This window comes from Marinobacter goseongensis, from assembly GCF_023156235.1.
GTDB lineage: Bacteria > Pseudomonadota > Gammaproteobacteria > Pseudomonadales > Oleiphilaceae > Marinobacter > Marinobacter goseongensis.
The window spans coordinates 1-53,907 of sequence record NZ_JAKZAI010000017.1; the positions used below are offsets into that span (position 1 = coordinate 1).

A 53,907-nucleotide genomic window follows, 5' to 3' on the forward strand; every position below is an offset into this window, starting at 1 on the left:
CCCAAATTTGGCCGCTGATCGACGTCAGACTGCACGTTCCGGCATTATCAACCTGCTTTTGACCAAGTGATGGCTCCCGTTAGCGCCGATGGCGCTTTGCGGAGTATACTGGCCTGCAAAGTCACTGATTCAGGGTCATAGCCATTGGCCACGTCGCGCAGGATCTCGCTGATATCCACTGGCCGGATCTTTTCCAGTTCCACCTTTCCGATGCGCCAGGCCACCTCGCGCTCGTACAGGCTCTTTTCTTTCTGGTGGGACGCGATTTCTCGCTTGCGAAGCTCGTAGTAGTCAGCATATAGGTCATTGAGCGTTTTGAAGGGGTTTTGATTGACCTTCTGCCGTTCCTGAACCGGATCAGCACCCTCACGCTTGATCGCCAACCTCAGCTTCGCCGCTTCATCGCGGGCGTCGGCCAGTGACCAGTCGTCCACCTTGCCGATGGTGTATTCACGCCGGAGCTTGGTAGCTGGCGTGGTGTAGCGCAGCATCCAGTAAGCGTCGCCGCGCTTCGGGGTCATGAGGTAGAGGCCATTGCCGTCGGCATGCCGAACGGATGGCTTCTCTTTGATCAATTTCTTGACGGTTTTGTCGTGTAGCTTGCCCACCTTCCTGCCTCAAAAAAAATTGGGGAGTACAATCTCGCCGATACAATATAGCGAGAAAACACTCCCCAATCTACTACCCACCACTACCCAAACTTGGCAGAACTTACACGAACATCATGACCGTCAAAATTACATAAATATTTGATTTATATTGACATTAAGAACACAAATGAACGTCTAAGAACATCATTCAATGTTCTGGACCTGCTCCCGCATCTGCTCGATCAGCACCTTGAGATCCACCGCCACCCGGGTCACCCGGGCATCGATACTTTTGCTGCTGAGGGTGTTGGCCTCGCGATTCAGCTCCTGCATCAGGAAATCCAGACGACGGCCGATGGCGTCGCCGGACGTCAGGGTGTCAGACACCTCGGAGATGTGGGCATCCAGGCGATCCAGCTCCTCAGCCACATCGCTTTTCTGGGCCAGCATCACCATTTCCTGCGCCACCCGCTCAGGATCCAGTTCGACCCGGGCTTTTTCGAAGCGATCCCTGAGCTGTTGCTCCTGAGCTTTGACCAACTCCGGCATCAGCTCACGCACTTCCTCGACCCGCTGCCCCATGGTCTCAAGCCGGTCCTCGAACAGCGGCCGCAGACGCTCGCCCTCCCGCTCCCGAACGGTGACCAGATCAGCTACGGTGCGCTCGAAGAGTTCCGCCGCGGCATCGCGAGCGGGGCTGTAATCCAGCTCTTTCACCGACAGCACGCCGGGCCAGCGCAAGACATCAAGGGCGTTGATGTGGGCAGGATTGTCCAGAATCCGGTTGACGTGGTTGGCCGCCTCGTTGACGGCACGGGCCATGTCGTCGCTGACCTCGAAGTTCTGCGCGGCGCTTTCTGCCGTCTGCAGGCGCATCGACACGTCCACTTTGCCCCGTTTGAGCTGGTTACGCAGCTGCTCACGAAAGGCATTCTCAAGCTCCCGCAGCGCTTCCGGCAAACGGAACGACGGCTCCAGGTAACGATGATTCACGGTGCGAATCTCGCAAGTCAGCGTTCCCCAGTCACCCTGTGTGTCCTGGCGCGCAAAGGCAGTCATGCTTCGAATCATGGCAGCTCCATTGGTCTGTCGATGCAATCTTTCGAGTTTAACAGGGTGCGGCGCGAAACCGCGAACCCGACCAAAGCCGGAGAGCCGCACCGGAACAGACCACTGCCTCACCGTGTTATACTCCGCCGTTATCCTATTCCGAACGCCGGGCGCACCGCCCCGGACATCCACTACTAATATCAGGACACACTATGCGACCCAGCGGAAGAACGCCGGAACAACCGAGAGACATCCGAATCACCCGCAACTACACCCGCCACGCCGAGGGCTCGGTACTGGTCGAATTCGGTGACACCAAGGTCATCTGTACCGCCTCGGTGGAAAACAAGGTGCCGCCCTTCCTGCGCGGCGAAGGCAAAGGCTGGATCACCGCCGAATACGGCATGCTGCCCCGTTCCACCGGCAGCCGCATGGGCCGCGAAGCGGCCCGCGGCAAACAGGGTGGGCGCACGGTTGAAATCCAGCGCCTGATCGGCCGCTCTCTGCGCGCTGCGGTTGACCTGAGTGCCCTGGGCGAGCACTCCATCACCATCGACTGCGACGTCATCCAGGCCGATGGTGGCACCCGTACCGCGGCGATCACCGGTGGGTGCGTCGCCCTGGTTGACGCCCTGAATCATCTGGTGGCGGAAAAACGCCTGAAGAAATCACCGCTGAAGCAGATGGTCGCAGCCTTGAGTGTCGGCGTGTACAAAGGTACGCCGGTGCTGGACCTGGATTACCCGGAAGACTCCGAAGCCGAAACCGACATGAACGTGATCATGACCGACCGCGGTGGCTTTATCGAGATACAGGGCACCGCCGAAGGCGCGCCGTTTGTGCAGGAAGAGCTGGACAGCATGCTGACGTTAGCCAGGCAGGGTATTGAGCAGCTGTTTGAGATTCAGAAGGCGGCTCTGGAGGGATAAGTTACCGGGTAAGCTGTTGTCGGATCAGGGCTTGCGCCTGATCCGACCGACGGCGCTCTCCCAGACTCAGAAACCGATTTCGATGTCGTAGTCCATGATCACCGGCGCGTGATCGGAAAAACGGGTGCCGTCATCAATCCAGCCATCCAGAATCGTCTTGCGGATACCCGGCGTCATCAGCTGGTAATCCACCCGGATGCCGGCGTTCTTGCGCGACCCCTCGGTCTGTTCTGGCCACCAGGTAAACTGATTGCTCTGTTTGTTGATCTCGCGGAATCCATCCACGCAGCCCATCTCGTCGAACAGCCGATCCAGCCACGCCCGCTCATGGGGCATGAATCCGGAGGCGTCCAGCTGATGATAGAGCGGGCTGGCGTCGGTCACGTGATGGGCGGTCTGCAGGTTGGCGCAGAAAATGAACTGGCGGCGCTTGCGCAATGTCTTCTGCATGTGCAGGCCGAACGCTTCCATGAAGTCGTCCTTGTGATCCAGCACCGTCAGGTCATTGTCGCCAATGAGCTCGTCCTCACGGCCAAGCGCACAGGGCGCCAGCACACAGGCCACCGACACCTTGTCGAAGTCGGCCTGGATGAATCGCCCTTCACGATCCGCCTGCTCATTGGCGAAGCCGTACATGATGGCTTTGGGAAAGTGGCGGGTATAGATGCCCACGCCGCCGTCCTCGTTGTTCTCGCCATCAATGAAGTAGGCCTCGTAGCCTTCCGGAATCAGGTTGAAGTCCTCGATTTCGTAGGCGCGCATGCGGTGATCCTGAACGCAGACCACGTCGGCATCTTGCCCGGCCAGCCATTCGAAGAAACCTTTCTCAACCGCCTGGGCGAGGCCGTTGACGCTGATTGTTACTACCCGCATACGTGTTTCCTGATTCGGTTTGTGTGTATGATACCGGTTTTACGCTTTAATTAAAGATCCACACCCGCCAGAAGCCTTGCCATGCACGACTATCAGCAACATTTCATTGAGTTTGCCATCCGCCGTAACGTTTTGCGTTTTGGCGAATTTACCCTCAAGTCCGGACGCACCAGCCCATACTTCTTCAATGCCGGGCTGTTCAATACCGGCGAGGACCTGCTTGAACTAAGCAAAGCTTATGCCGCCGCCGTGCAGTGCAGCGGCCTGAATTATGACATCATCTTCGGGCCTGCCTATAAGGGCATTCCGTTGGCCACGGTAACGGCCATGGCGCTGGCTTCTGAAGGCCAAAGCAAGCCGTTTGCCTTCAACCGCAAGGAAAAGAAGGACCATGGCGAGGGTGGTAACATCGTCGGCGCGCCACTTGAGGGCAAAGTGCTGATCGTTGATGATGTCATTACCGCCGGCACGGCCATTCGCGAGTCCATCGACCTGATCCGCGCCGCAGGCGCCGAGCCCGCGGGCGTGTTGATTGCCCTGGACCGACAGGAGCGCGGCAATGGCGCGCTGTCCGCCATCCAGGAGGTGGAACAGGAATTCGGTTTGCCCGTCGTCAGCATCATCCGGCTTGAACAGGTTCTCGACTACCTGAGCAAGCGTCCGGATTTCGCCGACCACGCCAGTCGCGTCGCCCAGTATCGGGACCGTTACGGAGTCTGAATATCCATGAAATGTCTGACCCGGTTTTCACTCGCAGCATCTGCCTCCGCTCTGTTGTTTGCCGCAACGGTCGCCGAGGCACAAATGTACCGTTACACGGATGAAAACGGCCAGATGGTTATCAGCAACACCATCCCCCAGGAGGCTTCCCGGCGGGGCTACGACATCCTGAATACCCAAGGACGTGTCGTCGAATCGGTTGCCCCGGCTCCGACCCCGGAGGAAATAGCCGCCCGCGAAGCTGAGGAAAAGCGCCAGGAAGCGCAGAAGCGGCAGCAAGAGCAGGACCGCAAATTGCTCAAACGCTTCAGCCATCCGGATCAGGCCGTCAGTGCCATGCACCGCAAGGTCCGTGAGCTGGAAAGTCTGAGCCAACTCAAGCGGGGCAACATTTCCGTCATTGTCAGCCAACTGAATAACGAAGAGAGCCGTGCCGCCGACATGGAGCGCGCCGGGCGCGAAGTGCCGGAAACCACCCTGAAAAAAATCCGGCGCCTTGAAGCCCAGGTTCGCGACATAGAGCGGGAAATTGCGATCCAGAATGCCGAAATACAGGACCTCAGGGATGGCTACGAGGCCGACATACGCCGCCTTGAAGAGATCACCGGCGAGCCGCGAACCCTTCCACTTGAGCCGCCCGAACCGGGCAACTGATCAACCTGTTTTGAGCAATCAAAGAAAAGGGCCACCCTCGGGTGGCCCTTTTCGCACCGTCTTACGACCTATCAGGCAGAAGCGGTGGTTTTCTTGGCAGCCGGCTTGCGAGCGGCGGTCTTGCGCGCTGCAGGCTTCTTGGCTGCAACAGATTTCTTGGCTGACTGGGCAGCTTCAGAAACCTCGCCTGCTGCGTCAGAAACTGCGTCGGCGCCTTCAGCCGCTTCTTTTTCCAGCTTGGCAACCAGATCCGCAGCGAAGTTGCCGAAACGGCTGTTCAGGGTACGCAGTTGCTCGAACAGGTTCTCGCTGTAACCGTAGTAACGGGTACGCAGAGTCTTGACACTGTACTCGCGTGCTTCTGACTCAAGCTTCTCAGCGTAGTCGAACGGCTTGGAAGCCAGCTTCTTCTGCTGGTCTTCAGCGGCATTGATGCCTTTTTCCACGATTTCCTGAAGCTGTTCCTGATAGCTTTTGAGCTTACCCATAATGTTCTCTCCTGAGATGATATAAAGGGTGGATTCCTGTCGGATCCCTAATTCACAACATCAGGTTACGGTCAAAAATTAGAATGTTCATACTAAAAGCCAATGTGTGACCCATTACCGAACTTAAAGATTGTTCATTTGATGATTTTCCACGTCACCGCATAATTTCAACCTGATCTCAAAGCCCGTCTCTCCGCATTATTCAGGCTGCGCGCTCCCGGATCGCCCGATCCGGGCAACAAGAAAAATGGCGAGAACATCATGATGACCAGACCAATGCAGACTCTGCGGGGGCGAAGCCTTGCCCTCAGCGCAACGCTGGCAAGCGTACTTATTCTGGCGGGCTGCCAGGAGGACTCACGGGCGTCAAAAACCAGCACCGATCAGGCGGCATCCATCGCCGGACAGCGGCTGGACAAAGCCATGGGCAGCTTTCGTACCGCGCTGGGGCAGGACAGCGGCACTGAGCAGCGGATGCGCACTCCGACACTGACCTGGAACGCCCCGCTGACAAGGGAAGACGGCTCATCACTCTATCCCGGCCAGATCAGCGGCTACCGCATTTACTATCGGCTGAAACACGAAAACACACTCAAAGTGATTCCGGTCGACAGCCCACAAAAGAACCGGTTCACTCTGAACACCTTGCCACCGGGTGCGTACGAATTCAGCATCACCACAGTGGATAACAATGGCCTGGAGAGCCGCCGCTCAACGCCGGTGTCCATCAATCTCACCCAGATGCGACAGGGCTGAGCACTCGCAACCGGCGAACTACCAGCGGAATATGACCCAGCTTGGCACCAGCATGTCGGTCTGATCCTCGCGGATCCACCCGCCACCGTCGGCGGGCACCAGATAGTATTCCGGCCCCACCTCCGGCACTACCTTGATTTCAACCAGCTGACCATTGACCCGGTATTCATAGAACACTTCGTTATCACCGGGGCGGATCACGATCTGGGCACCGTCCGAGGAGGGCTGGTAATCAGACACCACCAGCGGCTCCTGTGGCGTGGCGACCACCTCCTGATCCAGCCCTCCTCTGTCCTGCGCGGAAATGGGTGCGGACAGCAGCAGGGAGGCAACACCGAGGCAGGCGATTCGTTTCATTTTCGTGATACCCTTTTGTCCAACTATGGCGACAGCAATTGTCCCTTTATGACTATAGCGTTGCACATGGCAACCCACGCTTCAATCACATTCCGGACCTGTTTTGATATGACACAGCAACAGACCCCACCGGTTGTTCTTGTAGACGGCTCTTCCTATCTGTTCCGGGCGTACCATGCCCTGCCGCCCCTGACCACCAGCAAGAACCACCCGACAGGCGCCATCAAAGGCGTCATCAGCATGCTGCGCCGGCTGGAGCAGGATTTTCCGGGATCGAAAATGGTGGTCGTCTTTGACGCCAAGGGGAAAACCTTTCGCCATGACATGTATGAGGCGTACAAGGCCAACCGCCCGCCGATGCCAGACGACCTGGCCTGCCAGATTGAGCCCATCCACGAGATGGTCAAGGCCATGGGACTGCCGCTACTGATCGTGCCCGGCGTGGAGGCCGACGATGTGATCGGCACCCTCGCCCACGAAGCCACCAGCAAAGGAATCGACGTGGTGATTTCCACCGGCGACAAGGACATGGCGCAGCTGGTCAGCGACCACGTGACGCTGATCAACACCATGACCGAAACCCGCATGGACCGGGACGGCGTGGTGGACAAGTTCGGCGTAACCCCGGAGCAGATCATCGACTACCTCGCACTGGTCGGCGATAAGGTGGACAACATTCCCGGCGTCAATAAATGCGGGCCCAAAACCGCGGTCAAATGGCTCCAGGAACACCCCAGCCTTGAAGAGATCATGGCGAACGCCGACCAGGTCAAGGGCAAGATCGGTGAATACCTCAGGGAAGCGCTGGAGATACTGCCACTGAGCCGCGACCTGGCCACCATCCGCACCAACGTGGAACTGGACTTCGGGCTGGAAAATCTCCAGCTGCGGAACCAGAACAACGACGCACTGCTCGAACTGTTCCGCGAATATGAGCTGCGCTCCTGGACGGCGGAGCTGGAGAGTACCGGCACCGGGTCTGACCGGACGCCGGATACGAGTGCCGACGCAACCGCCGAGCCAGTCGACAAGCGCTACACGGTGATCACCGAGCAGGCCGATTTCGATCAGTGGCTGGCGCGGCTGAGGCAGGCGCCGTTGTTCGCCTTCGACACCGAAACCACCAGTCTGCGGTATATGGATGCCGAGGTGGTTGGCGTCTCCTTCGCCATCGAGCCGGGCGAGGCCGCCTACGTGCCGCTGGCCCACGACTACATGGGGGCCCCGGAGCAACTGGATCGCGACGCCGTGCTGGCGCAGCTCAAGCCTCTGCTGGAAGACCCGGCCAGGCCCAAGCTGGGGCAAAATCTGAAGTACGACAAAAATGTGCTGGTCAACCACGGCATCACCCTCGAGGGCATTGCCGAAGACACCATGCTCGAGTCCTACGTGCTCAACTCAGTGGCGTCCCGACATGACATGGACACGCTGGCCAGACAGTATCTCGACGAGCAGACCATCACCTTCGAGTCCATCGCCGGCAAGGGCGCCAAACAACTGACCTTCAACCAGATTGATCTGGACAAAGCCGGCCCCTACGCGGCGGAGGATGCCGACATCACCCTGCGGCTGCACCAGGTGCTGCGCCCCAGGCTGGCAGAAACCGGCAAGCTGAAATCGGTGTATGAGGAGATCGATCTGCCACTGGTGCCGGTGCTCTCCCGCATGGAGCAGCGCGGCGCAATGATCTGTGCCAGCACCCTGAAGCAGCACAGCCAGGAACTGGCGGAACGCATGGCCGAGCTGGAAAAAGAGGCCCACGAAGAGGCCGGCGAAACGTTCAACCTGGGTTCCACCAAACAGTTACAGGTCATCTTCTATGACAGGATGGGCTTGCCGGTCATCAAGAAAACCCCCAAAGGAGCGCCCTCCACCGCGGAGCCGGTGCTGCAGGAACTGGCCCACGAGCACGCCTTGCCCCGACTGATCCTGGAACATCGCAGCCTGAGCAAGCTCAAGTCCACCTATACCGACACCCTGCCGGTGCTGATTCACCACCGCACCGGGCGTATTCACACCTCGTATCACCAGGCCGTCACGGCAACCGGTCGCCTGTCATCATCGGAACCCAACCTGCAGAACATTCCGATTCGCAGCGAACAGGGCCGACGCATCCGTCAGGCCTTTGTTGCCCCGGAGGGCTGCAAACTGGTGGCCGCGGATTACTCCCAGATCGAGCTGCGCATCATGGCGCATCTGTCTGGCGACAAAGGCCTGCTGACCGCCTTCGAAAAAGGTGAGGATATCCACAAGGCCACAGCGGCGGAGGTGTTCGGGGTGGCTGTTGATGCGGTCACCGGTGACCAGCGGCGCAGTGCCAAAGCCATCAACTTCGGCCTGATCTACGGCATGTCCGCGTTCGGGCTGGCCCGCCAGCTGGATGTGGGCCGCAACCAGGCCCAGGAATACATCGACCGGTATTTCGAACGTTACCCCGGCGTGCTCCGATACATGGACAACATCCGCAAGCAGGCTCACGACGACGGTTACGTGGAAACCCTGTACGGCCGCCGACTGTACCTGCCCGAAATCAACGCCCGCAACAAGCAGATGCAGCAGGCCGCCGAACGCACCGCCATCAACGCACCCATGCAGGGTACCGCCGCCGACATCATCAAGCGGGCCATGATTGACGTGGAACGCTGGCTATTGCACAGCCACGCCGACGACGCACGTATGATCATGCAGGTACACGACGAACTGATCCTGGAGGTGCGGGAGGACGTGGTGGAGACCATCCGCAAGGGCCTGGTGCAGCGGATGTCCGCAGCGGCGAGCCTGGACGTACCGCTGCTGGTGGAAGCGGGCGTCGGTGATAACTGGGACGAAGCCCATTGACGCCAGCCGCCAGACCATAACGCCCTGAAAACGGGTCATTTTGGGGCAGGAAACGGGGCGACGCCCCGTTTCCGGTCACAATATCGAAACCAACCGCCACCACTGGCGCCTTTCACGACACGGCACGAAATTCGCAAGTAATCCTGTTGTCGGCTCCCGCTACTCAGCACGGAGCCAGGTTGTGACACATCGTTTCCGAGGCCGTTACCATGACATCTCTGGCATCTCAACGAAGCTGGCTTCTGGACCCGGGCCTGCTGAAACTGGTGCACCAATGCCGCCGCCTGATTCACACCGAATTTGGCGTCAAATTGCACCTGACCGAAGAACACCTCGAAGCGCAGCTGGCGGACTACGCCCGCAAGACACGCTCCACACAACTGACCCGCACCTGGGAGACCCTGGTGGAGCGGGTACCGCAACTGGATATACCGGCACCGGAGGCTGACGCGCCGGAAAGCGGCAAGCGCACGTATCGTGGGCAGGTAATTCCTGACGAAGGCCGCGAACAACAGCACACGGAGGCGGAGGGCGAGGAAGCGAAGCCACGACGTACCAAGGTGATCTATCGTGGCCAGGTGGTCGGCTGACCGGGACCGGTCAGCCTGTTACTGCAGTGTGCTCAGAAGGATTTGCTGACCTGGATACCGGCACTCCAGGCTTCAAGCTCGTACTCGCCCTGGTAGTTGCTCTGATCCGTTACACCCGGCTGAAGCTCGGCGACTTGTGACGGGTTCTCGTGCGCATAGTTGAACTCATCAACCCGACCGTTGCCGTCGAAAATCAGCGTGCCGGCAGCCACGTCCACGGTCCAGCCACTGCGCTGATCAGCCCATTGAGCACCCAGCGTGAGCCAGTGGCGGTCATTGGAGGGAATGCGCGCCGTTACGAAGTCGTCGTTGACCGGTGATTCGTCAAACGCATAACCGGTCTTGAAGGCCCACTCCGGCGTGGCCTGCCAGATCGCACCCACATTGAACTGCCAGGTGTTCTGCCATTTTTCAGTAACGTGACTGAGCACAGCGCCTTCCTGCGGCGCCTGGGTGACTTCACCACCGGCTTCACGGCTTACGATGTCCAGCTCTTCAAACCGACTCCACTTGGCATAGGTCGCGCCCGCCAGCAGGGTCACGGTGTCCGTCAAATGGTGGCGAGCGCCGAAGGTGATGCTTTCCGGGATCGCCAGCGGCACCTCAACTTTCTCAGTGGCACTGGTCGGTGTCACCACGCCGTTGGCGGGATTCACGAAGTTGCTCAGCTCGGCGTCGCCCTCGAGATTCAGCTCAGTGCCGGTCTGCGCCATCAGACCGAACTGGGTCTGTTCCGACAACTCGTAGAGGAAGCCGACGCGGAATGTCACGCCCACGTCATCACCTTCGATGTCCGCGTAGCCCTCATCGTAAAAGCCGGGATTTGGTGTGCCGCTGGGCGCGGTGACAGCAACGCTGGAAGCGGAATTATCGAGGAATCGGGTCAGTTTGCCTTCGGCATAGATAATATTGATGCCCGCCCCCATCGACAGGCCGTTGCCGTTATTCACAGAAATGGAGGGGCTGAACGAAATCGCCGTCAGCTCGGTCTCGTCGGCGAAATAGCGGCCAACAAAATCGTCTTCATAGTCTGCGGCGAGGCCGAAAGGCGCGTGAATGCCAAAACCCACATCAACGGAATCACTGACTTCGTGGGTCATGTACAGGTTCGGAAGCACGGCTGGATCGGCAATGTCGCCACCGCTGGAGCCCTGCACCGGGAGGCCGATCTGGTTGGTTGCCTGCGCGTCGTTTTTGGCTTCTGCATCGATATCGAGGACCGCGGCGCCGAACGACAGATTCGTTCCGGACAGCTGGCTCATGCCGGCGGGGTTGAACAGGACCGTGGTGGCATTCTCGGGATTGGCAGCGGTGCCAGCGTTGGCAACGCCCATGGCGCTGGCGCTCTGCTCATTCAGAGCAAAGCCACCCGCGAGGGCCGGGGCTGGCGCGACGGCAGCGGTCAGGGTGACAAAACGGATCGCAGAATAAAGTTTGGACTTGTTGTTGCGCATACTTCCTCCATTCAATTTTGCGAGGAAGTATACGCATCTCGGGCCAATGGCCTCAAATGCCATCCCTACTGGTTCAGGGACCTAACCGTTTAAGACTAAAGTCTGATTTGGCGACAGATCGCTCAATCGTCCTGAATTGACAGCTTGTCGACCGAAGATGACAGCTTGTCCGCACCCTGGGCGTCGGCGCCCAGCTTGATCATCAGGCGCAGGTCATTGGCGGAATCGGCGTGAGCCAGCGCGTCCTCGTAGGTGATCGAACCCTCGGCGTACAGCCGGTACAGCGCCTGGTCAAAGGTCTGCATGCCCGATTCGGTGGACTTGGACATCAACTCCTTGAGCTTGTGTACCTCGCCCTTACGGATCATATCGGCGACCAGCGGGGTATTGATCAACACTTCGATGACCGCTTTGCGGCCGGTTCCGTCCGGCGTCGGTACCAGTTGCTGGGCAACGATGGCCTTGAGGTTCAGGGACAGGTCCATCCAGATCTGGTTGTGCTGCTCCGGCGGGAAAAACTGGATGATGCGGTCCAGCGCCTGGTTGGCGTTGTTGGCGTGCAGGGTGGCCAGGCACAGGTGACCGGTTTCGGCAAACTGCACCGAGTACTCCATGGTCTGGCGCGTACGCACCTCACCGATGAGTATTACGTCCGGGGCCTGCCGCAGAGTGTTCTTCAGGGCCACTTCGAAGCTTTCGGTATCAATGCCCACCTCTCGCTGGGTCACGATGCAACCCTGGTGCTGGTGAACGAATTCGATGGGGTCCTCAATGGAAATGATGTGGCCACGGCTGTTGCGGTTGCGGTGCCCCAGCATCGCGGCCAGCGACGTGGACTTACCGGTACCCGTGGCCCCCACAAACATGATCAGGCCACGTTTGGTCATCGCCAGTTCTTTGATGACTTCCGGGAGCGACAGCTCATCGATCTGGGGAATCTTGATCTCGATGCGTCGCAGCACCATGCCGCACAGATTGCGCTGGAAAAAGGCACTGACCCGGAAGCGGCCGATGCCGCGGGCACTGATGGCGAAGTTGCACTCGTGACTCTCGTCGAGCTCCGCCCGCTGTTTGTCGTTCATGGCGCCGTAAACGAATTCACGGGTCTGTTCCGGCGTCAGAGCGTTCTTGGTGACGGGCAGCACCTTCCCGTTCACTTTCATGCTCGGAGGCACACCTGCGGTAATAAACAGGTCCGATCCGCCTTTTTCCACCATCAGCCGCAACAGTTTTTCGAATTCCATGATGTCTTACCTATTCATCAATCCAGGGTGCAAGGGCGCACCGGCAGTCAGAAGTTATCCGGCATTTTGGCCTTGGCGCGGGCCGCTTCGCGCGAAATCAGACCTTTTTTCAACAGCTTTTCCAGGCATTGATCCAGTGTCTGCATGCCCAGCGAGCCGCCCGTCTGGATCGCCGAATACATCTGGGCAATCTTGTCTTCCCGGATCAGGTTACGAATCGCCGCCGTGCCGATCATGATCTCGTGGGCCGCAATCCGACCGCCACCCATCTTCTTCATCAGGGTCTGGGAGATAACCGCCTGCAGGGACTCCGACAACATCGAGCGCACCATGGACTTCTCCTCCGCCGGGAACACGTCGACCACCCGGTCGATGGTCTTGGCGGCAGAGGTGGTGTGCAGGGTGCCGAACACCAGGTGGCCGGTTTCCGCCGCTGTCAGCGCCAGGCGGATAGTTTCCAGATCCCGCAGCTCGCCCACCAGAATGATGTCCGGGTCTTCCCGCAGCGCCGAGCGCAGGGCTTCGTTGAAGCCCAGGGTATCCCGGTGCACTTCCCGCTGGTTAACCAGGCATTTCTTGGACTCGTGAACAAATTCGATGGGGTCTTCGATGGTCAGCACGTGCTCGTAACGGCTGTCGTTGATGTAATCAATCATCGCCGCCAGCGTGGTGGACTTACCGGAGCCGGTGGGCCCGGTGACCAGTACCAGGCCACGGGGCACCGAGGACACATCCTTGAAAACCTGCCCCATGCCCAGGTCTTCCATGGTCAGCACCTTGGACGGGATAGTCCGGAATACCGCGCCGGCACCGCGGTTCTGGTTGAAGGCGTTGACACGGAAACGGGCAACCCCGGGTACCTCGAAGGAAAAGTCTGTCTCGAAAAACTCTTCGTAATCCTTGCGCTGCTTGTCGTTCATGATGTCGTAGATCAGCCCGTGCACCTCTTTGTGCTCCATGGGCGGCAGATTGATTCTGCGAACATCACCATCAACACGAATCATGGGAGGCAAACCGGCAGACAGGTGCAAATCCGACGCACCCTGTTTCGCCGAGAAGGCAAGCAGTTCGGTAATATCCATAGGTTCCTCGGAAGGCTTTTTCTTTTATTCCAGAAGCGGCAAACTCACAGTATGAGCAGCATAGCAGACAACATCGGGAGCGTAACCCGACGCATACAAAAAGCAACATTGCGGGCGGGACGAGCTTCCGATTCCGTGCGCCTGTTGGCAGTCAGCAAGACCCGCACGGCGAACGAACTGCGCGAAGCGGTGGCCGCAGGGCAGACCGCCTTCGGTGAAAATTACCTGCAGGAGGCGCTCGACAAGCAGGCCGCGCTGGCCGATCTCGAGGGTATCGACTGGCACTTTATCGGCCCCATTCAGTCCAACAAAACCCGCCAGATTGCGACCGGGTTTGCCTGGGTACACAGCGTCGACCGGCTGAAAATTGCCCGCCGGCTCAGCGAACAGCGGGATGTGCACATGCCCCCCTTGAATATCTGCCTACAGGTCAATATCAACGAGGAAGACAGCAAGGCGGGTTGCACCGTGGCCGAGCTCGATGGGCTGGTCGCGGAGATCGGTGATTTGCCCAATCTGGCGCTGCGCGGGTTAATGGCGATTCCCGATCCCGATCAGCCGGAGTCGGCGCTGCGCGCCAGCTTCCGCGCCCTGGCCAACGCGCTCAAATCGCTGCGACAGAATCATCCGGATGCCGGTCCGCTGGACACCCTGTCCATGGGCATGTCCGGGGATCTGGAGATGGCGATCGAAGAAGGCGCCACCTGGGTGCGCGTCGGCACCGCGCTGTTCGGCCGTAGACCGGCCAAGAGCTGAACGCGCCAGTTCCTGTTATCATCAGGCCCGGATCATCGACAGTTCAACAGTGGAGTGAACCTTGAGTACATCACCAACCATTTCGTTTATCGGCGCAGGAAACATGGCCAGCGCCATCATTGGCGGCATGCTGGACAACGGTTTCAAGGGAGCCGATATCTGGGTCAGCGCTCCCGATGACAGTCATTTACAGGCCATTCGCAAGCGCTTCGGGGTCAGCGTGACCACCGACAACCGCTACTGCGCGCAGCAGGCTGATCTGGTCATTCTGGCGGTGAAGCCGCAGGTCATGGCGGATGTGTGCCGTGACATCGCACCGATGGTTCAGAACACCCGCCCACTGATGGTTTCCATTGCCGCAGGCCTGGAAGCCGGCACGCTGGACCAATGGCTCGGCGGTGGCTTGCCACTGGTGCGGGTTATGCCCAACACCCCTTCCCTGGTCGGCAAAGGTGCCGCCGGGCTGTTTGCCAACGATCAGGTCAGTGACAAGCAGAAGCAGATGGTGGAAAAGGTGTTCAGCAGCATCGGCTCGGCCCTCTGGGTGAATGAAGAGCCGTTGCTGCACGCGGTGACGGCACTTTCCGGCAGCGGCCCAGCCTACTTCTTTCTGATGCTCGAGGCTCTCGAGGAGGCCGCCACAGAAGCCGGCATCGATCCGGAAACCGCCCGCCAGTTGGCGATCCAGACCATGGCAGGCGCCGCCGAGATGGCCGGTCGCAGCGAACACGATCCGGCCCAGCTCAAGCGCAATGTGATGTCACCCGGTGGCACGACCGAGCGCGCGATCCACACCTTCGAGGACGGAGGGTTGCGGGAGCTGGTCAAGAAAGCCTACTCCGCCGCTTTCTCGCGCTCTGAAGACATGGCCAAAGAACTGGCAAACCAATAACGGAGACAAGGCTTCATGCTGGCTGATATTCTGATCACCATCCTGCTCATCGCCTCGACGTTTTATATGACCATCGTGCTGCTGCGCTTCCTGCTGCAGCTGGCACGGGCGGATTTCTACAATCCGATTTCCCAGTTTGCGGTAAAAGCCACCAACCCGCTACTGCGCCCCCTGCGGCGCTTCATTCCGGGCTGGGGCGGCATCGACGGAGCCGCCCTGGTGCTGGCGGTGCTGATCCAGGCGCTGGCGCTGTTCCTGATCCTGGTCGCGATGAATGGCGGCATCCCCGGCATCAATCCGCTGACGCTGCTGGTCTGGGCAGTACTGAACGTGCTCGATCTGATCGTCAAGATCTACTTCTGGTCCGTCATTGCCGTGGTGGTGGTAAGCTGGATTGCCCCGGGCAGCCATCATCCCGCCATCCAGCTGGTGGCGCAGATCACCGAGCCGGTGATGCGCCCGGTGCGCAACATCATGCCGTCCATGGGCGGACTGGATCTCTCGCCCATCATTGTATTTCTGATCCTCAATGTGGTGTCGGTGGTCATCGACCACATGAAGGTCGCGGCCGGCATGGGCGCACTGGCCGGAATGTAAACCAGGTCGCAAGACTACAATCGGTTACAACTTTCCAGACCAAGCATCACATCCAGACCGTCGATTCATCCTACTGATTCGACGGTCTTTTTTTGACCGAAACCTGACGTTCTGCTATACACACCTGCTTGCACAAATAAAGACATATCCGGTGGTTACGTTACACTTGTTGGTAGCTTGCCCGAGGTTCAGCCGTCGAGCGCCGAGATACCTCGATCCACCCAGAAACTGTTACCCAGAAGTCGCGCAGAAGGAAATTCCGATGAACAAACAAGGAACTCTGTCGCAGCAGGTAGAGGCTTACCACAACTGGAAGAAAGAACTGATCCGCCAGATCGGTCGATACCGTTTGTGGTTGCAGGACAACAACCTGTTCTCAGAGGATGTCAGCGGCCGTATTCGCCACGGTCTGGAACTGCTGATTGAAGACGAGTTGACCATCGCCTTCGTGGGTGAATACTCCCGCGGTAAAACCGAATTGATCAACGCGCTGTTTTTCTCCGAGTATGGTCAGCGCATGCTGCCGTCCCAGGCCGGGCGGACCACCATGTGTCCCACCGAGCTGTTCTTTGATCGCACCGCCAACGCCAACTACCTGTTGCTGCTGCCGATCGAGACCCGCACCGGCGATCTTTCCCTGCAGGACCTGCGCAGACAGCCGGAGCGCTGGGTCAAACACGACCTGGACGAGCGCAACCCGGATATCATGCGGGAAGTGCTGGCGGAAGTGGCCAGAGTCAAAAGCGTGTCGCCGGCCGAGGCGCGGGCACTCGGCTTCGACGAGGACATGCTCGAGCACGATCGCAACAACCCCGGCCATGTACTGGTACCGGCCTGGCGCAATGCCCAGATCAGCATCCGCCATCCGCTCTTCGAGCGTGGCCTGCGCATTCTCGACACACCGGGGCTGAACGCCCTGGGCTCCGAGCCGGAACTCACCATCAGCATGCTGCCCCGGGCCCATGCGGTGATCTTCCTGCTCAGCGCCGATACCGGCGTGACCGCAAGCGACATGACCATCTGGAAAGAGCATATTGATACCGAGCATGCGGACCATCGCGCCGGCCGCTTTGCCGTGCTCAACAAGATCGACGTGCTGTGGGATGACCTGCAAGGTGACCAGCACACCCGCGACGCCATCGAGAAAGTACGCGACTATACCGCCGATCATCTGGGCATCCGCCATGGCGACGTGATCCCGCTATCCGCCAAACAGGGCCTGGTCGCGCGGGTGAGAAACAACACCGACCTGTTCGAGCGCTCCAATCTTGGTCAACTGGAGCAACTGATCATTCAGCGCATCCTGATGCACAAGGAACAGCTGATCACCCAGAGCCTGATCAACGACCTGCTGGGCATGCTGCAGAACAGTCAGGCCGCCATGCAGACCCGGCTCTATGCTCTCGAAGAGGAATTGCAGGCATGCTCCGGCGCTACCATGGACAAGGCCGCCCTGCGTCGCCTCGCCGACCGCGCCCAGAAAGATTACGACTTTTACTACAAGAAGCTGATTACCCTGCGCTCTAGCCGGCGCCTGATGGATTCCCAGGGCAACATGCTGAGAAAGCTGGTTAGTGAGGAGCGATTCGAAAGCCACGCTGACAAGGTGCGCCAGATGATGTCGAAAAGCTGGACCACCGCGGGCATGAACCGCGGCATGGACCACTTCTTCGAGCTGCTGGAAAGCGACCTCAACAATCTGATGAGCGAAGGTCAATTGGCCGAAAAGATGGTCGGCGCCATCTATCGCCGCTACAACGAAGACACCCGGGCCCGGCACCTGGAACCGATTCCGCTGAGGTCGGGACGCCATGTCATTGCGATCCGCGAGCTGCGCAAAAAAGCCCGACGCTTCCGCATCAGCCCCAAAAACCTGCTGACCGAGCAGTCTGTGCTGGTGCGTCGCTTCTTCAACGTCATGGTGAACGAAGCCCGCACTCTGCACCAGCGCACCCGCGCCGATGTAGACCGCTGGCCCTCTGAGGCACTGCTGCCAATCATGCAGTATTCCATGGAACAGAAGCAGCTGCTGGAGCACCAGATCCGCCGCCTCAGGGACATGGTGCGCAGCGACCGTGACGGCCGCTCAGAGCGGGAACGCCTGCACAACACCATTACCGACCTGCGCCGCCAACTGGAACTGGCCGATGCCATGCAGCGCCAGATTCGCAAGCCGGCCCCCACGCTGATCCAGCAGAAAGTCGTGAACATCTCCGGCGCCGTCTGAGGCGCCCGGGCATCCGGCGGTTGCAGCCACCGGAGCCGGCCTTTAAACTGCTGGGCTGGCAAACACTCTCTCCCTGTGTTGCTCCGGACTTCCACTGACTGAACCAGGAACCTGTCGCGCCGATGCCCGATTCCCTGCCAACGGATTCTGTCGGGATAGTCACCCCGCAGACCCTACACTTTGACGCGCCGATCACTCTGGCGTGTGGGCAAACGCTGGAAAGCTACGATCTGGTGATCGAAACCTACGGTGAACTGAACGCCGACGCCAGCAACGCTGTATTGATCTGTCACGCGCTCAGCGGTAACCACCATGCCGCCGGCTACCACACCATGGACGAGCGCAAGCCAGGCTGGTGGGACAGCTGCATTGGCCCCGGCAAGCCCATCGATACCAACCGGTTTTTCGTGGTCAGCCTGAACAATCTGGGTGGCTGCCACGGCAGCACCGGCCCCAGCAGCATCAACCCGGCCACTGCACAGCCCTACGGCCCGGAGTTTCCGGTGATCACGGTCAGTGACTGGGTGCAAAGCCAGGCGCTGCTGGCGGACCGACTCGGCATCGCGTGCTGGGCCGCGGTCGTGGGCGGCTCCCTGGGCGGCATGCAGGCGCTGCAGTGGAGCCTGGATTACCCGGACCGTCTCCGTCATGCAGTGGTGATCGCGTCCACCCCACGCCTGACGGCCCAGAACATCGCCTTCAACGAGGTGGCGCGTCAGGCGATCACTTCGGATCGTGAATTTCACGACGGCCGCTACCAGGACTTCGAGGCACTGCCGCGCCGCGGCCTGATGCTGGCACGAATGGTGGGGCACATTACCTACCTGTCCGATGCCTCCATGGGCGAAAAGTTCGGTCGCGAATTGCGGGACCAGGCCTACAAGTTCGGCTATGACGCAGAATTCCAGGTGGAAAGTTACCTGCGCTATCAGGGCGAACGCTTTTCCGAAGTGTTTGACGCCAACACCTACCTGCTGATGACGCGGGCACTGGATTATTTTGACCCGGCCTATGAGTTCGGCGGCGATCTGTCGAAAGCGCTGGCGGCGGCCCGCTGCGAATACCTGGTGTTGTCGTTCAGCACCGACTGGCGCTTCACCCCGGCGCGCTCGGAAGAAATGGTCAACGCCATGATTGCTGCCCGTAAACGGGTCAGTTACGCGGAAATCGACGCCCCCTGGGGCCACGATGCGTTTCTGATACCCACCCCCCGCTACACCGACATCTTCACCGCCTACATGGACCGTGTCGCCAGAGAGGTGGGCGCATGAGACTGGATCTGGAAATTATTCAACAGTGGGTTCAGCCCGGCCACCGGGTACTTGATCTCGGTTGCGGTGACGGCACCCTGCTGGACTTCCTCCAGCGCGAACGGGGCGCCACCGGATTTGGGCTGGAGATCAATCCGGATCACATCACCACCTGCATGGGGCGTGGCGTTGCGGTGATCGAACAGAACCTGGATACCCAGGGGCTGGGCAATTTCGAGGACCAGACTTTCGACATCGTGCTGATGACCCAGGCACTGCAGGCCGTTCGCCGCCCGGATATGGTGCTGGATGAAATGCTGCGGGTCGGTCGTGAAGGTATCGTCACGTTCCCCAATTTTGCCCACTGGCGGCTGCGCTGGGGACTGACGTTTAAAGGGCGTATGCCCGAATCCGACGCGCTGCCGTATAAGTGGTATAACACCCCCAACATCCGCCTGTGCACTTTCAAGGATTTCGAAGCCCTGTGCCGGCAGAAGAACATTCGCATCAAGAGCCGGCGGGTGGTCGACGGGCAGCACCAGAACAGCTGGCTTGCCCGGTTGTGGCCCAACATGCTGGGGGAAATCGCCATTTACCGTATAACCCGGGAGACACCATGATGAGCAATCTCAAACATTGGCTGGGCATCGCGCTGATCTGCCTGTTTACCTTCAGCACCCCTGCCCACGCCGGCTCCAAGAACTTCGGTGACTATCAGGTGCACTACAGCGTGTTCCCCAGCACCTTTCTCAGCGCCGAGGTTGCTCAGGCCAACGACCTCAACCGCAGCAAGGGCATCGGCATCGTCAATATCGCCATCATGCGCGAGGGCGAAGACGGCGGCCTGGAGCCGGTATCGGGCCAGGTGGAAGGCAAGGTACTCAATGATATCCAGCAAACACGGTTTCTGCCTTTTCGGCGCATTCAGGAAGGCGACGCGGTCTACTTCATCGCGGAATACCAGTATCGCTCCGCGGAGCTGATGACTTTCCAGATCACCGCCCGCCCCACCGGCGGTGGCAAGGACCTGCCAATCCGGTTCGCCCACACACTGTTCAACGACTGATGACAGACACTCATCGCAAGCTGGTGATTGCCAGCAACAACAAAGGCAAGATCGCGGAACTGACCGATCTTCTGAGTCCGTTGGGACTGCAACCGGTAGCCCAGGGCGAGCTGGGAGTCAGTGAGGCGGAGGAGCCCGCCGTCACTTTCGTGGAGAACGCCATTCTCAAAGCCCGGCATGCGTCCCGCATCACCGGCCTGCCAGCCCTTGCCGACGACTCCGGGCTCGCGGTAGACGCCCTCGGTGGCGCCCCCGGCGTCCGCTCGGCGCGCTATGCCGGCGAACAGGCCAGTGACCGTGACAATATCGACGCGCTGCTCGCAGCCATCAACGATGTGCCGGAGGCTGACCGCGGCGCGCAGTTCCACTGTGTGCTGGTGTACTTGCGTCACGCCGACGACCCCACCCCGGTGATCTGCCACGGGCGCTGGCCAGGGCGCATTCTCAGCGCAACTCAAGGCGACGGTGGTTTCGGCTATGACCCGGTATTCCTGGTACCGGAAACCGGAACCAGTGCGGCGGAACTGACGCGGGAACAGAAAGGCCGGATCAGTCATCGCGGCCGCGCTCTCGCCCAGTTGCTGACCCAGCTTGAGCAGGGAGCCAGCTCAGCGTGACCGACACACCACGGGCGGACGTGGCACAGCTACCCCCGCTGAGCCTCTACCTGCACATGCCCTGGTGTGTCCGCAAGTGCCCCTACTGCGATTTCAATTCCCACGCCCTGGCCGGCGATATCCCCGAAACGCCCTACCTCCGTGCCCTTATCGAGGATCTGGACCAGGACCTTGCGCTGGTTCAGGACCGCGCCATTCAGACGGTTTTCATTGGCGGCGGCACGCCCTCACTGATGTCCGCACCGTTTTATCGTGAGCTGTTCAGGGCCCTCCGCCAGCGGCTGGATTTTGCCCCGGACGTGGAAATCACCCTGGAAGCCAATCCGGGCACCCTGGAACAGGGCCGCTTTGAGGCTTTTCGCGGCGCCGGCATCAACCGTCTGTCACTGGGCATCCAGAGTTTCAATGCGGACCACCTGAAAGCACTGGGCCGGATTCACGATGACCGGGCTGCCCATCAGGCCATTGAGGCCGCCAGGGTTGCCGGGTTCGACAATTTCAACCTGGATCTGATGCACGGCCTCCCGGGGCAGACCCCGGAAAACGCCGTGGCGGATCTGGAAACGGCGCTGGCATGGCAGCCACCCCACCTTTCCTGGTACCAGCTGACCCTGGAGCCCAACACGGAATTCTACAGCCGCCCGCCGCCCTTGCCCGATGATGACCGCCTCTGGGAGATCTACCAGCGGGGGGGAGACTGCCTGCGGGCCCACGGCTTTCACGATTACGAAGTGTCCGCCTGGTCTCGCCCCGGCATGGCCTCACGCCACAATCTGAACTACTGGACTTTCGGCGATTACCTGGCGCTGGGTGCCGGCGCCCACGGCAAGATCACCCGACCCGACTCGATCACACGTTACTGGAAAACGCGGCAGCCGACGGCGTACCTGAACCGCATTGGCAGCCGCACAGCGGGATCAGAAGTGATCGAGCAAGATGAGTTGCCGCTGGAATTCCTGATGAACGCTCTGCGGTTGACCGACGGCGTTGAAGAATCCCTGTTCCGAACAAGAACCGGTTTACCCCTGAGCACAGTTGCGGTAAAACTTAAACAGTTAAGGAAGGAACATCTGTTAGACCCTGACCGAATCAAAACAACAGATCTGGGCCAGAGGTATCTCAACAGCCTGTTGGAGCGTTTTCTGTAATGGACATTGTGAACATCATCCGATCCCTGCCGGGCCGACTGAAGCTCGGCGTGATCGTGACGACCCTGATGCTGGCAGCCCTGCTGGTAATCAACCAGCCACTTCAGACCAGCTCAGCGCCCCAGGGCATCGTGAGCTATCAACTGGCGGCTACCGCCGATCAGTCCATGGCCATCCTCAGGAGCTGGCGAGGCGACGCCATGGTCTGGGCCCAGGTTTCGCTCTGGCTCGATTTCCTGCTGGTGCCGGCTTACGTGTTCACCTTGCTGATGCTGACCAACCAGCTGACGCAGGATCGTCCCGGGGTGCGTGAACGCAACGTGGCGCGCTGGGTGCGAGCTCTGTTCGTGAGTGCCGGCATCAGCGACGTGGCGGAAAACATCCTGCTGCTGAACAACCTCAACCCGCCCACAGACAGCCTGAGCCTGTCGGCCACGCTCTGCGCGCTGGTCAAGTTCACCGGTTTATTGCTGGGAATCGCGGGGCTTGTAATCATCCGGGCCGCAAGGCGTCACCCGCTGGCTCACGGATAACGCCCGACCACGGCCGTTCAGTTGGTGCGGTGGAAGAGCAGATCCCATACTCCGTGGCCGAGGCGCTCCCCGCGCTTCTCGAATTTGGTGATGGGGCGATCGTCCGGGCGCGGTGAGAACTGGCCGGGCTCCTGGGTGTTCGCGAAGCCCTCCGACCCACTCATCACCTCCATCATGTGTTCGGAGTAGTTTTCCCAGTCTGTCGCCAGGTGTAATACCCCACCGACCCTCAACTTGTGACGAATGCGCTGAACAAACTCGGGCTGAACCAGCCGCCGCTTGTTGTGACGCTTCTTGTGCCAGGGGTCCGGGAAAAATACCATCACCCGGTCGAGGCAGGCATCCGGCAGGCACAGATCAATCACATCATTGGCGTCAATGGCGTACACCCGCACATTCTCCAGCTTGCGGTCTTCCACCTCTTTTAACAGGGCGCCGACGCCGGGCAGATGCACCTCCACACCAATGAAGTCCTGCTCAGGGGCGGCTTCCGCCATATCCGCCAGCGACTTGCCCATACCGAAGCCGATCTCCAGATTGAGCATGGCATCGCGGCCGAACACCTCGCGGGGGTCGATCATGCCCTGCTCCCGGGTGAGACCATACACCGGCCAGCTGCGCTCGTAGGCTTTTTTCTGGCCCTCCGTCATGCGTCCCTGACGCAGCACAAAGCTGCGAATTCCCCGGCGGGTTGTGACGGGTGATTCGTTGGACAGATCTTTCTCATCGGTCATCGGTCTTCCTCAACCGCGGGCAGCGGATTCAAGTTCTAAAAATAGTAACCGACAGTTTACCAGAGAGAGCGGTTTCAGGTTGATACCAAAGAGCTGCGGGACTGCTGCCGGTCCAGCTTCCGATACCCCAGTGCCTCGACCAGGTGGCCACTGGCAATGCGCTCGCAACCGTCAAGATCCGCAAGCGTTCGTGCTACCCGCAAAATCCGGTGCAGTGCCCGCGCCGACAGCCCCAGTTTCTCCAGGGCGCCGGACAGCAAGGTCTCGCCCTGACGGTCCAGGCGACAATGGGTGTGCAGCGCGGCCCCGGCCAGGGACGCGTTGACCGCACCGCGCCGGAGCTGACGATCCCGGGCTTCCGCCACACGGGCACGAACCAAGGCACTGGATTCACCATCCTGCTGGCGCTGCATCAACACCTCACTGCCCTGCACCGGAACCTCCACATGGAGGTCAAACCGATCCAGCAGGGGGCCCGATACCTTGCCGCGATACCGCATTACCTGCTGGGGTGTGCACTGGCACTCTATGGTGGGGTGGCCGTTGTAGCCGCAGGGGCACGGATTCATCGCCCCCACCACCTGGAATCGCGCCGGAAAGGTTACCTGGCGGGCCGCACGGCTGATCGCAATTTCGCCACTCTCCATGGGCTCACGCAGCACTTCCAGGACCCGACGTTCAAACTCCGGTAATTCGTCCAGAAACAGTACGCCGCGATGGGCGAGTGAGATTTCCCCCGGTCGCGGACTGCTGCCGCCACCCACCATGGCCACCGCCGAAGCTGTGTGATGCGGCGACCGGAACGGCGGCTGACGCCAACCGCCGTTCCGGTCCGCTAGCCCCGCCACGGAGTGCACGCTGGCCACTTCCAACGCAGCGTCTGTGGTTAACGGCGGCAGAATGCCCGGCAAGCGACTGGCCAACATACTTTTCCCGGTCCCTGGCGGGCCAAAAAAAAGCAGGTTGTGGGCACCCGCGGCGGCCACCTCGAGCGCTCGGCGAGGCACGCTCTGCCCGCGGACATCGGCCAGATCGGGGCCTGCCTGGTCATTCCGGCCCAACTCCTCGGCCGGCACCGGCACCAGCCTGGCGCGGCCACACAGATGCTCGCACACGGTCAGTATGTGGGCTGCCGCCAATACATCGTCCTCACTTGCCAGGGCCGCCTCCGCTGCATTCGCCTGCGGCACCAGCAGGCGGCGGCCCTCAGCACGGGCAGCCAGCACAGCAGGCAGCACACCTTTGAGTGGGCGCAATGCGCCATCCAGGGACAGTTCGCCCAGAAACTCCACATCGATGAGGCTTTCTCGAGGTATCTGTCCGGACGCGGCGAGAATACCCAGCGCGATCGGCAGGTCAAAGCGACCGCCCTCTTTCGGCAGGTCTGCAGGCGCCAGATTGATGGTGATGCGACGGGCAGGGAATTCGAAACCGGCATTCAGCAGGGCACTGCGCACCCGCTCTTTGCTTTCGCGCACGCCGGTTTCCGGGAGCCCGACGATGGACAGAGCCGGCAGACCACCGGACAGATGCACTTCAACCGTAACGGTCGGTGCAGACACGCCAATGCTGGCGCGGGAATGGACTATAGCTAACATGACGACCTTCCATGGTCAGTTTTTTACAAGCGGCAACCTGCTCAGGCGGGTGGCAGGCGTTTCTCCAGTTCAGCCACGCGCTTTTCCAGCGCATCGACTTTCTCCCGGGTCTTCATCAACACAGCCTGCTGCGCATCAAACTCATCCCGGGTTACCAGTTCCAGCCGGGACAGCACCGACATCACGGTGGCCCTCGCCTGGGTTTCAAAGTCTTCCCGGGCCGCACGGGCCATGTCGGGTACAAACTGGCCAAACTGCCCCTGCAGCTGGGTCAGAAAATCTTGCGGTCCTTTCACGAAATCACCTCTCTGGCATCGACAATTCCCGGTCGCGACCGCGACTCAGCCGCCCGGAACGGACTCGCGGAAGTGTATCACATCGCAGGCCCTGCCATACTGTAGGCCGTCCGCAGTATAATGGCGGGGCGAAACGGTTGCCGCAGTGCGCCAATTTGGCTCGCTGCACACACCGTTGCTCTGTTTTGGTGCAGCATAATGTTCCAAACTGGAGCGGCAGCTTCTCAAGCAACTGGTTTTAAACACATTTTTTGCGTTGGCACACCCGATGCTATAAGCCTAGTACGCAATCCGCACAATTGGTGTGCGAGGTGGCAGCATCCCGACCTCAACACAAACGGCCAATGGGCCCTCAATGTTGGGACGGCTTTACCAAGGAGAAAGCAATGAAACTTGTGACAGCGATCATCAAGCCTTTCAAATTGGATGATGTCCGTGAGGCACTATCCGAGATTGGCGTGCAAGGCGTAACCGTCACTGAAGTGAAAGGCTTCGGACGGCAAAAGGGCCACACAGAGCTCTATCGTGGCGCGGAATACGTGGTGGACTTCCTGCCCAAGGTCAAAGTAGAGGTTGCCATTGGCGACAACCTGCTGGACCAGGTTATCGAGTCCATCACCAAGGCAGCCAACACGGGCAAGATCGGTGACGGCAAAATCTTCGTGACCGAACTCGAACAGGCAATTCGTATCCGGACCGGTGAAACCGGCGAGGAAGCGGTCTGACGACCGTCTGAATTCCCAATAGCCAACGCAAAAAACTTATAACCTGAAAAGCCTCGTGCGGAGGGCTTCATATGGAAAGCAATATCTTTCACCTGCAGTACGCTATAGATACCTTTTATTTTCTGGTGTGTGGTGCATTAGTCATGTGGATGGCAGCTGGCTTCGCCATGCTGGAATCCGGCCTGGTTCGTGCCAAGAACACCACTGAAATTCTCACCAAGAACGTGGCACTGTTCGCGGTGTCCTGCACCATGTACCTGGTCTGCGGCTACGCAATCATGTACGGGGGCAACATCTTCCTGTCCGGCATGGGCGACGTGGACGTCGGCGGTGTGATGGGCGATTTCGCCAGCCGTGACGGCGGCTTCGAGGGTGGTTCCATCTACTCTGGCGCGTCTGACTTCTTCTTCCAGGTGGTGTTTGTGGCCACGGCCATGTCCATCGTGTCTGGTGCGGTTGCTGAGCGCATGAAGTTGTGGGCGTTCCTGGTGTTTGCGGTCGTAATGACTGGCTTCATCTACCCGATGGAAGGTGCCTGGACCTGGGGCGGAGCTTCCGTGTTCGGCATGTACACGCTCGGTGACCTTGGCTTCAGTGACTTCGCCGGTTCCGGCATCGTTCACATGGCAGGCGCCGCTGCGGCTCTGGCGGGTGTGATCCTGCTGGGTGCCCGTAAAGGCAAGTACGGCCCGAACGGTGAAATCCGCGCCTTCCCGGGTGCCAACCTGCCGCTGGCGACACTGGGTACCTTCATCCTGTGGATGGGCTGGTTCGGCTTTAACGGTGGCTCGGTACTGAAACTGGGTGACGTGGCAAGTGCGCACTCCGTTGCCATGGTGTTCCTGAACACCAACGCAGCCGCTGCCGGTGGTGGTATCGCCGCGCTGATCATGGCACGTCTGATGTTCGGCAAGGCTGACCTGACCATGCTGCTCAACGGTGCGCTGGCTGGCCTGGTGACCATCACCGCAGAGCCTTCCACCCCGACCGCCCTTACAGCAACTCTGTTCGGCGCCCTGGGTGGCATTCTGGTGGTCCTGAGCATCGTCACCATGGACAAGCTGCGCATCGACGATCCGGTCGGCGCCATCTCGGTCCACGGTGTGTGTGGTCTGTTGGGTCTGCTGCTGGTGCCGATCACCAACGGTGACTCGACCTTCTTCGGCCAGATCGTGGGCGCGCTCACCATCTTTGTCTGGGTGTTCGTCACCAGCCTGATTGTCTGGGGTATCCTCAAGGCGGTCATCGGCATCCGCGTCACCGAAGAGGAAGAGTACGAAGGTGTGGATCTGTCCGAATGTGGCATGGAAGCCTATCCGGAGTTCGTCAGCAGCAAGTAATCTGACGACAGCAAAACGAAAAGGGGCGCTCGCAAGAGCGCCCCTTTTTTTTGTTTTGCCCGTTCCTTCAGGCCTCGCCGGGAATCACCCGATCTTCCAGCGCATCCACCATGAACTGAGGCATCGCGAGCGCGCCGCGGTGGGTTCCGGCGTTGTAATAGCGGGTCACAAACGGTCGCTGCTCGGCGTCTTCCTCACGGAAATACTGCACCGGCTTGTCTTTACCGGCCATGGTGCAGCTCCACCAGCCGGTCGGATACACCGGCTGCGGAAAAGGCAAGGTCTTCACGTGGTCGAATCCGGCCTTGCGCATATCCTCGTGGATGCCTTTGATGATGGTGTCAGTGTGCAACAGCGGGGACTCGCTCTGCTGGACGATCAGTCCGCCATCCCGCAGTGCCAGCAGGGCGTCGCGGTAGAAGTCCAGCGCGAACAGCCCCTCGGCGGGACCAACCGGGTCGGTGCTGTCTATGATGATGACATCGATGCTGGCCGGCTCTACGTCGCGCATCCACTGTATGCCATCGCCAAAGAAGAAGTTGGCGCGGGGATCGTCATTGGCGTCACACAGCTCGGGAAAATACTTTTCCGACAGGCGGGTCACCCGTTCGTCGATCTCCACCTGCCACGCCTCTTCAACGCCGGGGTGCTTCAGCACTTCCCGGAGCGTGCCGCAGTCACCGCCACCGACAATCACCACCTTCTTCGGGTCGCGGTGGGTAAACAGTGCGGGATGGGTCATCATTTCATGGTAAAGAAAATTGTCCCGGGTGGTCAGCATCACGCAACCGTCCAGAACCATGAGATTACCGAAGGTCTCGGTCTCGTAGATTTCCAGCTTCTGGAATTCGCTCTGCTCCTCGTGCAGCTTCCGTTTTACCTGCAGGGAAAACGCCGTTCCCTGGTCCTGGAATACCTCGGTAAACCAGCCGTCGTTCAATGCTGTCATGGTATGTCTCCCTTTCGTCAAAGCAGATAACGCTCACGCGAGCCAGATAGGTTTTGCCGGTATTGTAGGGGCGCAGGGCCGTCAGCTAAAGCACTATAGCGCACCGCTATCCACGTATTTTCCGTACAGGGTTCTTTTAGCGAACCCGCGGAATCCATACAATGGCGCCCATACGCCGGCATTCACCCGGCCCGGATTCAGCACAGGAAGCCCACGATGACCCGAACCACCGGAAGCGCCGCCCACAAGGTGTACAACATCGCCCAATGGAGTGATGGCTATATCGACGTGAACGAGCAGGGCGAAGTGCTGATCCGGCCTGAGCGGGGTCACGGCAGCGACAGCGGCACCATCAATCTGCCGGAGCTGACCCGTTCGCTCACCTCCCGTGGCATCCAGCTACCGGTGCTGATCCGTTTCACGGATATCCTTCACGATCGGGTCAACAAACTCTGCGGCGCGTTCAACAGGGTAGCGGACGAACACGGTTACCAGGGCCGCTACACGGCGGTCTATCCCATCAAGGTCAATCAGCAGCGGCGCGTAGTGGAAGAGTTGCTGCGGGCCGAACCGGCAGCCAGCAATCACCAGATCGGCCTTGAGGCCGGCAGCAAACCGGAGCTGATGGCGGTACTGGCGATGTCACGCCAGCCCGGTTCGGTTATCGTGTGCAACGGCTACAAGGACCGCGAGTACATCCGCCTGGCGCTGATCGGACAGAAGCTGGGACACCGGGTGTTCATCGTGGTGGAAAAACAGTCTGAGCTGCCGCTGATTCTGGACGAAGCCCGCAATCTCGGTATCTCCCCACTCATCGGCGTGCGCGCCCGGCTCGCCACTATCGGCAAGGGCAACTGGCAGAATACCGGCGGCGAGAAGTCCAAATTCGGGTTGTCGGCCAGCCAGGTACTGGACGTGGTCAGCACCCTGCGCGAGGCTAATGCACTGGACGCCCTGCAGCTACTGCATTTCCATCTGGGCTCACAGATCGCCAACATTCGCGATATCCAGACCGGTCTGCGGGAGTGCGCACGCTTCTACAGCGAACTGCGTCAGCTCGGGGCGCCCGTTGGCACGGTGGATATCGGCGGCGGGCTGGGAGTTGATTACGAGGGCACACGCTCCCGCAGCAGCTGTTCGATGAACTACAGCGTTCACGAATACGCCTACAACGTCGTTCACGTGCTGCAATCGGAGTGCGACCGTGCCGGCATCCCCCATCCGGATCTGATCAGCGAATCCGGGCGCGCACTGACCGCGCACCACTCGGTGCTGGTCACCAACGTGATTGACCGCGAAGTGCCCGACCACCGCGAACCGATGCCACCGACTGCCGACGCCAGCGCGCCCTTGCTGGATTTGTGGCGGGACCTGGAGAGTCTTCAGGACGAGCAATCACCGCGCTCGCTGGCCGAAATCTATCACGACGTGATGCACGCCATGACCGACGTGCATGCCCAGTTCGCCCATGGCCTGCTGTCGCTGACCGAGAGAGCCAGCGCTGAAACCCTGTACACCAACTGCTGCCGCATTCTGCGATCGAGACTGGACAGCAGCAACCGCGCTCACAGGGAAATCATCGACGAGCTGAATGAAAAGCTGGCGGAGAAGCTGTTCGTCAATTTCTCGCTGTTTCAGTCACTGCCCGATGTCTGGGGTATTGATCAGATCTTTCCGGTCATGCCCATCAACGGGCTGGACCGCCCCCTGTGCCGGCGGGCGGTGATTCAGGACATTACCTGCGATTCCGACGGCCGCATCGATCGCTACGTCGATGGTCAGGGCATCGAAACGACTCTGCCGCTGCCGGAAGAAAAGGCCGGTGACCCGCTGCTAATGGGGTTCTTCATGACCGGTGCCTATCAGGAGATTTTGGGCGATATGCACAACCTGTTCGGTGACACCCATTCGGTAGACGTACATCTTACCGACGCCGGGCATTACACCGTCAGCGATGCCATCCACGGCGATACCGTGGCCAAGGTACTGCGCTATGTGAATTTCGAGCCGGCGGCGCTGCTGCAGTCCTATCAGCACCAGTTCGAGGCCAGTGAACTCGGGACAGAGGAGCAGGAACAGCTGCTTGGCGAACTGAGGAACGGCCTCGAAGGCTACACCTACCTGGAAGAGTGAGGCCTGTCAGCGACCCGGAAGGTGCCGTGCCCGCCATGCGGTGGGCGCCACGCCCTCCCACTTGCGAAAAGCACGGCCAAAATTGGAAGGGTCGCTGTATCCCAGCGTGACGGCGATTTCGTCAATACCCAGTCGCCCACGGCGCAATAGCTCCAGCGCTCGTTTATGCCGGATCCGGTCCAGCAGCACCTGATAGCGGGCACCTTCACTGCTCAGTTGCCGCCGAAGGGTTCGCGGCGACACGCCCAGCTGATCGGCGACCGCCTCCAGCCCCGGCAGGCTGCCACCGCGCACCGACTCCAACACTCGCATCACTCGCGCTGTCACCGACGTGGCCGCATCTATGGATCGCAACTCCTCCTCGCACTGCGCCTCGGCGACACGCCGGGTAACCGGATTGGACAACGAGATCGGCAGATCCAGAAACGATTTGCGAAAACGAAGCTGGTTAACGCCGCAGGCAAAATCGACTCGATCACCGAAAATGGCCCGGTAATCCCGAGCGTGTTCCGGCTCCGGGTAATCCAGCCGGCATACGCCGCTTTCGATCAGCCGGGCACCGAACAGCAACTGGTTGACGTCCATCAGTGACGCCATCACCACCTCGATGTTAAAGCGGTAAAGGTCCTCAACTTCGTGAGCCAGGCTCAGCTGGACCACCGCATCCTCGCCTTCCACGAAAAAATCCAGGTCCATGTACTCGAAACGTATGCGAAAGTATTTGATCAGCACCGACAGTGCCTGCTGCAGGGTGTCGCAACTGATGGCGGCCTGCGACAGTGAACCGTGGGTGGTGAATTTGAGGCGGCGGCCAAACTCCAGACCCAATGCGGAATGACCGCTGCGCCTCAGGGCCTCACGGCATAGCATCGTAAACTGGTCAACCGTGATCAGATTGTCAGGATGGCTCAGCATGGACGGACGAATACCCGCCGACGTCAGCAGTGGCCCTCGTAGAACGTCGTGCTCGCCGGCCAGCTGGCACAGGATGTCAGCGTAATGGGCGCGAATGACCGGCAGAGAGCCGGAAGCTCCGGGAGCGTTCATGACGGGGATGATCTCTGGTTATTATTAATGCTTGAGACTAGTCCGGCTTATTGCCTTGCGCAATCACCCTGCCGACACCCAAAACCCGGCGCCCGTGCAATGTTTGCCGATAACGGCTTTTTGCTGCTGCGGTTGATCCATCCGGATCAGTGTCCCGTACATTTCGTGACTGACAAACCCGCGACGAGTGCATAGAATGATGACTAGAACAAGCTCAAATCATGCAACAGTCAAGGAGCGTCCGGTGTCCACACTGGAGCAGAAACCAGCCCGCGCCGAGGGACGAAAGGACCCTTGGAGCCAAATGCTGGAAAAAGTGGGTAAAAACCAGGATCGCCAGGCGTACCATGCGCTGTTTGAGCATTTTGGGCCGCAGATCAAGTACTACGCCATGGCAAATGGCCTGGCCAGTCACGCCGAAGAGTTGGTGCAGGAAGTCTTTGTATCAATCTGGAGACGTTCCTGCCTGTATGATTGGCGCAAAGCGGCGGCGTCTACCTGGATTTTCACTATCGCGCGGAACCAGCGAATCGATATGTTGCGCAAAATGAAGCGCACCAGCGCCGAAATGCAGGTCGAAACCGAGGACCTGTGGCAGATTCCGGGCGATAATGAGGACGAGCCCGTCACCTCGCTGCACCGTCTGATGTCAGAACGCCGGATTCGGGAGTCGCTGAGCCATCTCCCCGAAGAGCAGATTACGGTTATCGCCAAGGTCTACATGGAGAACAAGTCGCACCAGATGGTGGCAGACGAACTCGACATTCCCCTCGGCACCGTGAAAAGCCGGGTGCGCCTGGCGCTGAACAAACTGAAAGTGATTTTGCAGGATCAGAACGTATGACACGGCACCACCCTGATAGTCTGACGCTGATGGAATACAGCGCCGGCAACCTGACCGAGCCCCATGCTCTTTGCATCCGGCTCCATCTGGACCAGTGCCCGCACTGCTGCAGCCGCGTCGATACGCTCGACAGCCTGGGCGCGGTAATGATGGAGCATCAGCCCAAAGCCGATGTCAGTGAGAGCATGTTTGACCGCATCCTTTCCCGCATCGACAGCGACGTCGAGAAGAATGACGTCGTGAGGCGGGACGTTCACAGGATGAGTCCGCTGCAGAAACTGCTGGGCGAAGATCTGGACAGCCTGCCGTGGAAGCGGCAACTGGGGGATGTGAGTGTTCTCGACATTTCTGAACGCTTTCCGGGCCAGAGCGAGCAGGTCGTTCTGCAGAAACTGGCCGCGGGCGGCAAGGCGCCGGCTCACACCCACCGCGGTGAAGAGACCACCATCGTCCTGCAGGGAGCGTTTGCGGATCAGAAGGGCGTGTTCAATCAGTGGGACTTCGTGGTTCTCAACGATCAGGACGAACACAAGCCAGTCGCTGTCGGTTGCGAAGACTGCATCACCCTGTCTGTGCTGAGCGCCCCGGTGAAGCTCACCGGCACGTTCACCCGCATGCTCAATCCGTTCATTCGCTGAAGCAAGCGTGCATCCCGGGGCCCTGGTCGGCCCCGGCATTCCTTACCAGGGCAGTTCTGCCCCATCCCAGTTATAGAAGCAGCCGTTGCCACTCTCATCCAGCGCGTCCATGACCGCCAGTATGTTTGTCGCCGTCTGCCCTGCACTGTGCACTTCCAGTTGCGCCAGTGAGGCCGCGAAAGGCTCGCTCAGGGCAGATCGTGTGGTGCCCGGATGCACTGCCACACAGGCCACCGGCTTGCAGCGGCGGGGCAGCTCGACCGACAGCGTCTTTACCAGCATGTTCAGTGCGGCTTTCGAGCTGCGGTAGGCGTACCAGCCACCGAAGCGGTTGTCAGAGATGGATCCGACTTTGGCGGAGATCGCGACCACACGCTTGAAGCGGCGATGCTTCAGCCAGGGCATGAGCGCCCGGATCAGCAACGCGAAACTGGCGGCATTGACCTGAAACGCCTGCACCAGTGCATCACCCTCCAGATCCTCCACCCGCTTTTCGGGGAACATGCCTGCACCGTGCAGGATACCTGCCGCAAAGACCACATCGTCGAGGCCTTCCGCAGCAGCGAGCATGCCCACGAGACTGGCGGCCACATTTTCAGCGGCCCCGGGACGAGCTGCATCCCAGTCCAGCAGGCTAACCCTGGGCGATTGCGCAATCGCCTCTGGCACCTTTCCCGGGCTGCGGCACAGCCCGATAACGCGCACCGAGGGGTCCCGCTCAAGCAGCTCCAGAGCTATACCGCTGCCTATGGCTCCGGAAATCCCCGCTATCAGCACCTTCCGCATAACTACCCTCCCCACTTGCTGGCCACGATTGATCCAAACGATAGAGATCATACGAATTCTTTGCGCATCAGACTGCCCCGGCAGTGAACCGGCAGATTCAAACACCCGTATGAACACAAGCATTAACCGTAACCACTGTGCGCCCCACAACCGGGCGTGCGGAAGTGCATAACGACACGCGTTGAGTTGAGGAGAGAAGTCCATGCAATACCAGGCTCCGGCGAATGACCTTCGCTTTCTGTTGTTTGACGTGTTGGGTGCCGATCGGCTCCACGAACTGGAAAAATACGCCGACGCAACACCCGACCTGATTTCCGCTGTTATCGACGAAGCCGGCAAACTGGCCGCTGAGGTGATCCAGCCCACCAACCAGATTGGTGACCGGGAAGGCTGCCACTACGATCCTGAGAGCCACGCTGTCAAGACTCCGGAGGGTTTCAAGGAGGCGTACCGGAAGTTCGTTGAGGGCGGCTGGACCGCTTTGGACGCTCCTCTCGAGTTTGGCGGCCAGGGGCTGCCCCACACCCTGAAATTCGTGGTGGACGAAATGGTGTGCTCCACCAACCTGTCGCTCGGTATGTACCCGGGCCTGACCCACGGCGCCATCAGCGCCCTGCACGCCCACGGCTCCGACGAGTTGAAGCAGACCTACCTGGAAAAGCTGATCTCTGGCGAGTGGACCGGCACCATGTGTCTGACCGAGCCCCAGTGCGGTACTGATCTGGGCCTGATCCGCACCCGCGCCACGCCCAACGACGACGGCAGCTACGCCATCGAAGGCACCAAGATCTGGATCACCGGCGGCGAACACGACCTGACCGACAATATTGTGCACCTGGTTCTGGCCAAGCTGCCCGGCGCGCCCGACACCACCAAGGGCATTTCCCTGTTTGTGGTACCCAAGGTACTGCCGGATTCCGGTGAGAGAAACCCCGCATTCTGCGGCGGCCTTGAGCACAAGATGGGCATCAAGGGCTCTGCCACCTGCGTGATGAATTTCGAGGGTGCCAAAGGCTGGCTGGTTGGCGAGCCCAATAAAGGCATGCGATCGATGTTCACCATGATGAACGAAGCCCGCCTGATGGTGGGCATGCAGGGTCTGGGGCTGGCCGAGATGGCTTACCAGGAAAGCCTGGGCTTCGCTCGTGAGCGCTTGCAGAGCCGCTCCCTGAGCGGTCCGAAAAACGCCGACGGCCCGGCCGACCCGATCATTGTGCATCCGGACGTGCGGCGCATGCTGATGCGGCAGAAAGTCCTGAACGAAGGCATGCGTGCTCTGGCGCTGTTCACCGGCCACCAGCTTGACCTGTCGGTAGCCCATCCGGACGAAGCCGTTCGTGAATCTGCAGACGACCTGGTGCAGTTGCTGACCCCGGTTGTTAAAGCCTTCCTGACGGACGAAGGTGCCAACAACGCCAACACCGGCCTTCAGGTTTTGGGCGGCTCCGGTTTCACCACTGATTGGCCGCTGGAGCAGCTGGTTCGGGATGGCCGTATCGCGCGCATCTACGAAGGCACCAACGGCATCCAGGCAATGGACCTGGTAGGCCGTAAATTGAGCCTCAAGGGTGGCCAGTTGGTACGCACGCTGTTCGGTGTGTTGACGGATTACCTGAAAGACAACGCTGATGCGCCCCACCGGGAAGAGCTCAAGGGTGCCATGAAGGCACTCGAGACCGCTACGCTTTGGCTGGCCACTAACGCCCCGAAAGACCCGGAACAGGCTGGAGCGGCAGCAACGCCTTACCTGCGCCTGATGGCACTGACGGTGGTCGGCTACATGTGGTCACGCATGGCCAACGTTGCCAAGCAGCAACTCGAGGCCGGCGAAGGCAATACGCCTCTGCTGCAGAGCAAGTTGGTGTCGGCGCGTTACTACTTCGAAAAACTGCTGCCGGAAGTACAGTGGCTGTTGTCTGACATCGAAAGCGGCAAGGACGCCATGATGGCGTTCGAGGATGACCACTGGGCCGCCTGAGGGACACCCGGCCGAGCTATGGCCGGAAATGACCGAGCATTGTCAGGTTCTGACCTTCCGCCAACGGCGCCGGAACCCGATAATGGCTAGGTTGATTAGTGTCTCTGAACTAGTCCTGTTCAGCTCCCCGTCGGGCTGAACAACTTGCTTGTAAGCCACGCTCTGCGTGGCTTTTTTTTATGCCCTCCTCCCATTGCGTTACAATCCCGGTCTTTGCCTGACACCGGAGCCCCCCATGAGCCCAACCGGCGACACCCCGGACACTGATGACTACCGTTTCCGTTTTGGCGGCATTGAGCGCCTGTATGGCCGCCGTGCGCTGGATGCCTTTCGCCAGTCCCATGTGGCCATCGTCGGGCTTGGCGGTGTCGGCTCCTGGGCCGCAGAAGCGCTGGCGCGCTCCGGCGTCGGCACGCTGACCCTGATCGATATGGACGACATCTGTGTCTCGAACACCAACCGCCAGCTGCATGCGCTGGAAGGACAGTACGGGCGCACCAAGACCGACGCCATGGCCCAGCGGTTGCAGGCAATCAATCCCCACGCAGACATTCGCATCCACTTCGGTTTCCTGACCACCGGGAACGCGGCCGATCTGATCACCGCAGACATCACCGGTGTGGTCGATGCCATCGACAGCGTGAAGTCCAAAGCCGCCCTGATTGCCCACTGCCAGCGACGCAAGATTCCGATTGTCTGTGCCGGTGGGGCCGGGGGCCAGATGGACCCCAGCCAGATCCGCGTGGGCGATCTCAGCAAAACCATCCAGGATCCGTTGTTGGCCAAGGTTCGCAACATGCTGCGTCGTGACTACGGTTTCTCCCGCAACCCCAAGCGCCGTTTCGGCATCGAGGCCGTATACTCGCTGGAGCAGCTGACGTATCCTGCCGGTGATGGCGAGGTCTGCCTCCAGAAACCGGTAACGGAAGGACCGGTTCGCCTGGATTGCGCATCCGGGTTTGGTGCGGCCAGTCCGGTGACCGCCAGTTTCGGTTTCTTTGCGGCCGCACGGGTACTCAACCGTATTGCCAGACGTACCACTCTCTAACTCAATGGATCTGACATCACCATGCCACTGAGCACTGTCCTGCTACTTGCCAGCATTGGCGTCCTGTCTCTGTTCTGTCAGTGGCTGGCGTGGCGGGTCAAAATGCCTGCCATCCTGTTTCTGCTGGCGGGCGGCATCGCCGCGGGCCCCCTGTTCGGCTTCCTGGCCCCGGAGGCGGTGTTCGGGGATCTGCTGTTTCCGCTGATCTCCCTGTCAGTTGCCATTATCCTGTTTGAAGGCAGCCTGACCCTGCGCTACGAGGAAATCCGCGGCCACGGCAAGATGGTCCGCAACCTGATTCCGGTGGGGTCAGTGGTCACCTGCCTGATCGGCACGCTGGCGGCACGCTGGATGCTGGGCGTATCCTGGGAGGTTGCCCTGCTGTTCGGTGCCATTTCCATTGTAACCGGCCCCACGGTCATCGCGCCTTTGCTCCGATCGGTGCGTCCCGACGCCAAGCTTGCCAATATTCTTCGCTGGGAAGGCATCATCATTGATCCGGTCGGGGCACTGCTGGCGGTACTGGTGTTCGAAGGCATCGTGTCCTGGGGCCAGGGCAACGTTTTCGGGCATTCTCTCTACATCTTCGGCAAGACCCTGGCAGTGGGCTTTTTCATCGGCGCCGTGGCCGGCTACCTGAACGGGCTGGTGCTGCGTAAACACCTGGTGCCTCAGTATCTGCATAATGCCGGCACGCTCACATTCATGCTGGGCGTCTACGCCATCTCCAACGAGCTTGCCCATGAGTCAGGGCTACTGACGGTGACGGTGATGGGGATCTGGATGGCTAACATGAAGCAGGTGCCCATTGACGACATCCTCGAGTTCAAGGAATCCCTCAGCGTACTGCTGATTTCGGCGTTGTTCATCATTCTGGCGGCACGGGTCGAGTTTGCCGCCATCGCCGAACTTGGCTGGGGCCTGGTTGGTGTGCTGGCGGTACTGATGCTGGTCGCCCGGCCCGCCAGTATTTTTCTGTCATCCATCGGTACCAGCCTGCATTGGCGCGACAAGCTGTTCCTGAGCTGGATCGCTCCACGGGGCATCGTGGCAGCGGCGGTTTCCGCGCTGTTTGCCTTCCAGCTGCAGAAACTCGGTTACGAGAGCGCGGGCGCCCTGGTTCCACTGATATTCATGCTGATCATTGCCACAGTCACCCTCCAGAGCCTGACCGCCAGGCCGCTGGCACGGCTGCTCAAGGTGGCCGAGCCGGCGGAATTCGGCTTCCTCATTCTGGGCGCCAACCCGGTGGCACGGAAAATTGCCGTGGCCCTGAAAAAATACGAGGTGCCGGTAACCGTGGCCGATACCAACTGGGAGAATATCCGGCAAGCGCGCATGGAAAACCTGAATGTCTACTTTGGTAACCCGGTGTCGGAGCACGCCTCCACCCACCTGGACCTGACCGGCATCGGCAATCTGCTGGTCATATCGCCCTACAAGCACATGAACTCGCTGGCCACTTACCACTTTCTGGATTGGTTCGGAAAAGACTCGGTGTTTACCCTGGCCGAAGGCGACCCCGACCAGAAGGCACGGCATCAAACCGCTGAAAAGATCCAGATGACCCGCGGCCTGTTCGATGGCGTCAGCTACGCCAAGCTGGCGAGCCTGGCCAGCCAGGGTTACACCGTGAAAACCACCCAGCTTAGTGACGAGTTCACCTACGACGATTTTCTGGAGAAGTATCAGCATCAGGCGCTGGTGCTGTTCGTGTTCGACGGCAAGGGGCGGGTTGCACCGGTACTGGACAAAGACGATGTCGAGCCGGAAACCAACTGGGCACTGATCAGCCTGGTGCCACCCCAGCCACCGAAAGAACGCCGTGAGAAAGACGAGCGGGAAGCAGACAGCGAAGGCAGCCCAAGGCCCTAGCGGCAGTCCAGCACCAGCTTGCCGCGCACATGACCGCCCTCAAGCAGTTCATGGGCCTCGGCCACCGCGTGCAGCGGGAAGGCACGCTCGATGTGCACCTTGACGTCGCCGTCCTCGATCAGCTCGGCAATCTCGTCGAGGTGGAACACATCCGGGCGTACGGTCATGCCATGGGCCCGCAGGCCCAGTTCCTCAGCCGCACTGATGATTTCATCCGCCGTCACCGTGGGGATGGTCACCAGAACGCCGTGCTCACCAAGTGTGTGGAGGGAGCGTTTGCCGGTCTCGCCGCCAATCAGATCCAGCACCACATCGAGGCCATAACACTCTTCAGCCACGTCTGTGGTGCGGTAGTCAATCACTTCATGAACACCCAGCTCCGCGAGAAAATCACGGTTGCCAGCGGAGGCGGTTGCCACCACATGGGCGCCCCGCTCGAGTGCGAACTGCACGGCAAAATGCCCGACACCGCCGGCGCCGGCGTGAACCAGTATTTTCTGCCCGGATTCCAGCTTCGCCACTTCAAACAACGCCTGCCAGGCCGTCAGGGCCGCCAGCGGCAGCGCACCGGCGGTGACCAGGTCCAGCTCCTCTGGCACAATCGCCACCTCATCCGCCGCGGCAATGGCATACTGGGCGTAGGCTCCACCGGCGGCGGGAAAGCCGATCATACCCATCACCCGGTCTCCGGCCGCCAGGGTGGTCACGTCCTCAGCCACCGCCACCACTTCACCGGCCACGTCGTATCCAGGTGTCCAGGGCAGGCGGTCTTCAATCTGCCGCGCCGCAAAACCCAGCCCCTTGCGAGTTTTCCAGTCGATGGGGTTCAATCCGGCACCGTGCACGCGGATCAATACCTGCCCGGCGCCCGGTCGGGGAACCTCTGAGCGCACCACCTGCAGCACGTCCCGTTCCCCGAAGTGCGCATAAGCAACACAGGACATGGCGGTTTCGGCGTTCTGATCAACGGTCGTTTCCATGGCACTCTCCGGACAGCGGGCTGGCAACAGGCAAGGGGCCTGTGTTTTTTCAGATTAGCAGAAGTTCAGATTGTGGCGCGCATCAATCGCACGCTCAACCGGATGTGAGTCCCGGCGCACCGGTCACAACGGCGGCACCAAGAATGTCGGCGAACGCTTTTGGCGCCCGCGATGGCCGCTGTGATTTGAGATCGACGCAGGCGTGGGTGGAGGTGGCCCGGACCAGAGTCTTGCCATCTGCCGGACGCACCAGCTGGAACTGACGCGACGACCGGAAACGGCCATCATAACCGGTCAGCCAGGTGGCCAGAACCAGTTGGTCTCCGGTGTTGGCCGCGGCCAGGTAATCGATCTCGGTGCGGGTAATGGCCATCGCCTTGCCGGTTTCCTCGTGCAGCGCCCAGGTCATTCCGAGACTCTCGATGTGCGCCCAACTGACGTCCTCCAGCCACCGCACATACACCACATTGTTGGCGTGGCCGAGGCGGTCGGTATCTTCCGCCCTGACCTCAATCTCGATGGTGAACGGCGACGGCAGGTCCCACTCAATGCGGTCAGCGTGCGCGGTCATTCCTGGCTCTCTCCCAGATCCGGTATGGCCCGCAACGGTAGCCGGCCAATACGGTCGTTGTGAAGTGAACCAAAGTATAAATGACCATCGTGGGGATTCACCGAGGTGATCTCCTGCAGGTGCGTACCCCGGGTGTCGTGCAGGCTGGTGATCACGTTGCCGCTGGCATCGAACGCCAGTACCAGCCCGTACTCCTCGGGCTTCGGCTGGAAGCCGTCCGGCAGCTTGGCCACCAGATCCTTGAGCCAGGGCTTGCGGTGCATGGCATCCACCTGCGGGTTGCGCAGCGTCGGAAAGGCCACCCAATAGCGGCCCGCCTCGTCGACCGCCAGATTATCAGGGAAACCGGGCAGGTTGTCGGCAAAGACTTCGGCCTGGCCCGCCTTGGGGCCACTGATCCAATACCGCAGAATGCGATATTTCCAGGTCTCGTTGACCAGGACGTAGTTGCCCTCGGGTGACACTGCTACACCGTTGGCGAAGTGCAGGTTCCGCACCAGGGTTTCGGTGCGGCCGGTGTCCGGATCGTACCTCAGCAAACGCCCATGGGGGCGCATCTCCAAAAGATCCAGCACATAATCCGGCTGTTCAAATCGGGAACTGGCGTCGGAAAAGTAGATGCGGCCATCGGGGGCAATGTCCACATCATCGGTGAAGCGGAACGGCAAGCCTTCGGACTCCAGCGCCAGCGTTGTCATGGTCTTGTCCGGCGCGATGGACACCAGGCCTTTCCAGGCGTCCGCAACGATCAGATTCCCCCCGGCGTCAAACACCAGGCCCAGCGGCCGCCCCCCCGTGTCCAGCCAGTTCTCCACACGGCCGTCCGGCCATACCCGGACAATCTTGCCGTCCTGGGTGCCACTGTAAACAACACCATCAGGACTGACCGTGGTGTCTTCCGGACCATACACCTGCCCTTGTGCCAGCAGATCTGCCAGTTTCAGACGCTCGTTGGGCGCCAGCTTACCGGTCAGCGCCGGTGGCGGTGGCGCCTCCCAGGCTTTACTGTCGACGGGCGACGGCGCCAGCAAAAAGCTCCCGAGCAGTAAAAATACGATCAGCAACAGCCCCAAAAACCACTTCATAACAGATGTCCGTTCCAACGATGACGTTTGCCTAACCTTAACAGAGACCTGCCCCGGTCTACATCGCCACCAGGGCCCGATTCACGCTTTCAGGAATCGCCGGCACAGCGCCGCAAACGTATCGGCCTTCTCCGCGTGCAGCCAGTGGCCGGTGCCCTCGATGATGCGTAGCTCAGCCGCTGGAAACAGGCGACGGATCTCATCCCGATGCTTTTCCTGGATGTAGGCCGACTCGGCGCCTTTGAGGAACAGCACCGGTCCCTCGAACGGGCCGTCGCCCTGCGGCGCTAGAGCCAGCTTGGGGTAACAGGCTTCAATCACCGGCAGATTCAGCCGCCAGCGATACGCGCCTGCGCTCTCCTCACCGGCGGGCACCCGCTCGAGGTTCTTCAACAGGAACTGGCGCACCGGTAGCAATTCCACATACGCCGCCAGAGCCTTGTCGGCCTCTTGCCGGGAATGAACGGCCGCCGGGTCAAGAGCGCTCAGACCTTCGAGAACGGCATCGTGCCGGGGCGGGTAACTGACTGGTGCTATGTCCGCCACGATCAGCCGGTCAACACGCTGCGGCGCACGGAGCGCCACCTGCATGGCGGTTTTGCCACCCATGGAGTGACCAAGAAGGGCGGCGTGTTCCAGACCCGCCGCGTCCATATAGGCGATCACATCGTCCGCCATGGCCGGATAGTCCATGGCGTCGACATGGGGTGAGTTGCCATGGTTACGCTGGTCAAGGGCATGGATCTGCCACTCGTCCTCCAGCCGCCGGGCGATGCCTCCGAGATTCTCCAGAGACCCGAACAGGCCGTGCAGCAGAATCAATGGCGGACCGTCGCCGGTGATACGGTGGTTGAGTTCAACGCTCATAGGCCAGGGGCTCCGGGGTCGGTATTGTTAACGGGAATCAGTCGGATACATTACCATCGATCACCGCAGGGGCAAGACAGAGGCGTGGAAACGAAGAGGCAGACGGGCACAAAAAAACCGGGGATGGCCCCGGTTAAAGGTCAGTAGCTTACAAGTCGTTTGATCAGCAGTAATACATGCTGTTCAGGTATTCCGCCAGCGCGGCGCAGTTGCGACGCTCAAGCTCGGAATGGGGTACGAAGATTTCACGATCCATATTACACCTCCTCAATATTGGTGGGCCGATTGCTCCAACCTGACGGGTTAATGCTATCGTTACTGGCATGGCACACCTTTGACAGGCTGTCCCAACCGCTTGACATTTTGTACCAGCCATCATGACAAGCCGTTAACAACAGGAAGCTATACACGTGAACGCACTGCCGGCTGACACTCCCAACATGCCCAACACGCCTCTGGTTGCGGCCTCCAGCATCCTGGCGCTGGTGCATTATCTGGACTGCCGGGGCGTGCTGAACCGGGATCAGGTCGAACGCATCACCGGCACCACGCTGGACGCCCTGAAAGATCCAGATCTCAGGGTGCCGGCGGAATATCATTACCGGCTCTGGGAATACGCCGAACAGGTCACCGGTGACCCCGCCGTTGGCCTGCACGCTGGGCAGGTTGTGGATCCGGAACGGATGGGGCTGGTCGGGCACGTGTTCTTCAACTGCGACACCCTTGGCGAGGCCGTGACCCAGTATGTGCGGCTGCACCGGCTGATCAACGAGTCGGTCACCCTGAGCTTCGAGCAGACCGGTGATCTGGCCGTACTGGCCTGGCAACCGGACCATCCGGGCCACTATTGCCGCCAGGATATGGACCGCACGCTCGCCGCTGCTCTCAGTCGCACCCGGCATTTCATCCACCCGGCGATTACAGCCCAGTGGGCCGAAATCGCCCACCCCGAAACTTCGTACGCCGGGGAATACGCCACCCTGCTCGGTGGTCCGGTGACGTTCAACCACGCCACCACACGACTGGCGTTCAGCAGTCGCCACCTGAGCCACGCCATCCCCCATCGCAATCCCTATGTGTATTCCGCCGTGTTGAAGCAGGTCAACGGCGTACTGGCACGGCTGCAGACCCGGCGCACTTTCGGGCGCAAGATCCGCCGGCTGATCTCGCGGCAGATGGCCACCGACCGCATTGACGCGGACACTCTGGCGCGCCAGTGCCATATGAGCCGGCAAACCCTGTACCGTCGCCTCAAAAAGGAGGGCGTCAGCTTCCATGAACTGGTGGAGCAGGTGCGCAAGGACAAAGCGCTGCGCTATGTGGCCGCCGATCATTACGCCCTGGGTGAAATCGCGTTCTTGCTGGGGTTCTCCGAGCTCAGCGCCTTCAGCCGTGCCTTCAAACGCTGGACCGGACGGGCGCCGGCCCAGTACCGTGCCCACCACCTCGCCGGTGAAGCCGGCCCGATCCGGGACTGACAATGCCGGAAATCACGTTCATCGCCATTGCCCTTGGCCTTCTGTACGCATCCGCCTTTGCCTGTATTGTTCGCATTCTGCTGTCTTACCGGACCGCTCAGGGTGCCCTGGCCTGGATCATCGGACTGGTCGCCGTGCCCTATCTGGCGGTACCGATGTTCCTGCTGTTCGGGCGCAACCGTTTTGGTGGCTATGTCCGCGCACGACGGATGGGAGATGCCGCCCTGACCAACCTGCTTAACCGCTTCGAAAAGCAGACCACCTCCATTTCCCTCCCCGGCCATGAGCACTTCAGCGACGAATTGCAGGTGCTGTGCAAGCTTGGCCGGCAGCCGTTTACCAGCAACAACCGATGCGCCCTGCTGCGCGACGGCGAAGCCACCTTCGACGCGGTGTTCGAAGCCATGGAAGACGCCCGGCGCTATATCCTGCTGGAGTTCTACATCGTGCGCTCCGACAAGGTGGGACAGCGCATCAAATCGATCCTCAAGCGCAAGCTCGCGGAGGGCGTTGAAGTCTGGTTTCTGTATGACGACATCGGCAGCGTCGGGCTGCCCCGCAAGTACCTCACGGAACTCGCCGACGCCGGCGCGCGGGTGGCGTCGTTCGGGGATGGCAACATCCGCCGCCGACGCTTCCAGATCAACTTCCGCAATCACCGTAAACTGCTGGTCTGCGACGGCCACACCGGCTTTGTCGGCGGCATCAATCTGGGGGACGAATACCTTGGCACTGCCATGGACCAGGAGCCGTGGCGCGACACTCATTGCCAGATCAGCGGGCCGGCGGTGACCGGACTGCAGCTGGCGTGGCTGGAAGACTGGAACTGGGCCAGCAGCGAATTCCCGGAGCTGAGCTGGGAACCTGACATCACGCCTGATAGCGACCAGGAAGTGCTGATTCTGCCCACCGGTCCCGCCGATACCTATGAGACCTGCGCGCTGTTCTTCCTTAACTGCATTAACAACGCCCGCGAGCGGATCTGGATCGCGTCGCCGTATTTCGTGCCGGACTTCCAGATCATGAATGCACTGCAGCTGGCCGCACTGCGCGGGGTGGATGTGCGTATTATCATTCCGGAAAAGTCCGACAACTGGCTGATCAAGATCGCGGCCTATTCGTATCTGGTGCAGGCCTGTCAGGCCGGCGTCGGCATCTACCGTTACCAGCCCGGCTTCATGCACCAGAAAGTCATTCTGGTGGACAATCGCTACGCCGCCGTGGGTACGGCCAATATGGACAACCGCTCCATGCGGCTGAATTTCGAGATCACCGCGATCAATACCTCCGAGGCGTTTGTGGCCGATGTGGCCACCATGCTCGAGGAAGACCTGGCCAATACCCGGCTGATGACCGAGCGGGATTACCAGGACCGGTCGATCGCCTTCCGCCTCGGCTGCCGGGCGGTGCGGTTACTGGCACCGCTGCTCTGACCCCAGGGCGGCCGTTTTCCCGACCGCGAGAATGTGAGAGTATGCAGATTATTCCGAGCCCGGCACGCAGTAACGAAGCAGGATCATGACCACATTCAAGCCCCGAGAAACACTGACCGAACAGGTCGCCCGCCACATCGAAAACCTCATAGCTTTCGGTCAGCTGAGATCCGGCGAACGGATTTACGAGAGCGCCATGGCCAAGCAGATGGACGTCAGTCACGGGTCGATCCGCGAGGGTCTGCTGTTGCTGGAAAAGCGTCATCTGGTTCGCAATGTGCCCCGCAAAGGCGCCTTTGTGACCCTGCTGGACGAGTATTTCGTGCGCAGCCTGTACGAGATTCTGGAGCTGTACCTGACCCACACCGGCCGCAAACTGGCCTGCCAGTGGCAACCGGAGGACATGGCAAAACTGGAATCACTTTACGGGCGCATGAAAGACTGCTATCGCCGCAATGACCTGACAGGCTTTCTGGAGCTCGGCATCGAATACACCCAGGCGTCGCTCGCCTACGCCGACAACTACTTTATCGTCTCGGCCATTGAGAATCTCTGGCCCTCCGCCAGACGCTGCGCGTTCGTGGCGTTTCAGAGCGGCGGCAACCGGGTGCTGGAAGACAATCTGGCGCATATGGAAGAATCGATCAAGGCCATCAAGGACCGGGACGAAGAGCGCCTTGCCCGGATTCTTGAGCGCTTTGCCCAACAGCAGTGCCGTCAGGTACTGGATGCCCTGGCGGACACCAAGGCCCGGCGCGGCGCCTGAGCCACAGCACTCTGGCCGGCGCTCAGTAAAACAGCTGGGTGAAGGAAAACCCGATGTTCAGGTACGCCGTCCAGTTATCTTCGTTGTTGTAGGCGGTGGCCAGCTGCACCGGCCCCAGAATGGTGTCCACGCCAGCGAATACGCTGTAGGACCTGACCGTGTTGTTCCAGCTGGCATCGTCGAACGATTCCCAGGCGTTGCCGGTCTCGATACCTGCGCCGGCAAACCAGGGCACGAATGGGCCACCAAATTCCTGGCTGGCAAACACCGATACCATGGCCGCATTCTCCCCGGTAATCTCACCCGGCGCATAAGCCGACAACCGACGGAAACCGCCCAGTCTGACCGTATTTTCGATGCCCGGTTCACCGCGGGTGACGGCGTGGGCGTACGCCAGACCGGTCAGGGTAAAGCCCTGCCAGCTCCCGGTGCCCAGCCCCATGCCAGTCACCGAGTCGAAATAGCGGTCCGAACCCAGTCTTTCGCGCTCCATCCGGCCGCGAATGCCGGCGAAGCCACCGGACTGGGGGTGAAAGATGTCGTCCAGCGAGTCATGAACCAGCTGCAGGCTTAGTCCGCCCTGATGAATCGAACCGGACGGTGCCTCGGCGTCACCCACCTGCTCATCCACAGTGGCATAGCCTCGGTAATAGCCCAGTCGCACGTCGCCGTTGCCACCCAGTTCCATACCCAGAGCCAGATCCAGTTGGCGGAACGTCACGTCGACCTCGGCAACGCGTTCACCCTCGCCATCGAACACGCTGAAGGTATCCCGGGTGTATTCCACTCCGGTCGTCAGGAATCGCTGGTAGCCGAAATCCAGCGGCTGAAACCACTCAGTGCGCACGTAAGGCTCGGTGCCCAGTTGCAGGCCGGTCTGCCATTCGCCACCGAGCGCGTTGAGTTCCGTGACCCGCAGGGCAGCGCCCACATTGAAGCGGGTTTCACTGTCGAAGTTGTCTTCGTAATTCAACCCGAACGCCAGATACCCCGGCCCCCAGGATTTTTCCTGGACCTGAACTGTCAACACCGTGCCCCCCGCCGATGGAGACAGGGAATAGGATACGGTTTCGTAATAGCCCAGTCCGTAGATCCGCTTGAGATCCTCCTCCAGCACCTCCACGTCGAGTGCCTCGCCGGTCTGTTGCCGGATGCGCGAGCGCAGGAATTCCCCGGCGAGCTTTGAATCCTGCTCCACCTGGACGCGGACAATCTCACCGGGTGAATAGGCGCTGTCGTTGATGCGGGCGCGAAACTGCTCCCAGCGCGGTTTGTCGACGCTGAGGTGGCGTAGTTCGCGAGCATGATTGCGGGTCGACGTGGCCCCCAACTCGAACAGGATGGGTGCATCGTAGAAATCAGCGGAAGAACGGCCCTCCAGGTCGGGGCGAATCAACACATCGCCGTCCTCAAGCCGGTCGAGCTGATACTCGGTGTTCATTCGCGTCATCATGGTGGTGAGCTGACCCACCACCGAGAAGGCCTCCTGCAGGTCTTCGGCTTTCAGCAACGGATCGGTGATGTCCACCACGATGACAATGTCGGCGCCCATGTCGCGTGCCACGGTCACGGGCAGGTTGTTGGCAACACCACCGTCAACCAGCAAGCGGCCCTCACGCTTCACCGGCGCATAAACCCCGGGAATGCTCATGCTGGCGCGAATGGCCTCGGACAGATTGCCATTGCCCAACACCACCTGTTCGCCGGTTTCCAGATCGGTGGCAACCGCGCGGAATGGGATCGCCAGCTCGTCGAAATCTTCCACCAGTGCGGCGTTACGGGTGAGCTCATTGAGGATAAAACCGAGGTTCTGACCGGCAATGATGCCGCCACCCAGGTGAAGCCCATCCCAGCGCACGCCAATGCCGGGCACCACGGGGAAACGCCAGTCCTCCTGTTTGCGTCGCACCGGCTTATAGGCACGACCGGGGTCATCCTGAAAGCTGGACACCCAGTCCAGATCAATGAACCGCTGCTCGATCTCTTCCACCGGCATGCCGCTGGCGTATAGCGCACCGACCGCGGAGCCGGCGCTGGTGCCGACCACCAGATCGACCGGAATGCGCATCTCCTCCAGCACCCGCAGCACACCGACATGGGCCATGCCCTTGGCGCCACCGCCACTGAGTACAAGGCCCACGGTTGGGCGATCTTCGTAAGGCCGGTCAGCAGCGGTTGCCGCGACAACGGGAAGTGTGAGCGCCGGGCAAAAAGCGGCCAGCAGCCAAACTACAATCCTGAACAAGGGGAAGTTCCTGAAGTCAGTTCACTGGTTGCCGCGGGGTTCCTCGTCGGCCAGTGACAGGTGAGACACGTCCGGCACCATGGGCGGCGGAAGATCACGCTCGACGCCCAGATCCGTACCCGCAGGCGCCAGCGTCCAGTCGTCGAGATGCTGAAACATGGGGGCTTCCACATCGTGGTGTTCCGCGAGGGTGACCCCGACCGGATCAAGCGACAGCCCGGATCCCGCCAGTATGGTGTCCACCTTGTCGCCAGCCACCGGCAACCGGTCTCCGGGCTCGACGGCAGGCGCGTCTGCGCTGGAAGCAGCAGTGCTTTGTGCGGGTGACCCGGGTGGCGGGGATGGCCGGGCCGGAGTCTGCGGCGCAGGTTTCCGTTCAGCGGCCTCCGGCCCCGAGGGCGACGAACCGGGCATCGGCTGTACATAGGCCCGCATGCCATGCTTTGCCAGCACCGCACGGTACTTCAGGGCCTGATCTTCTTCCAGCCTGTTCCGGATGACCACCGGCTGGCCACTGAACATGCGCTCGATCTGCTCGACGCTGGCCTTGAACAACGTTCGTGCGCTGGCCCGGGCGGCGGCGGGGTCAGCCCCGGGCGCGCATTCTCCCTTGAACACAAGCTGAAACATGTCACTGCCTCTCACTGAATCGATATACCACCATGATAGTTGATCCATCACAGCCGGGGAAACCTGCGGCGCGTTGCGCATTTTTCATACAAACTGAAAACAATTGAAAAATCATCATTACATCCGGCGCAAACTTCTTCAGACTCTGCAATAATCTTTGTAACGTTCAGTTACATTATGTCGGATAACACCGGGCAGACACCAGGGAGTGGCCCCCATGCGCAAACCGTCCTTTGTCTTCGCTGTCGCTCTCGTGTCGGTTTTCGCGGCCCGGCCGGCGCTTGCGGAAAACCTGGACGTGCTGATGAGCAATGTATTCAACAGCGAGCAGGCCACCTACATCGGCTTTGAGAGTGTCGAACGGGAAGATATCCCAACGTCGGCCCTGGTCGACCGCAAGTACCTGATTGTGGATTTCCGGCTCCATTCCGAGCCGGCGGAGGATCAACTGCAGGCCAGCGTCCACAAGGTGTGTATGGCCCTGCTGAAGGATCGGGACCTGATTCGCACTCTCTCGGATTCCGGTTACGACATGATCTCTGTGGCGTTCGACCGCCGCTCCCAGTTCGACTGCCTCTGATGTCTCCAGCGGTTACTGTTCCCGACCCAACAAACGGGGGAAGGCCTCCAGTGCACTGTTTACTGCGTCGAGGTTGAACGCCTCCACGTCAGCCAACAGTTTCTCCCCGTAGCCGGTGACCGATTGCGATCGGAATCGCTGCCCCCATGCCACAACACGACCGGCAAAATCCCGCATTTGCTCCGGATCCCCGCTTTCCCGCACGGTTTGCCACTCGTCACCGAAATCCCGCGCCAGCTGGTCCTGCAGCCAGCCACGCTCCTGCATGCTGAGGGTCTGGGCCAGCAGGCGTTCTGCCTCTTCCGGGGCGCCGTCGTCCTCGGCCTGCTCCCCGGTGGCGTCTACCCTCGGTAACGTCACCGTAAAGGTGGAGCCCTGCTGCGGCTGGCTCTCAACCACCAGCTCACCGCCCATCATACGGGCCAGCTTGCGGCTGATGGCCAATCCCAGCCCGGTGCCGCCATAGCGACGGCTGCTTTGCCCCTCCTGCTGCTCGAAGGCATCGAAGATCCGCTCCAGCTGATCCGGCTGAATACCGATGCCGGTGTCACGGACGGTCACCGCCAGCTGGTAAAGCTTGCGACTGTCGTCGGTGGCAGCGGCTCCTGACTTGCCATTCTTCACCGGCGTCGCGGTGGCCCGCACCGTAACACCACCCTCGTGGGTGAACTTGATGGCATTGCCCACCAGATTGAACAGCACCTGACGAAGACGGGTTTCGTCCAGCATCATCGAGGCGGGCATTTTCGAGTTCACACTGACCTCCAGGGTGATGCCCTGCTCGCGAGCGCGCAGGTCAAAGATATGTCGCACATCCCCCAGCAACCGACGCAAGGATACTGCGGTGTAGTCCAGCCGCATCTTGCCGGCCTCGATGCGGGAAAGGTCAAGAATGTCGTTGATCAGCATCAGCAGGCTGCGGCTGCCGGCCCGGATCGCATCCAGATAATTACGTTGCTGCGGATCCTTCACGCTGTCGCTCAGCAGGTCGCTGTACCCGATGACCGCATTCATCGGGGTGCGAATTTCATGGGACATATTGGCCAGGAATTCGCTTTTCGCGAGGCTGGCGGCTTCCGCTTCCCGGGCCAGCCGTTCGGCTTCCAGCTTGGCCGCACGGAGCTCGTCCTCGCTGCGGCGCAGCGCATTTTCCGAGCGTATACGCTCATCCACTTCCCGCGACAGCTTGCGGTTCCAGTACAGGAAGATCAGCACCACCACCAGGGCAATACCCACCACCCGGCGCACCACGGTGTAGTCGGTCTCCTGCTCGATATCCAGGTGAATCCAGCGGTTGTAGATGGACTCCGATTCCGCCGCATCGATGCTGCCCAGGGCCTTGTTGAGTATGCGCTGCAGTTCCGGCCGGTCCCTGCGCACCGCCAGGCTCAGCTCGTACTGGTACGGGGTAATGCTGGTGATGCGCAGATTCGACAGCCCGAGGCGGGCGACGGTGTAACTGACCGCGGGGATGTGGGTCACCATGACATCCAGGTCGCCATTGGACAGGGCCAGCAGACCATCCTCGACCGAAACCATAGGGTAAAGGTCCAGATCCGGGTGGCTGATCAGCAGGTAATCGTGGGCCGCGTGGCGGTTTACCACCCCCACGCGCTCCGAGCGCAGCTCTCGCAAATCGCCGATAAAGCGGCCGTCGTCACGGATTACCAGCGCTATAGGTACGGTCAGGTAGGCCCGGGTGAACAGAAAATCCTCACTGCGGCGCGGCGTCTTGCTGAACGCAGGCAGTATGTCGATCTCCCCGGCCTGCAGACGCTCCTCGGCGGCCAGAATGTCGGGAATCTGTTCGCGCTGGAATCGCACATTGAGCTGGGTTTCAAGGCGCGTCACCAGGTCCGGCACCAGCCCTGCCGGACGGCCGTCCTGAATGAATTCAAAAGGCGGCCAGTCTGCACGGAATGCCACCTTGAGATCCGGATGGCTCTTGAGCCAGTTCTGCTCTTTCGCGGACAGATTGATGCCGTCGTCCCTTACCTCTGGCATATCCGTCTGCAACCAGGACTGGCGGATGGTCCGGTGTTCGTTGTGGCTGATGGCATTGACCGCCTGATCCAGCACCCGCTTCAGGCGTTCGTTATCGGCATCGACCTCCAGCATCACATCCACGGGCTGCTGATCCAGCAGCAATGCCAGGCCGATGCCATTGATCATCGCCGACTGCAGGTAATCGGAAACCACCGGCAGCGGCCCGACAAAGCCGTCGGCCTGACCGGACAGCACCATACTCACCGCTTCGCTAATGCTGGCAACCGGCACCGGCGTAAAGTTCTCCACCGGGTCCAGCAGCGTGTACTGGTTGGCATCCTCGGCAATCAGTGCAACGCGGCTGCCTTCAAGGTCGGACAACTTGCGGATACCGGCATCGCCGGCACTGACAAACACACCGTAGGTCAGGCTCATCAGCGCCTCCACGGTGTCACGGCCTGCGGGATCCCGTTGCTGCGCGCTGCGGGCGACGACGCGGGCATCCAGCTCGCCGCGGGCCAGTTGCCGGTCAATCTCGCCATGACCGCCCGCCACGGGCGTAATGGCGACACCCAGTTTGTCCGAAAGCCGCGCCAGATAATCGATGTAGATACCCGCCAACACACCGTTCCCGGTATCGAACATCAGCGGGATCTGGCCACCGGCTACACCCACCCGGAAACCCTCCTGCTCTGCCACCCAGACCAGGTCTTCGACGCCCAGCACCGGTGCCGGCGAGAGTTGCGGCGGGTCAGCCAGCAACGGCCCGGCGAACTGGCAGCACAGCAACGTCAACAACCCCCGTAACACAGCCTTCACTGGATATCCTCAACGGTTCCGCTAAAGTTCAGGAGACAATGCATGCCATTGTCCCCGATTTCATTCAAGCACTGCACAGCGTATGGAGGTGACGGCCATGGACACCAGCAAACACACATTCACCACCCTCTTCGAGCAACTCGGCATGGCATCGGACGACGCCGCCATTGAAGAATTCATCACCCGGCATTCACCACTCCCCACCGAAATTGCGCTTCAGGACGCGCCCTTCTGGTCGGAAAGTCAGGCACAGTTTCTTGAAGAGGGACTGGAAGACGACTCGGACTGGGCCGAAATCATTGACGAACTGGATGCGCGGATGCGGCACTGAGTCAGCCCCTGGCCGAGGCCAGCCGGACCTGATTCCGGCCACCATCCTTGGCCGCATAAAGCGCGCGGTCTGCGCGATCAAATACCGCCTCTTCCGTGTCGCCATCACCGAATTCGGCTACCCCCGCCGAGAACGTGACGGTAACCGGCTCTCCCCGGAAGTGGAACGGCAACTGAGCAATGTGTCCCCGCATCTCGTTCAGTACACCCTCTGCGGCGGCGCAAGGCGTCTCCGGTAGCAACAGCACGAACTCCTCACCGCCGAAGCGGGCAATAAAGTCGGTATTGCGCAGACGGTCCCGCAACTCCCGGGCAACCAACTGCAACACACGGTCACCGGCTATGTGACCGTAAGAATCGTTCACCCGCTTGAACAGATCAATATCCAGCACCGCGATGGTCAACGGGTGGCGGTAACGCTGCCATCGGTTGTACTCGAAGGCCAGCCGCTCCTGCCAGGCCTCCCGGTTGGGCAGTTGAGTCAGCAGATCAATCAGGGCGCGAGCCCGCTCCTCGCGGATACGTTCCTGCATCTTCTCGGAATTGGCCTCGACCGCCGCCAGCTTTTCCTGCATGGCTTCGAGCTGGTGCGACAGGTTCTTCTCCCGTTCCGACTCCTGCTCACGGAACCGCCGCACCGCGCCGCCAATGGACTGCAGATGCCGGGTCACCGACTGTTTCAGCCCGGCGAGTTCGTGGCTGGACTGAACCTGATGACCGATCTGCGCCAGCTCCTGCTGGATTTCCCGGTCAAGCTCGACGGAGGCATCCAGCCGGCCCGCCTGCGCAGATGACTGATCCTGAAAATGCTGACGCAGGGATTGCAGACGTTCATCCAGACGCTTGAGAAACGCCTCGAAATCGCGCTGGCCCCGGGTCACCGCGGCGATGACCAGCTCTGCCACACGATTCAACCCTTCCCGCAGCTCTTCCCAGTCCTCACTCTTCAGCAACGATTGCTGCAATTGCCGCGCTTCGGCGTCCGCGCCGGGTTCCAGCGTCACTTGTTGCAGCAACTGACCGAGCAACTGACCAACACGCCGGGCAATGCGCAGTCGCTGCTGGTTGTTGCCCAGATCGTTGTCATCGCCTGCGGCGGCAGCAGGTTGCGGCGGGGCAGCGGAGATTGGACTGGAGACTGGCGTGGAGAGCGCAGCCGAGGAGGCCACTGCGGGTTCATCCAGCAGGGCAATCTGGCGGTCAATCTGATCCTGGAGTGTCCGCCATTTGACCAGATCCAGCGAGTCCTTGCGCAAATCCTTGCGCAGTTCGTTCAGAAGAAGGTCAAGTTCCGCCGCCTGACCCTCTGAGGCCAGACAGGTACGCACCAGCATGCGCTGGAGAGAGGTCTTCTCGGCTTCCCATTGTATTACGCGACCTTGTAACATGTTACTCTAGTTTAACCTATTGAATCTATTCGTTTATATGCCATGTG

The 53,907-nt window shown here is 60.4% G+C and carries 51 protein-coding genes; 29 read left to right on the forward strand and 22 right to left on the reverse strand.

Going from position 1 to position 53,907, the window contains the following annotated elements; translation table 11 throughout:
- Window positions 1-47: 47 nt before the first annotated feature.
- Entirely contained in the window at window positions 48-608 is a 561-nt protein-coding gene (locus MLC70_RS14555; RefSeq protein WP_248184995.1) for an Arm DNA-binding domain-containing protein, read from the reverse strand.
- 186 nt (window positions 609-794) lie between these two features.
- Complete coding sequence (locus MLC70_RS14560; protein WP_248184997.1) at window positions 795-1,661, reverse strand: YicC/YloC family endoribonuclease; 867 nt, start codon at window positions 1,659-1,661, stop codon at window positions 795-797.
- A gap of 191 nt (window positions 1,662-1,852) precedes the next feature.
- Between MLC70_RS14560 and rph the strand changes: the two genes are divergently transcribed.
- Complete coding sequence (gene rph, locus MLC70_RS14565; protein WP_248184999.1) at window positions 1,853-2,569, forward strand: ribonuclease PH; 717 nt, start codon at window positions 1,853-1,855, stop codon at window positions 2,567-2,569.
- A gap of 66 nt (window positions 2,570-2,635) precedes the next feature.
- On the opposite strand, the gene MLC70_RS14570 is transcribed toward rph, so the two are convergent.
- Entirely contained in the window at window positions 2,636-3,442 is an 807-nt protein-coding gene (locus MLC70_RS14570; protein WP_248185001.1) for an exodeoxyribonuclease III, read from the reverse strand.
- Window positions 3,443-3,523: 81 nt separating this feature from the next.
- On the opposite strand from MLC70_RS14570, the gene pyrE reads away from it, so the two are divergent.
- Together pyrE and MLC70_RS14580 are read left to right on the forward strand one after the other, a co-directional pair.
- The gene (gene pyrE, locus MLC70_RS14575; protein ID WP_248185003.1) at window positions 3,524-4,162 is read left to right on the forward strand and encodes an orotate phosphoribosyltransferase; all 639 of its coding nucleotides are present in this window, start codon (window positions 3,524-3,526) and stop codon (window positions 4,160-4,162) included.
- A gap of 6 nt (window positions 4,163-4,168) precedes the next feature.
- Window positions 4,169-4,816 (forward strand): DUF4124 domain-containing protein, encoded by a 648-nt coding sequence (locus tag MLC70_RS14580; protein ID WP_248185005.1) that lies wholly within the window; start codon window positions 4,169-4,171, stop codon window positions 4,814-4,816.
- 71 nt (window positions 4,817-4,887) lie between these two features.
- On the opposite strand, the gene MLC70_RS14585 is transcribed toward MLC70_RS14580, so the two are convergent.
- Complete coding sequence (locus MLC70_RS14585) at window positions 4,888-5,304, reverse strand: hypothetical protein (protein WP_248185008.1); 417 nt, start codon at window positions 5,302-5,304, stop codon at window positions 4,888-4,890.
- 261 nt (window positions 5,305-5,565) lie between these two features.
- On the opposite strand from MLC70_RS14585, the gene MLC70_RS14590 reads away from it, so the two are divergent.
- A complete protein-coding gene (locus MLC70_RS14590) occupies window positions 5,566-6,060 on the forward strand; it encodes a fibronectin type III domain-containing protein (protein ID WP_248185010.1) in 495 nt (164 codons plus the stop codon).
- A gap of 18 nt (window positions 6,061-6,078) precedes the next feature.
- On the opposite strand, the gene MLC70_RS14595 is transcribed toward MLC70_RS14590, so the two are convergent.
- On the reverse strand, window positions 6,079-6,417 hold the full coding sequence (locus MLC70_RS14595; protein WP_248185014.1) for a DUF2782 domain-containing protein: 339 nt from the start codon (window positions 6,415-6,417) through the stop codon (window positions 6,079-6,081).
- 108 nt (window positions 6,418-6,525) lie between these two features.
- On the opposite strand from MLC70_RS14595, the gene polA reads away from it, so the two are divergent.
- Together polA and MLC70_RS14605 are read left to right on the forward strand one after the other, a co-directional pair.
- Entirely contained in the window at window positions 6,526-9,255 is a 2,730-nt protein-coding gene (polA, locus tag MLC70_RS14600; protein ID WP_248185016.1) for a DNA polymerase I, read from the forward strand.
- 209 nt (window positions 9,256-9,464) lie between these two features.
- The gene (locus tag MLC70_RS14605) at window positions 9,465-9,845 is read left to right on the forward strand and encodes a hypothetical protein (protein WP_248185018.1); all 381 of its coding nucleotides are present in this window, start codon (window positions 9,465-9,467) and stop codon (window positions 9,843-9,845) included.
- Between the two features lie 32 nt (window positions 9,846-9,877).
- Here MLC70_RS14605 and MLC70_RS14610 read toward each other — a convergent pair whose 3' ends face one another.
- From MLC70_RS14610 to MLC70_RS14620, 3 genes are all read right to left on the reverse strand, one after another.
- The gene (locus MLC70_RS14610) at window positions 9,878-11,299 is read right to left on the reverse strand and encodes an OmpP1/FadL family transporter (RefSeq protein ID WP_248185021.1); all 1,422 of its coding nucleotides are present in this window, start codon (window positions 11,297-11,299) and stop codon (window positions 9,878-9,880) included.
- 122 nt (window positions 11,300-11,421) lie between these two features.
- Complete coding sequence (locus tag MLC70_RS14615; protein WP_248185022.1) at window positions 11,422-12,543, reverse strand: PilT/PilU family type 4a pilus ATPase; 1,122 nt, start codon at window positions 12,541-12,543, stop codon at window positions 11,422-11,424.
- A 47-nt stretch (window positions 12,544-12,590) separates the two neighbouring features.
- Window positions 12,591-13,625 (reverse strand): type IV pilus twitching motility protein PilT, encoded by a 1,035-nt coding sequence (locus tag MLC70_RS14620; protein WP_248185025.1) that lies wholly within the window; start codon window positions 13,623-13,625, stop codon window positions 12,591-12,593.
- A 51-nt stretch (window positions 13,626-13,676) separates the two neighbouring features.
- Between MLC70_RS14620 and MLC70_RS14625 the strand changes: the two genes are divergently transcribed.
- The 10 genes from MLC70_RS14625 (at window position 13,677) to MLC70_RS14670 (ending at window position 22,711) form a co-directional block, all read left to right on the forward strand.
- The gene (locus MLC70_RS14625) at window positions 13,677-14,381 is read left to right on the forward strand and encodes a YggS family pyridoxal phosphate-dependent enzyme (RefSeq protein ID WP_248185026.1); all 705 of its coding nucleotides are present in this window, start codon (window positions 13,677-13,679) and stop codon (window positions 14,379-14,381) included.
- 61 nt (window positions 14,382-14,442) lie between these two features.
- On the forward strand, window positions 14,443-15,273 hold the full coding sequence (proC, locus tag MLC70_RS14630) for a pyrroline-5-carboxylate reductase (protein WP_248185028.1): 831 nt from the start codon (window positions 14,443-14,445) through the stop codon (window positions 15,271-15,273).
- 15 nt (window positions 15,274-15,288) lie between these two features.
- Complete coding sequence (locus MLC70_RS14635; protein ID WP_248185030.1) at window positions 15,289-15,870, forward strand: YggT family protein; 582 nt, start codon at window positions 15,289-15,291, stop codon at window positions 15,868-15,870.
- A 262-nt stretch (window positions 15,871-16,132) separates the two neighbouring features.
- The gene (locus MLC70_RS14640; protein ID WP_248185033.1) at window positions 16,133-18,097 is read left to right on the forward strand and encodes a dynamin family protein; all 1,965 of its coding nucleotides are present in this window, start codon (window positions 16,133-16,135) and stop codon (window positions 18,095-18,097) included.
- A 122-nt stretch (window positions 18,098-18,219) separates the two neighbouring features.
- A complete protein-coding gene (gene metX / locus MLC70_RS14645) occupies window positions 18,220-19,368 on the forward strand; it encodes a homoserine O-succinyltransferase MetX (RefSeq protein WP_248185034.1) in 1,149 nt (382 codons plus the stop codon).
- Window positions 19,365-19,967, forward strand: coding sequence for a methionine biosynthesis protein MetW (gene metW, locus MLC70_RS14650; protein WP_248185036.1), 603 nt, complete (start codon window positions 19,365-19,367; stop codon window positions 19,965-19,967). The genes metX and metW overlap by 4 nt, the downstream gene beginning before the upstream one ends.
- The gene (locus MLC70_RS14655; RefSeq protein ID WP_410797603.1) at window positions 19,964-20,413 is read left to right on the forward strand and encodes a DUF4426 domain-containing protein; all 450 of its coding nucleotides are present in this window, start codon (window positions 19,964-19,966) and stop codon (window positions 20,411-20,413) included. The genes metW and MLC70_RS14655 overlap by 4 nt, the downstream gene beginning before the upstream one ends.
- Window positions 20,413-21,030, forward strand: coding sequence for an RdgB/HAM1 family non-canonical purine NTP pyrophosphatase (rdgB, locus tag MLC70_RS14660; protein WP_248185037.1), 618 nt, complete (start codon window positions 20,413-20,415; stop codon window positions 21,028-21,030). The genes MLC70_RS14655 and rdgB overlap by 1 nt, the downstream gene beginning before the upstream one ends.
- Complete coding sequence (gene hemW / locus MLC70_RS14665) at window positions 21,027-22,178, forward strand: radical SAM family heme chaperone HemW (protein ID WP_345799558.1); 1,152 nt, start codon at window positions 21,027-21,029, stop codon at window positions 22,176-22,178. The genes rdgB and hemW overlap by 4 nt, the downstream gene beginning before the upstream one ends.
- 68 nt (window positions 22,179-22,246) lie before the next feature.
- Entirely contained in the window at window positions 22,247-22,711 is a 465-nt protein-coding gene (locus MLC70_RS14670; RefSeq protein WP_410797646.1) for a hypothetical protein, read from the forward strand.
- 17 nt (window positions 22,712-22,728) lie between these two features.
- Here the strand turns inward: MLC70_RS14670 and trmB are convergent, their stop codons facing one another.
- The 3 genes from trmB to MLC70_RS14685 form a co-directional block, all read right to left on the reverse strand.
- The gene (gene trmB / locus MLC70_RS14675) at window positions 22,729-23,445 is read right to left on the reverse strand and encodes a tRNA (guanosine(46)-N7)-methyltransferase TrmB (protein WP_248185042.1); all 717 of its coding nucleotides are present in this window, start codon (window positions 23,443-23,445) and stop codon (window positions 22,729-22,731) included.
- A 74-nt stretch (window positions 23,446-23,519) separates the two neighbouring features.
- On the reverse strand, window positions 23,520-25,043 hold the full coding sequence (locus tag MLC70_RS14680; RefSeq protein ID WP_248185043.1) for a YifB family Mg chelatase-like AAA ATPase: 1,524 nt from the start codon (window positions 25,041-25,043) through the stop codon (window positions 23,520-23,522).
- Window positions 25,044-25,084: 41 nt separating this feature from the next.
- On the reverse strand, window positions 25,085-25,339 hold the full coding sequence (locus MLC70_RS14685) for an accessory factor UbiK family protein (RefSeq protein WP_248185045.1): 255 nt from the start codon (window positions 25,337-25,339) through the stop codon (window positions 25,085-25,087).
- 386 nt (window positions 25,340-25,725) lie between these two features.
- Here MLC70_RS14685 and glnK point away from each other — a divergent pair, with 386 nt between their 5' ends.
- Window positions 25,726-26,064, forward strand: coding sequence for a P-II family nitrogen regulator (glnK, locus tag MLC70_RS14690; protein ID WP_004578958.1), 339 nt, complete (start codon window positions 25,726-25,728; stop codon window positions 26,062-26,064).
- 71 nt (window positions 26,065-26,135) lie between these two features.
- Window positions 26,136-27,404, forward strand: coding sequence for an ammonium transporter (locus tag MLC70_RS14695; RefSeq protein WP_248185047.1), 1,269 nt, complete (start codon window positions 26,136-26,138; stop codon window positions 27,402-27,404).
- 67 nt (window positions 27,405-27,471) lie between these two features.
- On the opposite strand, the gene speE is transcribed toward MLC70_RS14695, so the two are convergent.
- Window positions 27,472-28,353 (reverse strand): polyamine aminopropyltransferase, encoded by an 882-nt coding sequence (gene speE / locus MLC70_RS14700; protein ID WP_248185048.1) that lies wholly within the window; start codon window positions 28,351-28,353, stop codon window positions 27,472-27,474.
- A 216-nt stretch (window positions 28,354-28,569) separates the two neighbouring features.
- On the opposite strand from speE, the gene speA reads away from it, so the two are divergent.
- Entirely contained in the window at window positions 28,570-30,486 is a 1,917-nt protein-coding gene (gene speA / locus MLC70_RS14705) for a biosynthetic arginine decarboxylase (protein WP_248185050.1), read from the forward strand.
- Window positions 30,487-30,492: 6 nt separating this feature from the next.
- Here the strand turns inward: speA and MLC70_RS14710 are convergent, their stop codons facing one another.
- Window positions 30,493-31,533, reverse strand: coding sequence for an AraC family transcriptional regulator (locus MLC70_RS14710; RefSeq protein ID WP_248185052.1), 1,041 nt, complete (start codon window positions 31,531-31,533; stop codon window positions 30,493-30,495).
- A 244-nt stretch (window positions 31,534-31,777) separates the two neighbouring features.
- Here MLC70_RS14710 and MLC70_RS14715 point away from each other — a divergent pair, with 244 nt between their 5' ends.
- Window positions 31,778-32,377 (forward strand): sigma-70 family RNA polymerase sigma factor, encoded by a 600-nt coding sequence (locus tag MLC70_RS14715; RefSeq protein ID WP_248185054.1) that lies wholly within the window; start codon window positions 31,778-31,780, stop codon window positions 32,375-32,377.
- Window positions 32,374-33,015 (forward strand): ChrR family anti-sigma-E factor, encoded by a 642-nt coding sequence (locus MLC70_RS14720; protein ID WP_248185055.1) that lies wholly within the window; start codon window positions 32,374-32,376, stop codon window positions 33,013-33,015. Before MLC70_RS14715 ends, MLC70_RS14720 begins: the two co-directional genes overlap by 4 nt.
- A 42-nt stretch (window positions 33,016-33,057) precedes the next feature.
- Here MLC70_RS14720 and MLC70_RS14725 read toward each other — a convergent pair whose 3' ends face one another.
- Window positions 33,058-33,801, reverse strand: a complete 744-nt coding sequence (locus MLC70_RS14725) for an SDR family NAD(P)-dependent oxidoreductase (protein ID WP_248185057.1) — start codon at window positions 33,799-33,801, stop codon at window positions 33,058-33,060.
- A 202-nt stretch (window positions 33,802-34,003) separates the two neighbouring features.
- Between MLC70_RS14725 and MLC70_RS14730 the strand changes: the two genes are divergently transcribed.
- The 3 genes from MLC70_RS14730 to MLC70_RS14740 all read left to right on the forward strand — a co-directional run bounded on the left by MLC70_RS14730 (window position 34,004) and on the right by MLC70_RS14740 (window position 38,702).
- Entirely contained in the window at window positions 34,004-35,779 is a 1,776-nt protein-coding gene (locus MLC70_RS14730; protein WP_248185060.1) for an acyl-CoA dehydrogenase C-terminal domain-containing protein, read from the forward strand.
- A 235-nt stretch (window positions 35,780-36,014) separates the two neighbouring features.
- Window positions 36,015-36,827 carry a tRNA cyclic N6-threonylcarbamoyladenosine(37) synthase TcdA gene (tcdA, locus tag MLC70_RS14735; RefSeq protein ID WP_248185062.1) on the forward strand — a complete coding sequence of 271 codons (813 nt, stop codon included), beginning with the start codon at window positions 36,015-36,017 and terminating at the stop codon, window positions 36,825-36,827.
- A 21-nt stretch (window positions 36,828-36,848) separates the two neighbouring features.
- Window positions 36,849-38,702: a cation:proton antiporter gene (locus tag MLC70_RS14740; RefSeq protein WP_248185063.1), complete on the forward strand. Its 1,854-nt coding sequence runs from the start codon at window positions 36,849-36,851 to the stop codon at window positions 38,700-38,702.
- Here MLC70_RS14740 and MLC70_RS14745 read toward each other — a convergent pair.
- The 4 genes from MLC70_RS14745 to MLC70_RS14760 form a co-directional block, all read right to left on the reverse strand.
- The gene (locus tag MLC70_RS14745; RefSeq protein ID WP_248185065.1) at window positions 38,699-39,682 is read right to left on the reverse strand and encodes an NADP-dependent oxidoreductase; all 984 of its coding nucleotides are present in this window, start codon (window positions 39,680-39,682) and stop codon (window positions 38,699-38,701) included. The genes MLC70_RS14740 and MLC70_RS14745 overlap by 4 nt on opposite strands.
- Before the next feature lie 94 nt (window positions 39,683-39,776).
- Entirely contained in the window at window positions 39,777-40,253 is a 477-nt protein-coding gene (locus MLC70_RS14750; RefSeq protein ID WP_248185067.1) for an acyl-CoA thioesterase, read from the reverse strand.
- Window positions 40,250-41,338, reverse strand: a complete 1,089-nt coding sequence (locus tag MLC70_RS14755) for an SMP-30/gluconolactonase/LRE family protein (RefSeq protein ID WP_248185070.1) — start codon at window positions 41,336-41,338, stop codon at window positions 40,250-40,252. Before MLC70_RS14755 ends, MLC70_RS14750 begins: the two co-directional genes overlap by 4 nt.
- Window positions 41,339-41,419: 81 nt before the next feature.
- Entirely contained in the window at window positions 41,420-42,205 is a 786-nt protein-coding gene (locus MLC70_RS14760) for an alpha/beta fold hydrolase (RefSeq protein ID WP_248185071.1), read from the reverse strand.
- A gap of 440 nt (window positions 42,206-42,645) precedes the next feature.
- Between MLC70_RS14760 and MLC70_RS14765 the strand changes: the two genes are divergently transcribed.
- The 3 genes from MLC70_RS14765 to MLC70_RS14775 all read left to right on the forward strand — a co-directional run bounded on the left by MLC70_RS14765 (window position 42,646) and on the right by MLC70_RS14775 (window position 45,882).
- A complete protein-coding gene (locus MLC70_RS14765) occupies window positions 42,646-43,683 on the forward strand; it encodes an AraC family transcriptional regulator (RefSeq protein WP_248185088.1) in 1,038 nt (345 codons plus the stop codon).
- A 2-nt stretch (window positions 43,684-43,685) separates the two neighbouring features.
- Complete coding sequence (gene cls / locus MLC70_RS14770) at window positions 43,686-45,116, forward strand: cardiolipin synthase (RefSeq protein ID WP_248185073.1); 1,431 nt, start codon at window positions 43,686-43,688, stop codon at window positions 45,114-45,116.
- Between the two features lie 85 nt (window positions 45,117-45,201).
- Complete coding sequence (locus MLC70_RS14775; protein ID WP_248185075.1) at window positions 45,202-45,882, forward strand: GntR family transcriptional regulator; 681 nt, start codon at window positions 45,202-45,204, stop codon at window positions 45,880-45,882.
- Window positions 45,883-45,904: 22 nt separating this feature from the next.
- Here MLC70_RS14775 and MLC70_RS18580 read toward each other — a convergent pair whose 3' ends face one another.
- The gene (locus MLC70_RS18580; protein WP_427902112.1) at window positions 45,905-47,986 is read right to left on the reverse strand and encodes a patatin-like phospholipase family protein; all 2,082 of its coding nucleotides are present in this window, start codon (window positions 47,984-47,986) and stop codon (window positions 45,905-45,907) included.
- A gap of 162 nt (window positions 47,987-48,148) precedes the next feature.
- On the reverse strand, window positions 48,149-48,757 hold the full coding sequence (locus tag MLC70_RS14790) for a hypothetical protein (protein ID WP_248185077.1): 609 nt from the start codon (window positions 48,755-48,757) through the stop codon (window positions 48,149-48,151).
- Window positions 48,758-49,061: 304 nt separating this feature from the next.
- Between MLC70_RS14790 and MLC70_RS14795 the strand changes: the two genes are divergently transcribed.
- Window positions 49,062-49,337 carry a hypothetical protein gene (locus MLC70_RS14795; RefSeq protein WP_410797648.1) on the forward strand — a complete coding sequence of 92 codons (276 nt, stop codon included), beginning with the start codon at window positions 49,062-49,064 and terminating at the stop codon, window positions 49,335-49,337.
- A 12-nt stretch (window positions 49,338-49,349) separates the two neighbouring features.
- Here MLC70_RS14795 and MLC70_RS14800 read toward each other — a convergent pair whose 3' ends face one another.
- Window positions 49,350-52,142 (reverse strand): ATP-binding protein, encoded by a 2,793-nt coding sequence (locus MLC70_RS14800; protein WP_427902111.1) that lies wholly within the window; start codon window positions 52,140-52,142, stop codon window positions 49,350-49,352.
- A 97-nt stretch (window positions 52,143-52,239) separates the two neighbouring features.
- Between MLC70_RS14800 and MLC70_RS14805 the strand changes: the two genes are divergently transcribed.
- Entirely contained in the window at window positions 52,240-52,473 is a 234-nt protein-coding gene (locus MLC70_RS14805; RefSeq protein ID WP_248185081.1) for a DUF2789 domain-containing protein, read from the forward strand.
- A gap of 1 nt (window position 52,474) precedes the next feature.
- On the opposite strand, the gene MLC70_RS14810 is transcribed toward MLC70_RS14805, so the two are convergent.
- The gene (locus tag MLC70_RS14810; RefSeq protein ID WP_248185083.1) at window positions 52,475-53,860 is read right to left on the reverse strand and encodes a GGDEF domain-containing protein; all 1,386 of its coding nucleotides are present in this window, start codon (window positions 53,858-53,860) and stop codon (window positions 52,475-52,477) included.
- Window positions 53,861-53,907: the final 47 nt, after the last annotated feature.

Coding starts and splice junctions, on each gene's coding strand:
- MLC70_RS14560 (WP_248184997.1), bottom strand. CDS start 1,661: ATGATTCGAAGCATGACTGCCTTTGCGCGCCAGGACACACAGGGTGAC.
- rph (WP_248184999.1), top strand. CDS start 1,853: ATGCGACCCAGCGGAAGAACGCCGGAACAACCGAGAGACATCCGAATC.
- MLC70_RS14570 (WP_248185001.1), bottom strand. CDS start 3,442: ATGCGGGTAGTAACAATCAGCGTCAACGGCCTCGCCCAGGCGGTTGAG.
- pyrE (WP_248185003.1), top strand. CDS start 3,524: ATGCACGACTATCAGCAACATTTCATTGAGTTTGCCATCCGCCGTAAC.
- MLC70_RS14580 (WP_248185005.1), top strand. CDS start 4,169: ATGAAATGTCTGACCCGGTTTTCACTCGCAGCATCTGCCTCCGCTCTG.
- MLC70_RS14585 (WP_248185008.1), bottom strand. CDS start 5,304: ATGGGTAAGCTCAAAAGCTATCAGGAACAGCTTCAGGAAATCGTGGAA.
- MLC70_RS14590 (WP_248185010.1), top strand. CDS start 5,566: ATGATGACCAGACCAATGCAGACTCTGCGGGGGCGAAGCCTTGCCCTC.
- MLC70_RS14595 (WP_248185014.1), bottom strand. CDS start 6,417: ATGAAACGAATCGCCTGCCTCGGTGTTGCCTCCCTGCTGCTGTCCGCA.
- polA (WP_248185016.1), top strand. CDS start 6,526: ATGACACAGCAACAGACCCCACCGGTTGTTCTTGTAGACGGCTCTTCC.
- MLC70_RS14605 (WP_248185018.1), top strand. CDS start 9,465: ATGACATCTCTGGCATCTCAACGAAGCTGGCTTCTGGACCCGGGCCTG.
- MLC70_RS14610 (WP_248185021.1), bottom strand. CDS start 11,299: ATGCGCAACAACAAGTCCAAACTTTATTCTGCGATCCGTTTTGTCACC.
- MLC70_RS14615 (WP_248185022.1), bottom strand. CDS start 12,543: ATGGAATTCGAAAAACTGTTGCGGCTGATGGTGGAAAAAGGCGGATCG.
- MLC70_RS14620 (WP_248185025.1), bottom strand. CDS start 13,625: ATGGATATTACCGAACTGCTTGCCTTCTCGGCGAAACAGGGTGCGTCG.
- MLC70_RS14625 (WP_248185026.1), top strand. CDS start 13,677: ATGAGCAGCATAGCAGACAACATCGGGAGCGTAACCCGACGCATACAA.
- MLC70_RS14635 (WP_248185030.1), top strand. CDS start 15,289: ATGCTGGCTGATATTCTGATCACCATCCTGCTCATCGCCTCGACGTTT.
- MLC70_RS14640 (WP_248185033.1), top strand. CDS start 16,133: ATGAACAAACAAGGAACTCTGTCGCAGCAGGTAGAGGCTTACCACAAC.
- metX (WP_248185034.1), top strand. CDS start 18,220: ATGCCCGATTCCCTGCCAACGGATTCTGTCGGGATAGTCACCCCGCAG.
- metW (WP_248185036.1), top strand. CDS start 19,365: ATGAGACTGGATCTGGAAATTATTCAACAGTGGGTTCAGCCCGGCCAC.
- MLC70_RS14655 (WP_410797603.1), top strand. CDS start 19,964: ATGATGAGCAATCTCAAACATTGGCTGGGCATCGCGCTGATCTGCCTG.
- rdgB (WP_248185037.1), top strand. CDS start 20,413: ATGACAGACACTCATCGCAAGCTGGTGATTGCCAGCAACAACAAAGGC.
- MLC70_RS14670 (WP_410797646.1), top strand. CDS start 22,247: ATGCTGGCAGCCCTGCTGGTAATCAACCAGCCACTTCAGACCAGCTCA.
- trmB (WP_248185042.1), bottom strand. CDS start 23,445: ATGACCGATGAGAAAGATCTGTCCAACGAATCACCCGTCACAACCCGC.
- MLC70_RS14680 (WP_248185043.1), bottom strand. CDS start 25,043: ATGTTAGCTATAGTCCATTCCCGCGCCAGCATTGGCGTGTCTGCACCG.
- glnK (WP_004578958.1), top strand. CDS start 25,726: ATGAAACTTGTGACAGCGATCATCAAGCCTTTCAAATTGGATGATGTC.
- MLC70_RS14695 (WP_248185047.1), top strand. CDS start 26,136: ATGGAAAGCAATATCTTTCACCTGCAGTACGCTATAGATACCTTTTAT.
- speE (WP_248185048.1), bottom strand. CDS start 28,353: ATGACAGCATTGAACGACGGCTGGTTTACCGAGGTATTCCAGGACCAG.
- speA (WP_248185050.1), top strand. CDS start 28,570: ATGACCCGAACCACCGGAAGCGCCGCCCACAAGGTGTACAACATCGCC.
- MLC70_RS14710 (WP_248185052.1), bottom strand. CDS start 31,533: ATGAACGCTCCCGGAGCTTCCGGCTCTCTGCCGGTCATTCGCGCCCAT.
- MLC70_RS14720 (WP_248185055.1), top strand. CDS start 32,374: ATGACACGGCACCACCCTGATAGTCTGACGCTGATGGAATACAGCGCC.
- MLC70_RS14725 (WP_248185057.1), bottom strand. CDS start 33,801: ATGCGGAAGGTGCTGATAGCGGGGATTTCCGGAGCCATAGGCAGCGGT.
- MLC70_RS14730 (WP_248185060.1), top strand. CDS start 34,004: ATGCAATACCAGGCTCCGGCGAATGACCTTCGCTTTCTGTTGTTTGAC.
- tcdA (WP_248185062.1), top strand. CDS start 36,015: ATGAGCCCAACCGGCGACACCCCGGACACTGATGACTACCGTTTCCGT.
- MLC70_RS14740 (WP_248185063.1), top strand. CDS start 36,849: ATGCCACTGAGCACTGTCCTGCTACTTGCCAGCATTGGCGTCCTGTCT.
- MLC70_RS14745 (WP_248185065.1), bottom strand. CDS start 39,682: ATGGAAACGACCGTTGATCAGAACGCCGAAACCGCCATGTCCTGTGTT.
- MLC70_RS14750 (WP_248185067.1), bottom strand. CDS start 40,253: ATGACCGCGCACGCTGACCGCATTGAGTGGGACCTGCCGTCGCCGTTC.
- MLC70_RS14755 (WP_248185070.1), bottom strand. CDS start 41,338: ATGAAGTGGTTTTTGGGGCTGTTGCTGATCGTATTTTTACTGCTCGGG.
- MLC70_RS14760 (WP_248185071.1), bottom strand. CDS start 42,205: ATGAGCGTTGAACTCAACCACCGTATCACCGGCGACGGTCCGCCATTG.
- MLC70_RS14765 (WP_248185088.1), top strand. CDS start 42,646: ATGCCCAACACGCCTCTGGTTGCGGCCTCCAGCATCCTGGCGCTGGTG.
- cls (WP_248185073.1), top strand. CDS start 43,686: ATGCCGGAAATCACGTTCATCGCCATTGCCCTTGGCCTTCTGTACGCA.
- MLC70_RS14775 (WP_248185075.1), top strand. CDS start 45,202: ATGACCACATTCAAGCCCCGAGAAACACTGACCGAACAGGTCGCCCGC.
- MLC70_RS18580 (WP_427902112.1), bottom strand. CDS start 47,986: ATGGCCCATGTCGGTGTGCTGCGGGTGCTGGAGGAGATGCGCATTCCG.
- MLC70_RS14790 (WP_248185077.1), bottom strand. CDS start 48,757: ATGTTTCAGCTTGTGTTCAAGGGAGAATGCGCGCCCGGGGCTGACCCC.
- MLC70_RS14795 (WP_410797648.1), top strand. CDS start 49,062: ATGAGCAATGTATTCAACAGCGAGCAGGCCACCTACATCGGCTTTGAG.
- MLC70_RS14805 (WP_248185081.1), top strand. CDS start 52,240: ATGGACACCAGCAAACACACATTCACCACCCTCTTCGAGCAACTCGGC.
- MLC70_RS14810 (WP_248185083.1), bottom strand. CDS start 53,860: ATGTTACAAGGTCGCGTAATACAATGGGAAGCCGAGAAGACCTCTCTC.